The organism is Citrobacter sp. R56 (assembly GCF_016811995.1).
GTDB classification, from domain to species: domain Bacteria; phylum Pseudomonadota; class Gammaproteobacteria; order Enterobacterales; family Enterobacteriaceae; genus Citrobacter_D; species Citrobacter_D enshiensis.
In genome coordinates, this window is sequence record NZ_CP069159.1 from 3,795,759 (window position 1) to 3,853,429 (window position 57,671).

The 57,671-nt window shown below is 53.6% G+C and carries 47 protein-coding genes and 1 riboswitch (2 of these 48 cut by a window edge); of the genes, 27 read left to right on the forward strand and 20 right to left on the reverse strand.

Annotation, left to right across the window (positions count from 1 at the left end; all coding sequences use genetic code 11):
- Together ilvI and leuO are read right to left on the reverse strand one after the other, a co-directional pair.
- Positions 1-1,152: the 5' portion of an acetolactate synthase 3 large subunit gene (gene ilvI / locus JM656_RS17940; RefSeq protein ID WP_203358936.1), read on the reverse strand. The gene continues 573 nt to the left of window position 1, outside the view; the window shows 1,152 of its 1,725 coding nt (coding positions 1-1,152); the start codon lies at positions 1,150-1,152; its stop codon lies beyond the left edge, outside the window.
- Between the two features lie 316 nt (positions 1,153-1,468).
- Positions 1,469-2,410, reverse strand: coding sequence for a transcriptional regulator LeuO (gene leuO / locus JM656_RS17945; RefSeq protein WP_203361320.1), 942 nt, complete (start codon positions 2,408-2,410; stop codon positions 1,469-1,471).
- Between the two features lie 656 nt (positions 2,411-3,066).
- On the opposite strand from leuO, the gene leuL reads away from it, so the two are divergent.
- The 5 genes from leuL to leuD all read left to right on the forward strand — a co-directional run bounded on the left by leuL (position 3,067) and on the right by leuD (position 7,925).
- Positions 3,067-3,153, forward strand: coding sequence for a leu operon leader peptide (gene leuL, locus JM656_RS22530; protein ID WP_192614293.1), 87 nt, complete (start codon positions 3,067-3,069; stop codon positions 3,151-3,153).
- Between the two features lie 90 nt (positions 3,154-3,243).
- A complete protein-coding gene (leuA, locus tag JM656_RS17955; RefSeq protein ID WP_203358937.1) occupies positions 3,244-4,815 on the forward strand; it encodes a 2-isopropylmalate synthase in 1,572 nt (523 codons plus the stop codon).
- On the forward strand, positions 4,815-5,906 hold the full coding sequence (gene leuB, locus JM656_RS17960) for a 3-isopropylmalate dehydrogenase (protein WP_203358938.1): 1,092 nt from the start codon (positions 4,815-4,817) through the stop codon (positions 5,904-5,906). The genes leuA and leuB overlap by 1 nt, the downstream gene beginning before the upstream one ends.
- A 2-nt stretch (positions 5,907-5,908) precedes the next feature.
- Positions 5,909-7,309 carry a 3-isopropylmalate dehydratase large subunit gene (leuC, locus tag JM656_RS17965; protein ID WP_203358939.1) on the forward strand — a complete coding sequence of 467 codons (1,401 nt, stop codon included), beginning with the start codon at positions 5,909-5,911 and terminating at the stop codon, positions 7,307-7,309.
- A 10-nt stretch (positions 7,310-7,319) separates the two neighbouring features.
- Positions 7,320-7,925 carry a 3-isopropylmalate dehydratase small subunit gene (gene leuD, locus JM656_RS17970; protein WP_203358940.1) on the forward strand — a complete coding sequence of 202 codons (606 nt, stop codon included), beginning with the start codon at positions 7,320-7,322 and terminating at the stop codon, positions 7,923-7,925.
- 46 nt (positions 7,926-7,971) lie between these two features.
- Here leuD and JM656_RS17975 read toward each other — a convergent pair whose 3' ends face one another.
- Complete coding sequence (locus JM656_RS17975; protein WP_203358941.1) at positions 7,972-9,150, reverse strand: sugar efflux transporter; 1,179 nt, start codon at positions 9,148-9,150, stop codon at positions 7,972-7,974.
- Positions 9,151-9,277: 127 nt separating this feature from the next.
- The gene (gene sgrT, locus JM656_RS17980) at positions 9,278-9,400 is read right to left on the reverse strand and encodes a glucose uptake inhibitor SgrT (protein WP_203358942.1); all 123 of its coding nucleotides are present in this window, start codon (positions 9,398-9,400) and stop codon (positions 9,278-9,280) included.
- Between the two features lie 93 nt (positions 9,401-9,493).
- Here sgrT and sgrR point away from each other — a divergent pair, with 93 nt between their 5' ends.
- From sgrR to thiQ, 4 genes are all read left to right on the forward strand, one after another.
- Complete coding sequence (gene sgrR / locus JM656_RS17985; protein WP_203358943.1) at positions 9,494-11,149, forward strand: HTH-type transcriptional regulator SgrR; 1,656 nt, start codon at positions 9,494-9,496, stop codon at positions 11,147-11,149.
- Between the two features lie 35 nt (positions 11,150-11,184).
- A riboswitch (TPP riboswitch) is annotated at positions 11,185-11,285 on the forward strand.
- A gap of 31 nt (positions 11,286-11,316) precedes the next feature.
- Positions 11,317-12,300 (forward strand): thiamine ABC transporter substrate binding subunit, encoded by a 984-nt coding sequence (thiB, locus tag JM656_RS17990; RefSeq protein WP_203358944.1) that lies wholly within the window; start codon positions 11,317-11,319, stop codon positions 12,298-12,300.
- Entirely contained in the window at positions 12,276-13,886 is a 1,611-nt protein-coding gene (gene thiP / locus JM656_RS17995; protein WP_203358945.1) for a thiamine/thiamine pyrophosphate ABC transporter permease ThiP, read from the forward strand. The genes thiB and thiP overlap by 25 nt, the downstream gene beginning before the upstream one ends.
- Positions 13,870-14,568: a thiamine ABC transporter ATP-binding protein ThiQ gene (gene thiQ / locus JM656_RS18000; protein ID WP_203358946.1), complete on the forward strand. Its 699-nt coding sequence runs from the start codon at positions 13,870-13,872 to the stop codon at positions 14,566-14,568. Before thiP ends, thiQ begins: the two co-directional genes overlap by 17 nt.
- Before the next feature lie 66 nt (positions 14,569-14,634).
- On the opposite strand, the gene JM656_RS18005 is transcribed toward thiQ, so the two are convergent.
- A complete protein-coding gene (locus tag JM656_RS18005) occupies positions 14,635-15,402 on the reverse strand; it encodes a DedA family protein (RefSeq protein WP_203358947.1) in 768 nt (255 codons plus the stop codon).
- 119 nt (positions 15,403-15,521) lie between these two features.
- Positions 15,522-16,367, reverse strand: a complete 846-nt coding sequence (gene araC, locus JM656_RS18010) for an arabinose operon transcriptional regulator AraC (protein ID WP_203358948.1) — start codon at positions 16,365-16,367, stop codon at positions 15,522-15,524.
- A 338-nt stretch (positions 16,368-16,705) separates the two neighbouring features.
- On the opposite strand from araC, the gene araB reads away from it, so the two are divergent.
- From araB to rluA, 6 genes are all read left to right on the forward strand, one after another.
- The gene (gene araB / locus JM656_RS18015; protein ID WP_203358949.1) at positions 16,706-18,415 is read left to right on the forward strand and encodes a ribulokinase; all 1,710 of its coding nucleotides are present in this window, start codon (positions 16,706-16,708) and stop codon (positions 18,413-18,415) included.
- A gap of 10 nt (positions 18,416-18,425) precedes the next feature.
- On the forward strand, positions 18,426-19,928 hold the full coding sequence (gene araA, locus JM656_RS18020) for an L-arabinose isomerase (protein ID WP_203358950.1): 1,503 nt from the start codon (positions 18,426-18,428) through the stop codon (positions 19,926-19,928).
- A gap of 95 nt (positions 19,929-20,023) precedes the next feature.
- Positions 20,024-20,719: an L-ribulose-5-phosphate 4-epimerase gene (gene araD / locus JM656_RS18025; RefSeq protein WP_192611056.1), complete on the forward strand. Its 696-nt coding sequence runs from the start codon at positions 20,024-20,026 to the stop codon at positions 20,717-20,719.
- 112 nt (positions 20,720-20,831) lie between these two features.
- Complete coding sequence (gene polB, locus JM656_RS18030; protein WP_203358951.1) at positions 20,832-23,183, forward strand: DNA polymerase II; 2,352 nt, start codon at positions 20,832-20,834, stop codon at positions 23,181-23,183.
- Positions 23,184-23,314: 131 nt separating this feature from the next.
- Entirely contained in the window at positions 23,315-26,221 is a 2,907-nt protein-coding gene (rapA, locus tag JM656_RS18035) for an RNA polymerase-associated protein RapA (RefSeq protein WP_203358952.1), read from the forward strand.
- Positions 26,222-26,232: 11 nt separating this feature from the next.
- Positions 26,233-26,892 carry a bifunctional tRNA pseudouridine(32) synthase/23S rRNA pseudouridine(746) synthase RluA gene (rluA, locus tag JM656_RS18040; RefSeq protein ID WP_203358953.1) on the forward strand — a complete coding sequence of 220 codons (660 nt, stop codon included), beginning with the start codon at positions 26,233-26,235 and terminating at the stop codon, positions 26,890-26,892.
- A gap of 53 nt (positions 26,893-26,945) precedes the next feature.
- On the opposite strand, the gene djlA is transcribed toward rluA, so the two are convergent.
- A complete protein-coding gene (gene djlA, locus JM656_RS18045; RefSeq protein WP_162380946.1) occupies positions 26,946-27,758 on the reverse strand; it encodes a co-chaperone DjlA in 813 nt (270 codons plus the stop codon).
- Between the two features lie 332 nt (positions 27,759-28,090).
- Between djlA and lptD the strand changes: the two genes are divergently transcribed.
- From lptD to apaH, 6 genes are read left to right on the forward strand one after another with little or no spacing between them, the layout of a single operon-like run.
- A complete protein-coding gene (gene lptD / locus JM656_RS18050) occupies positions 28,091-30,463 on the forward strand; it encodes an LPS assembly protein LptD (protein WP_203358954.1) in 2,373 nt (790 codons plus the stop codon).
- A gap of 53 nt (positions 30,464-30,516) precedes the next feature.
- Positions 30,517-31,803, forward strand: a complete 1,287-nt coding sequence (gene surA, locus JM656_RS18055) for a peptidylprolyl isomerase SurA (RefSeq protein WP_192611050.1) — start codon at positions 30,517-30,519, stop codon at positions 31,801-31,803.
- A complete protein-coding gene (gene pdxA, locus JM656_RS18060) occupies positions 31,803-32,792 on the forward strand; it encodes a 4-hydroxythreonine-4-phosphate dehydrogenase PdxA (RefSeq protein WP_203358955.1) in 990 nt (329 codons plus the stop codon). The genes surA and pdxA overlap by 1 nt, the downstream gene beginning before the upstream one ends.
- Positions 32,789-33,610 carry a 16S rRNA (adenine(1518)-N(6)/adenine(1519)-N(6))-dimethyltransferase RsmA gene (gene rsmA / locus JM656_RS18065; protein WP_203358956.1) on the forward strand — a complete coding sequence of 274 codons (822 nt, stop codon included), beginning with the start codon at positions 32,789-32,791 and terminating at the stop codon, positions 33,608-33,610. Before pdxA ends, rsmA begins: the two co-directional genes overlap by 4 nt.
- Before the next feature lie 2 nt (positions 33,611-33,612).
- Complete coding sequence (gene apaG / locus JM656_RS18070) at positions 33,613-33,990, forward strand: Co2+/Mg2+ efflux protein ApaG (protein ID WP_192611047.1); 378 nt, start codon at positions 33,613-33,615, stop codon at positions 33,988-33,990.
- 10 nt (positions 33,991-34,000) lie between these two features.
- Entirely contained in the window at positions 34,001-34,849 is an 849-nt protein-coding gene (apaH, locus tag JM656_RS18075) for a bis(5'-nucleosyl)-tetraphosphatase (symmetrical) ApaH (RefSeq protein ID WP_203358957.1), read from the forward strand.
- Between the two features lie 93 nt (positions 34,850-34,942).
- Here apaH and folA read toward each other — a convergent pair whose 3' ends face one another.
- From folA to JM656_RS18115, 8 genes are all read right to left on the reverse strand, one after another.
- The gene (gene folA, locus JM656_RS18080) at positions 34,943-35,422 is read right to left on the reverse strand and encodes a type 3 dihydrofolate reductase (RefSeq protein WP_203358958.1); all 480 of its coding nucleotides are present in this window, start codon (positions 35,420-35,422) and stop codon (positions 34,943-34,945) included.
- A 198-nt stretch (positions 35,423-35,620) separates the two neighbouring features.
- Entirely contained in the window at positions 35,621-37,483 is a 1,863-nt protein-coding gene (gene kefC / locus JM656_RS18085) for a glutathione-regulated potassium-efflux system protein KefC (RefSeq protein ID WP_203358959.1), read from the reverse strand.
- Positions 37,476-38,006: a glutathione-regulated potassium-efflux system oxidoreductase KefF gene (gene kefF / locus JM656_RS18090; RefSeq protein ID WP_203358960.1), complete on the reverse strand. Its 531-nt coding sequence runs from the start codon at positions 38,004-38,006 to the stop codon at positions 37,476-37,478. The genes kefC and kefF overlap by 8 nt, the downstream gene beginning before the upstream one ends.
- Before the next feature lie 120 nt (positions 38,007-38,126).
- A complete protein-coding gene (locus JM656_RS18095) occupies positions 38,127-39,452 on the reverse strand; it encodes an MFS transporter (RefSeq protein ID WP_203358961.1) in 1,326 nt (441 codons plus the stop codon).
- Between the two features lie 117 nt (positions 39,453-39,569).
- Complete coding sequence (gene fixX, locus JM656_RS18100; RefSeq protein WP_162380925.1) at positions 39,570-39,857, reverse strand: ferredoxin-like protein FixX; 288 nt, start codon at positions 39,855-39,857, stop codon at positions 39,570-39,572.
- On the reverse strand, positions 39,854-41,140 hold the full coding sequence (locus JM656_RS18105; protein ID WP_203358962.1) for an FAD-dependent oxidoreductase: 1,287 nt from the start codon (positions 41,138-41,140) through the stop codon (positions 39,854-39,856). The genes fixX and JM656_RS18105 overlap by 4 nt, the downstream gene beginning before the upstream one ends.
- 57 nt (positions 41,141-41,197) lie before the next feature.
- Entirely contained in the window at positions 41,198-42,139 is a 942-nt protein-coding gene (locus JM656_RS18110) for an electron transfer flavoprotein subunit alpha/FixB family protein (RefSeq protein WP_203358963.1), read from the reverse strand.
- Positions 42,140-42,150: 11 nt separating this feature from the next.
- Positions 42,151-42,924 carry an electron transfer flavoprotein FixA gene (locus JM656_RS18115; RefSeq protein WP_203358964.1) on the reverse strand — a complete coding sequence of 258 codons (774 nt, stop codon included), beginning with the start codon at positions 42,922-42,924 and terminating at the stop codon, positions 42,151-42,153.
- Positions 42,925-43,405: 481 nt separating this feature from the next.
- Between JM656_RS18115 and caiT the strand changes: the two genes are divergently transcribed.
- The 6 genes from caiT (at position 43,406) to caiE (ending at position 50,624) form a co-directional block, all read left to right on the forward strand.
- Positions 43,406-44,923 carry an L-carnitine/gamma-butyrobetaine antiporter gene (gene caiT / locus JM656_RS18120; RefSeq protein ID WP_203358965.1) on the forward strand — a complete coding sequence of 506 codons (1,518 nt, stop codon included), beginning with the start codon at positions 43,406-43,408 and terminating at the stop codon, positions 44,921-44,923.
- Positions 44,924-44,954: 31 nt separating this feature from the next.
- The gene (gene caiA, locus JM656_RS18125) at positions 44,955-46,097 is read left to right on the forward strand and encodes a crotonobetainyl-CoA dehydrogenase (protein WP_192611036.1); all 1,143 of its coding nucleotides are present in this window, start codon (positions 44,955-44,957) and stop codon (positions 46,095-46,097) included.
- Positions 46,098-46,197: 100 nt separating this feature from the next.
- Positions 46,198-47,418 (forward strand): L-carnitine CoA-transferase, encoded by a 1,221-nt coding sequence (gene caiB / locus JM656_RS18130; protein ID WP_203358966.1) that lies wholly within the window; start codon positions 46,198-46,200, stop codon positions 47,416-47,418.
- A gap of 64 nt (positions 47,419-47,482) precedes the next feature.
- Positions 47,483-49,036, forward strand: a complete 1,554-nt coding sequence (caiC, locus tag JM656_RS18135; RefSeq protein ID WP_203361321.1) for a crotonobetaine/carnitine-CoA ligase — start codon at positions 47,483-47,485, stop codon at positions 49,034-49,036.
- A 115-nt stretch (positions 49,037-49,151) separates the two neighbouring features.
- Positions 49,152-49,937 (forward strand): crotonobetainyl-CoA hydratase, encoded by a 786-nt coding sequence (gene caiD, locus JM656_RS18140; RefSeq protein ID WP_203358967.1) that lies wholly within the window; start codon positions 49,152-49,154, stop codon positions 49,935-49,937.
- Positions 49,938-50,027: 90 nt separating this feature from the next.
- The gene (caiE, locus tag JM656_RS18145) at positions 50,028-50,624 is read left to right on the forward strand and encodes a carnitine operon protein CaiE (RefSeq protein ID WP_203358968.1); all 597 of its coding nucleotides are present in this window, start codon (positions 50,028-50,030) and stop codon (positions 50,622-50,624) included.
- A gap of 103 nt (positions 50,625-50,727) precedes the next feature.
- On the opposite strand, the gene caiF is transcribed toward caiE, so the two are convergent.
- The 5 genes from caiF to rihC form a co-directional block, all read right to left on the reverse strand.
- Positions 50,728-51,120 carry a carnitine metabolism transcriptional regulator CaiF gene (gene caiF / locus JM656_RS18150; protein ID WP_203358969.1) on the reverse strand — a complete coding sequence of 131 codons (393 nt, stop codon included), beginning with the start codon at positions 51,118-51,120 and terminating at the stop codon, positions 50,728-50,730.
- A gap of 290 nt (positions 51,121-51,410) precedes the next feature.
- Positions 51,411-54,635: a carbamoyl-phosphate synthase large subunit gene (carB, locus tag JM656_RS18155; RefSeq protein ID WP_203358970.1), complete on the reverse strand. Its 3,225-nt coding sequence runs from the start codon at positions 54,633-54,635 to the stop codon at positions 51,411-51,413.
- An 18-nt stretch (positions 54,636-54,653) separates the two neighbouring features.
- Positions 54,654-55,802 carry a glutamine-hydrolyzing carbamoyl-phosphate synthase small subunit gene (carA, locus tag JM656_RS18160; protein WP_203358971.1) on the reverse strand — a complete coding sequence of 383 codons (1,149 nt, stop codon included), beginning with the start codon at positions 55,800-55,802 and terminating at the stop codon, positions 54,654-54,656.
- Positions 55,803-56,258: 456 nt separating this feature from the next.
- A complete protein-coding gene (gene dapB, locus JM656_RS18165; protein ID WP_203358972.1) occupies positions 56,259-57,080 on the reverse strand; it encodes a 4-hydroxy-tetrahydrodipicolinate reductase in 822 nt (273 codons plus the stop codon).
- A gap of 173 nt (positions 57,081-57,253) precedes the next feature.
- A protein-coding gene (rihC, locus tag JM656_RS18170; RefSeq protein ID WP_203358973.1) for a ribonucleoside hydrolase RihC crosses the window boundary here: on the reverse strand, positions 57,254-57,671 show its 3' end. Its footprint extends 497 nt past the window's final position; the window shows 418 of its 915 coding nt (coding positions 498-915); the start codon falls outside the window, past its right edge — the gene reads right to left on this strand; its stop codon occupies positions 57,254-57,256.

Consider the following 57,671-nt stretch of genomic DNA (forward strand, 5'->3'; position numbering starts at 1 on the left):
GAGACGCCAGATAGCCTCGATCACCGCTTGCGGTTTGATGCTCTCACTTTGCGTGTCATATTTCAGACACTGGCGGGCACGCCAGCGCTCAATCTGCTGCCACCAGTCGCGAATATCATCCAACGGTTGCGCGGCGGACTCTTGCGGTAGCAATTCCAGCATCTGCTCCAGCACCAGACGCGCGTCGCCCACAATCGGCACATCTGCCGTCACGGTTTTTGAGATAGACGTAGGATCAATATCAATATGTAAAACGGTCGCATTCGGACAATATTTTGCCAGGTTATTAGTTGTGCGATCGTCGAACCGTACCCCCACCGCAAAAATCACATCCGCGTTATGCATGGTCATATTCGCTTCATACGTGCCATGCATTCCCAACATCCCTAAGGACTGTTGATGCGTTGCCGGGAATGCGCCAAGCCCCATTAATGAAGAGACAACCGGGAGATTGAGCGTCTCAACCGTCTGACGTAGTTCCTCATGGCAGGCTGAATTTATCGCCCCGCCGCCCACGTAGACCACCGGTTTTTTCGCTGCAACCAGGGTTTGCAACGCGCGCTTAATTTGCCCTTTATGCCCTGTCGTTGTCGGATTATACGAACGCATACTGACGGCATCCGGCCAGACATAAGGCAGTTTTTTCGCCGGGCTTAGAATATCTTTGGGTAAATCCACCACGACAGGGCCAGGCCGCCCGCTCGCCGCCAGCCAAAACGCCTTTTTGAGCACCTGAGGGATATCTTCCGTCTGCTTGACCAGGAAACTGTGTTTTACCACCGGGCGGGAGATCCCCACCATGTCACATTCCTGAAACGCATCGTAGCCAATCAACGAGGTCGCCACCTGGCCGGAAAGGATCACCAGCGGAATAGAATCCATGTAGGCCGTAGCGATGCCTGTAATGGCGTTTGTCGCTCCGGGACCTGAAGTCACCAGCACCACGCCTACCTCACCGGTCGCCCGCGCTAACCCATCAGCCATATGCACGGCAGCCTGTTCATGACGTACCAGGACGTGATCGATCCCCCCCACCGTATGCAGTGCATCATAAATATCGAGAACTGCGCCCCCGGGATATCCGAAAACCTGTTTCACGCCCTGATCGATGAGCGATCGCACGACCATCTCGGCTCCAGACAACATCTCCATGGCTTGCCTCACTGTATGATGATTAACATTTGCTAAACACATTAACCGCTCGTCCTGATGCAGGCAATTCGGGTAGACGCCCGTAAACAGAGTGAGATTAGAATAAATGAGAGGAATGAAAGGATTTAATGGCGGATTACACCATGATACGCATTCGTGGTGACAATTAATCGCTTAAAAATGAGGAGTTACAGCAATTCCTCTATTTTTCAGGATGCCCAACATGAAGCTCAACAGTGAATTCAGTATAAAATTTCACACTTATTAAAAAATGCAGAATAAACCAGAAGTCGCCCCCTGATTTATTCTGCCCGTTTTATCGCTTGCAGACAGAAACCAATAACTCTTCCATCCACTGATGTCCTTTATCGCGACCCGCTGCTTCATGCCAGGAGAGATAACACGTCCGGTTATTCAGTTTTAAAGGTAAAGGCAATATTTGTAATTCTAATGAGCCCGCAAATTCTTCTGCCAGCCAACGAGGGGCAATAGAAACCAGGTGCGTTTGCGAAACAACATTAAGCACGCTAATCATCGCCATACCTTGATAGGCGACACAGGCTTGTTTATCCGCTGAGTCATACCAGGGTTGACTAAAAGAAGCAAAACGATCCAGTGAAACAACAGCGTGCTGTTCATTATACACATCGCTTTCCAGCAATGGACCATTGATATGCGGATGTTTTTTACTGGCAACTAATACCATTTCATCATTAAACAGCGGAATGCTGGTGAACTCGGGACGACGAAATTCCTCATAACTAATAACAAATTCCGTTTCCTGATAACGTAATTGATGTTCTGTGTTCTGATTTAATGATGATTTAAAAACAACATGTATATTCGGGGCAATTTGTTCTACACGATTATAAATAAGAGACGTCAGAATATTATCCAACGGACTACAGACACAAAGATTGAACACGCGTTCGCTGCTGGTCGGTTCGAAGCCCGAACCCGGTAACTCATTCTGCACCAGTTGCAGCGCCTGCCGAACGGAACCGAATAGCTGAAATGCACGCGCTGTCGGCTGAATACCACGCCCGTAACGCACAAATAACTCGTCATTAAACATGACTTTCAAACGCGCAACTGCGTTACTTACCGCAGGTTGTGACATCCCCAGAGAATGTGCCGCTCGCGTGATATTCTGTTCCTGCATTACCGCATCAAAAACGGTTAATAAATTGAGATCAACCATTCGAAGTTGCGGTTTCCCCATCTCTAAAAGATGCGGTTTAGTTTTTACCTCTGGCATATTTAACTCCACTGTCACACTACACTTCCTTTTCCTTGGGGGGAATGCAGAAATAAACTCAGAAAATATGATTTACCATGCATATAGAATAAGAAAAAGAAAAATAAAAAAATTAGGAAAACATAAAGGCATCGTTTAGAAAACGGTGAAAGATATGACAAACATAACGTGATAAATGTCACACCCAATAATTCATAATGTTCAAATTACGGAAGTAATATAACCATAAGCGCGACGAATACACAATCATACGTTTAGTGAATGATTATTTAAGTTTTAATTAAATATTTATATTAACAGAACCCTTACTCTTAACATTAATTTATCAATAAGGTGCTGGCGAGGATAAAAACTCATTCACTGAAAATATAAAAACAATGTAAATCATAAAGATAAACAACGCCTTTACAAGACCTTCCAAAGACCTTTCTTCACAGGCAAATGAAAAAAAGTATGCTTAAGTATTTCAAATGATGAAAAGTGTGAACGACAAACCACTAATTTGTCTTTTATTGGACTGATTGCCCAGCACAATTAGCTAAAGTAAAAGACAGATTCCCCTGCGTAACAGCGTTATTTTACAGGAGACAGGGTTGACTTCAGACAACGTATCCAGTACCACTAAAAGCATATCGCTTTCGCCTGGAGTTTGATTAATGATTCGTAACGTTCGCTTCCTCAGCCTACTACTACTAAACGCATCCTCGTTGCGCGGTAGACTGGTGAGCGACATTCAGCATTAAGTCAGCTTCCAGTAAGACAAAAAACCCGCGCCGTTGCGCGGGTTTTTTTATGCCTGATGCAAGGCGCTCTCAGAGACAAGGACCTAAACCATGAGCCAGCAAGTCATTATTTTCGATACGACCTTACGCGACGGTGAACAGGCGTTACAGGCAAGCCTGAGTGTGAAAGAAAAACTGCAGATTGCCCTGGCGCTTGAGCGTATGGGCGTTGACGTAATGGAAGTCGGTTTCCCTGTCTCTTCCCCTGGCGATTTTGAGTCCGTACAGACCATTGCGCGCCAGGTTAAAAATAGCCGTGTGTGTGCTCTGGCCCGCTGTGTAGAAAAAGATATCGATGTGGCGGCTGAGTCGCTGAAAGTCGCTGAGGCATTCCGTATCCATACGTTTATCGCCACCTCGCCGATGCATATCGCCACCAAATTGCGCAGCACGCTGGACGAGGTCATTGAACGCGCGGTTTACATGGTCAAACGTGCGCGCAATTACACGGATGACGTGGAATTCTCATGCGAAGATGCAGGCCGCACCCCGATTGCCGACCTGGCTCGCGTGGTAGAAGCCGCCATCAATGCAGGGGCAAGAACCATCAATATCCCTGATACCGTGGGTTACACCATGCCTTTCGAGTTTGCGGGTATCATTTCCGGGCTGTATGAGCGAGTTCCGAACATCGATAAAGCCATCATCTCTGTTCACACCCACGATGACTTAGGTTTGGGCGTGGGTAACGCACTGGCAGCAGTGCATGCGGGCGCGCGTCAGGTAGAAGGCGCGATGAACGGTATCGGCGAACGTGCCGGTAACTGCTCGCTGGAAGAGGTGATCATGGCGATTAAAGTGCGTAAAGATATCCTGAACGTACAGACCCGCATTCATCACCAGGAAATCTGGCGTACCAGCCAGTTAGTCAGCCAAATCTGTAACATGCCGATTCCGGCGAACAAAGCGATTGTTGGCAGCGGCGCCTTTGCCCACTCTTCCGGCATCCATCAGGATGGCGTGCTGAAAAATCGTGAAAACTACGAAATCATGACACCAGAATCGATCGGCCTGAATCAAGTTCAGTTGAACCTGACGTCACGCTCAGGCCGCGCGGCGGTAAAACACCGTATGGATGAGATGGGTTATAAAGAGGACGAATACAGCCTGGACAATCTGTATGACGCGTTCCTGAAACTGGCGGATAAAAAAGGTCAGGTATTCGACTACGACCTGGAAGCGCTGGCCTTCATTAACAAACAGCAGGAAGAGCCGGAGCATTTCCGTCTGGATTATTTCAACGTGCAGTCCGGTTCGAACGATATCGCCACGGCGTCCGTCAAACTGGCCTGCGGTAACGAAGTGAAGGCTGAGGCGGCCAACGGCAACGGTCCCGTCGATGCGATCTACCAGGCCATCAACCGTATCACTGATTACAACGTCGAACTGGTGAAATACAGCTTAACGGCAAAAGGCCACGGCAAAGATGCGCTGGGCCAGGTGGATATCGTCGCCAACTATAACGGTCGCCGTTTCCACGGTGTCGGCCTGACGACGGATATCGTCGAATCCTCCGCCAAAGCGATGGTGCACGTCCTGAACAACATCTGGCGTGCGGCTGAAGTCGAAAAAGAGTTGCAACGCAAAGCTCAGAACAACGAAAACAACAAGGAAACCGTGTGATGTCGAAGAATTACCATATTGCTGTTTTGCCGGGCGACGGTATTGGCCCAGAAGTGATGGCACAAGCCCTGAAAGTACTGGATGCCGTTCGCAACCGCTTTGCCATGCGTATTACCACCAGCCATTACGACGTAGGCGGCGCCGCCATCGACAATCACGGTCAACCGCTGCCGCCGGCCACGGTTGAAGGGTGTGAGCAAGCGGACGCCATTTTGTTTGGCTCGGTCGGCGGCCCAAAATGGGAAAAACTGCCGCCAGACCAGCAGCCTGAGCGCGGCGCTTTACTGCCGCTGCGTAAGCATTTCAAATTATTCAGCAACCTGCGTCCAGCCAAACTGTATCAGGGGCTGGAGGCATTCTGCCCGTTACGTGCGGATATTGCCGCCAACGGTTTCGATATCCTGTGCGTGCGCGAGTTGACCGGCGGGATCTATTTCGGTCAGCCAAAAGGCCGTGAAGGTCACGGCCAGTATGAAAAAGCCTTTGATACCGAGGTCTATCACCGTTTTGAAATCGAGCGGATTGCACGCATTGCTTTTGAGTCAGCCCGTAAACGCCGTCATAAAGTGACGTCGATTGATAAAGCGAACGTGCTGCAAACCTCCATTCTGTGGCGTGAGATCGTCAATGAAATCGCGAAAGAGTATCCGGACGTTGAACTGGCGCACATGTACATCGACAACGCCACCATGCAGTTGATCAAAGATCCGTCTCAGTTCGACGTGCTGCTGTGCTCCAACCTGTTTGGCGACATCCTGTCTGACGAATGCGCCATGATCACCGGTTCCATGGGCATGCTGCCTTCCGCCAGCCTGAATGAACAAGGTTTCGGCCTGTATGAACCTGCTGGCGGTTCGGCACCAGACATCGCCGGGAAAAACATTGCCAATCCGATTGCGCAAATCCTCTCTCTGGCGCTGCTGTTGCGCTACAGCCTGGAGGCAAACGACGCCGCAACCGCGATAGAAAGCGCCATTAATCGCGCGTTAGAAGAAGGTATCCGCACCGGTGATTTAGCCCGTGGCGCTGCCGCAGTCAGTACCGATGAGATGGGCGATATCATCGCCCGCTACGTCGCAGAAGGGGTGTAATCATGGCTAAAACATTGTATGAAAAATTGTTCGATGCACACGTCGTCTTTGAAGCGCCGAACGAAACCCCGCTGTTATATATCGACCGTCATCTGGTGCATGAAGTGACCTCTCCGCAGGCATTTGATGGTCTGCGCGCGCATGGCCGTCCGGTTCGCCAGCCGGGTAAAACCTTCGCGACGATGGATCATAACGTCTCTACGCAAACCAAAGACATCAACGCGTCCGGCGAGATGGCCCGCATTCAGATGCAGGAATTGATTAAAAACTGCAATGAGTTCGGCGTGGAGTTGTACGATCTGAACCACCCGTATCAGGGCATTGTCCATGTTATGGGGCCAGAGCAAGGCGTCACCTTACCGGGCATGACCATTGTCTGCGGCGACTCCCACACGGCGACCCACGGCGCATTTGGCGCGCTGGCGTTCGGTATCGGCACCTCTGAAGTTGAGCACGTCCTGGCGACGCAGACCCTGAAACAGGGCCGTGCCAAAACCATGAAAATAGAAGTTAATGGCACTGCGGCACCGGGGATTACGGCAAAAGATATCGTGCTGGCGATCATTGGGAAAACCGGCAGCGCCGGCGGTACCGGGCATGTGGTTGAGTTTTGCGGTGACGCGATCCAGGCCCTGAGCATGGAAGGTCGTATGACGCTGTGCAACATGGCCATCGAAATGGGCGCGAAAGCCGGTCTGGTCGCGCCAGATGACACCACGTTCAACTATGTACAGGGTCGTCTGCACGCGCCGAAGGGGAAAGATTTTACCGACGCCGTAGCATACTGGAAAACCCTGAAGACCGACGATGGCGCCAAATTTGATACCGTCGTTACCCTGCAGGCGGAAGAGATAGCACCACAGGTCACCTGGGGCACCAACCCAGGCCAGGTCATCTCCGTGACGGAGAATATTCCCGATCCCGCATCATTTGCCGACCCCGTCGAACGCGCCTCCGCCGAAAAAGCGCTGGCCTATATGGGGCTGAAACCCGGTATTCCGTTAACGGAAGTGGCTATTGATAAAGTGTTTATCGGCTCCTGTACCAACTCGCGTATTGAAGATTTACGTGCGGCGGCAGAAATTGCCAAAGGACGCAAAGTGGCTCCGGGCGTACAGGCGCTGGTCGTGCCTGGCTCTGGTCCAGTGAAAGCCCAAGCGGAAGCGGAAGGTCTGGACAAGATCTTCATTGAAGCCGGTTTTGAGTGGCGTTTACCCGGTTGCTCCATGTGTCTGGCAATGAACAACGATCGCCTGAATCCGGGTGAACGTTGCGCTTCCACCAGCAACCGTAACTTTGAAGGTCGTCAGGGCCGCGGTGGACGTACACACTTAGTCAGCCCGGCCATGGCCGCCGCCGCCGCCGTTACCGGTCATTTTGCCGACATTCGCAGCATCAAATAAGGAAACCACCATGGCAGAGAAATTTATCCAACATACCGGCCTGGTTGTCCCGCTGGATGCCGCCAACGTCGACACCGACGCCATTATTCCTAAACAGTTTTTGCAGAAAGTCACCCGTACCGGCTTTGGCGCACACCTGTTTAACGACTGGCGATTCCTGGATGAACAGGGCCAGCAACCCAATCCAGAGTTCGTGCTGAACTTCCCGCAATATAAAGGGGCCTCCATTCTTCTGGCGCGGGAAAACTTTGGCTGCGGCTCTTCGCGCGAGCACGCGCCATGGGCGCTGACGGATTACGGGTTCAAAGTGGTCATCGCCCCCAGCTTCGCGGATATTTTCTACGGCAACAGCTTCAACAACCAGTTGCTGCCAGTGAAGTTAAGCGATGCAGAAGTGGATGAACTGTTTACCCTGGTGCAGGCGAATCCGGGCATCACATTCGACGTGGACCTGGAGGCTCAGGTGGTTAAAGCGGGGGATAAATCCTACCCCTTCGCGCTCGACGCGTTTCGCCGCCACTGCATGATGAACGGTCTGGACAGCATCGGGCTGACACTGCAACACGAAGATGCCATTACGGCATATGAAGAGAAGCAACCGGCGTTTATGCGCTGATACTGATGATGCCGGATGACGACGCAACGCGTCTCATCCGGCATTTTTATACATCTTTTACCCGTCCGGTCATCACCAGCGTCACCACAGAAATCGCCGCAATCACCCAATAGACGGCAAAATGCCCGTAACTTTGCGCTACCGCGCCCTGGATAACGCCCGCCAGGATCACTCCCGTCGAAATACTGTTGGTGAACAGCGTTGTTGCCGACCCCGCTCGCCCCGGCATCAGATCCTGAAACCACAGCATCCCGATGCCCGCGATAATGCCAATAAACACCGCATTAAACAGTTGCAGCACCAGCAACGCCGCATGGCTGTGAAAAAAGATAAGTCCGAGATAAAACAGGACGCCTGCCGCGACCGCCGTGATCATCATGCGCCGCTTTCCGAAGCGCTTTACATAATAGCCCGCGAGGATCATCGCCGGGATTTCCAGCCCTGCCGCCGTCCCCATCAGGATCCCCGCCAGTTTATCCGGCAGCCCAAGATCGCTGCTAATCCAGAGCGGCATATCAATGATGTACATGGTGTTGCAGGTCCACATTAAGGTGGACGCAATAAACAGCATGCGCACATTTTTATCCTGCCAGCCGCCGGTCGGCGTTTCGGGCGCATCAACGGGTTGTTCAACACGCGCCACTGAAGGCAGTATCAACGCTATCAGCACCAGGCTGATGGCAAAGATCCCGGCCGCGATAGCAAACATCGTGGTGAAGCCATAATTCAGCGCCAGCATAAACGCCAGCGGCGGGCCAATCACCCACGCCAGCGAGAGCTGGGCACGCATCACCGAGCTGAACATCACCACTTCCCGCGCCGAACTGTCTGCATACTCCCGTGCCAGCGCAAACAGCTGCGGCATGGCGCTATTCGCCAGCGATGCCAGCAGTACGCCGCAGGTAATCAACGTGAGGTAATGGCGATTAAAGGCAAACAACAGCGCATTACCGATAGCCATCAGACAGCAAAACATGATCAGTCGACGACGGTCGCCCCGGTTATCCGAACGTTTTGCCAGCCCCAGACTCACCGCGATCCCGGCAATGGCGTTTACCGTATAAAACAAACCGACCCAAAACGGTTGCGCGCCCACTTCGCGGCTCAAAAACAGGCTCAACGTCGGTGCCTGAAGCGCACCTGCCACGCCCATCATAAAAGCCACCAGCATGAACGCCGCGTAAACGCCGTTAAGACGCCGCCCCATCGTCATAATCCAGAGCATACAGTTCCTTAATTGCGCTGCTGAAACGAAAAAAGCCAGCAGGTATTATCTGCTGGCGGGTGATTTTAGGCCAGAGCCTACACCAATACTCAGTCACACATGATGTCTGCAATTTGGACCTCAGAGGTCAGGCTGTCACCTCCCATTGCATCAGTTCTTCGAGCACCTTTAAGCGCTGCGGCGCGCTCAGGCAAGCCAACCAGGACAACCCTTCTGTCGCGGTAAAGTAGTGCAGAAAAAACGGACGCATAGTCGACCTCTCCATATTGCTTCATCGGAATCCATTATTGGCCTAATATGGGGATTATAAAATTGCTGAGTTTTTCGCAGGAGTTCCTCTTTTATGTCTTCAGGTCGTCTGCAACAACAGTTCATCCGTCTGTGGCAATGCTGTGACGGAAAAACGCAAGACACCACGCTGAATGAGCTGGCGGAACTGTTAAGTTGCTCCCGCCGCCATATGCGTACGCTGCTGAACACCATGCAGGATCGCGGCTGGCTGACCTGGGAAGCCGAAGTCGGTCGCGGTAAACGCTCACGCCTGACCTTCCTCTACACCGGACTTGCGCTACAGCAACAGCGGGCGGAGGACCTGCTGGAGCAGGACCGCATAGACCAGTTGGTGCAATTAGTCGGTGACAAAACGGCCGTACGGCAAATGCTGGTTTCACATCTGGGGCGCAGCTTCCGTCAGGGCCGACATATCCTGCGTGTGCTTTACTATCGACCGATGCACAACCTGCTGCCGGGCAGCGCATTACGCCGTTCTGAAACCCACATCGCCCGGCAAATCTTCAGCGCACTAACCCGCGTAAATGAGGAAAATGGGGAACTGGAAGCTGATATTGCCCATCACTGGCAGCAAATTTCCCCTTTGCAATGGCGATTCTTTCTGCGACCGGGGATTCATTTTCACCACGGGCGAGAGCTGGAAATGGAAGATGTGGTGGCGTCTCTCACGCGCGTCAACGCCCTGCCGCTCTACTCGCACATTACGCAGATTGTCTCTCCGACAACCTGGACGCTGGATATCCATCTCTCGCAACCCGATCGCTGGCTTCCGTGGTTGTTAGGCCAGGTTCCGGCGATGATCCTGCCGCGAGAATGGGAAACCCTGAACAATTTCTCCAGCCATCCAATAGGTACTGGCCCTTATGCCGTGATGCGCAATACGCGTAATCAGCTGAAGATCCACGCCTTTGACGATTACTTTGGCTATCGGGCACTCATTGATGAAGTGAATGTTTGGGTATTACCGGACATTAGCGAAGAACCGGCGTGCGGCCTGATGCTCGAAGGCACTGTAGAAAGTGAAAAGGCCATTGAGAGTCGTCTTGAGGAAGGCTGTTACTATTTACTCTTTGATGCGCGAACCCATCGCGGTGCCAATCAGCACGTCAGAGAGTGGGTAAGCCACGTGCTTTCTCCCACCCATTTGCTTTACCACGCCGATGAGCAGTACCAGCGCCTGTGGTTCCCCGCCTATGGATTACTGCCCCGCTGGCACCATGCCCGGCCGGGACGCGGTGAAAAACCTGCAGGGCTGGAAACCCTGACGCTGACGTACTATCGCGAACACATTGAACATCGGGTTATCGCCCAGATCATGAGCGCCCTGCTGGCAGAACACCAGGTTCACCTGAATATTCAGGAGATCGACTACGATCAGTGGCACGCAGGCGAGATCGAGAGCGACATCTGGCTCAACAGCGCCAACTTTACGTTGCCGCTCGATTTCTCACTGTTCGCTCACTTATGCGAAGTGCCTCTGCTACAAAACTGTATCCCACGAGACTGGAAAGAAGATGCCGCGCAGTGGCACGCAGGCGAGATGAATCTGGCCGCGTGGTGCCAACAGTTGCTCGCCAGCAAAGCGATTGTGCCGCTTATTCACCACTGGCTGATCATTCAGGGACAACGCAGTATGCGCGGCTTGCGGATGAATACGCTCGGCTGGTTCGACTTTAAATCGGCGTGGTTTGCCCCACCGGATCCTTAACCCTTTTGATCTCTTCACGTAATCATTACAATGTGCCGTTCTCAACGGGGTGCTGCGCCATGTGCGCGGGCTGAGAAAATACCCGTCGAACCTGATCCGGATAACGCCGGCGAAGGGATTTGAGGCTAATGCTCAAGTCCTTTGCCACTCTTTTACTGAGGTGCAAAGTGTTAAAAAAATGTCTTCCCTTACTGGTGCTGTGTGCTGCACCGGTCTTCGCTAAACCGATCCTGACCGTGTACACCTACGACTCTTTCGCTGCCGACTGGGGACCCGGTCCCACCATCAAGAAAGCTTTCGAAGCCGACTGCCAGTGCGAACTGAAAATGGTGGCGCTGGAAGATGGCGTCTCGTTGCTTAATCGCCTGCGTATGGAAGGGAAGAACAGCAAAGCGGATGTGGTGCTTGGGCTGGACAACAACCTGCTCGAGGCAGCCACGCGAACCAAACTGTTTGCGAAAAGCGGCATTGCGCCTGATGCCGTCAACGTACCTGGCGGTTGGCAGAACGAGACCTTTGTCCCCTTCGACTACGGTTACTTCGCGTTTGTTTATGACAAAAACAAGCTGAAAAACCCGCCCAAAAGCCTGAAGGAGCTCGTCGAAAGCGACCAGAAATGGCGCGTGATTTATCAGGATCCGCGTACCAGCACGCCGGGTCTTGGACTGATGTTGTGGATGCAGAAAGTCTATGGCGATAAGGCCCCCGAAGCCTGGCAGAAACTGGCGGCCAAAACGGTCACCGTCACCAAAGGCTGGAGCGAAGCCTATGGCCTGTTCCTGAAAGGGGAAAGCGATCTGGTGCTGAGCTACACCACCTCTCCGGCGTATCACATTATCGAAGAGAAAAAAGACCATTACGCTGCGGCAAACTTCAGCGAAGGCCACTATTTGCAGGTAGAAGTCGCCGCGCGTACCGCCGCCAGCAAGCAGCCGGAACTGGCAGAGAAATTCCTCAAATTTATGGTTTCTCCGGCATTCCAGAACGCCATCCCCACCGGCAACTGGATGTACCCTGTCACCCACGTCACGCTGCCCGCCGGGTTTGATCAGTTGACCAAACCGGCCACTACGCTGGAGTTCACTCCTGCTGAAGTGGCCTCTCAACGTCAGGCATGGATCAGCGAATGGCAACGCGCCGTCAGCCGTTAATTCCCGGCTGGCTGATACCCGGACTTTCCGCCGCCACGCTGATAGTGGCGGTTGCTCTGGCCGCATTTCTGGCGCTCTGGCTTAACGCGCCGCAGGGAGAATGGCTCTCGCTTTGGCAGGACTGCTACCTGTGGCACGTGGTGCGTTTTTCGTTCTGGCAGGCGTTTCTCTCGGCTCTGCTGTCGGTGGTCCCGGCGATTTTCCTTGCCAGGGCGCTTTACCGACGCCGCTTCCCCGGTCGTCTGGCGTTATTACGCTTGTGCGCCATGACCCTGATTCTGCCGGTGCTGGTCGCCGTTTTCGGTATTCTCAGCGTCTACGGTCGCCAGGGCTGGCTCGCCACACTCTGGCAAGCGCTGGGGCTGGAGTGGCATTTCTCGCCTTACGGGTTGCAGGGCATTTTGCTGGCGCACGTCTTTTTTAATCTGCCGATGGCCAGCCGCTTGCTGCTACAGGCGCTGGAAAACATCCCCGGCGAACAGCGACAGCTCGCGGCGCAGTTAGGCATGCGCGGCTGGAATTTCTTCCGCTTTGTGGAGTGGCCGTGGTTACGTCGGCAAATCCCTCCGGTGGCGGCGCTCATTTTTATGCTCTGCTTCGCCAGTTTTGCGACCGTGCTTTCACTCGGCGGCGGCCCCCAGGCCACCACCATCGAGCTGGCGATTTACCAGGCTCTCAGTTACGACTTCGATCCTGCGCGGGCGGCCATACTGGCGTTGATCCAGATGACATGCTGCCTGGCGCTGGTGCTGCTTAGCCAGCGTTTAAGCAAGACCATTGCGCCGGGGACGACGCTGGTGCAAGGCTGGCGCGATCCGGACGATCGCCTGCATAGCCGCCTGACCGACGCAGCGCTGATTATTCTGGCGCTGTTGCTGCTACTGCCTCCGCTATTGGCGGTCATTGTTGACGGTTTTAACCGCCATTTGCTGGATGTCCTCGCACAACCTGTGCTCTGGCAGGCTCTTTGGACCTCGCTGCGGATCGCACTGGCCGCCGGTTTGCTGTGTGTGGTTCTGACCATGATGCTGTTGTGGAGTAGCCGAGAACTGCGGGCACGGCAACAAGTGCTGGCAGGTCAAACGCTGGAATTGAGCGGCATGTTGATTCTTGCCATGCCCGGCATCGTCCTGGCGACAGGCTTTTTTCTGCTGTTGAACAACAGCATCGGTTTGCCGGAATCCGCAGACGGGATTGTGATTTTCACCAATGCGTTAATGGCGATACCTTACGCACTGAAAGTGCTGGAGAACCCAATGCGAGACGTGACGGCACGTTACAGTATGCTGTGTCAGTCGCTGGGTATCGAGGGATGGTCACGCCTGAACGTGGTGGAACTGCGCGCGCTGAAACGACCGCTGGCGCAGGCACTGGCGTTTGCCTGCGTACTTTCGATTGGCGATTTTGGCGTCGTCGCCCTGTTCGGCAACGATGATTTCCGCACGCTGCCATTTTATCTGTACCAGCAGATTGGCTCTTACCGCAGTCAGGACGGGGCGGTAACGGCATTATTGCTGCTGATACTCTGCTTTATGCTCTTTACCGTGATTGAAAAACTACCGGGGCGACATGCTAACTCTGACTGATATCACCTGGCTTTATCACCATTTGCCGATGCGTTTTACGCTTTCTGTGGAACGCGGCGAACAGGTGGCGGTGCTGGGGCCAAGCGGCGCCGGGAAAAGCACCTTGCTGAACCTCGTTGCCGGATTCCTCGCGCCCGCCAGCGGTACTCTGCTGATTGAAGGCGAGGATCACACCACCACGCCCCCGGCCCGTCGCCCGGTCTCGATGCTGTTTCAGGAAAATAACCTGTTCAGCCATCTGACGGTGCAACAAAACATCGGTCTTGGGCTTGATCCGGGACTGAAGCTCAATGCGCTCCAGCGGGAGAAAATTCAGCATATTGCCCGCCAGATGGGCATCGATAACCTGATGGCGCGTTTACCGGGCGAGCTTTCCGGCGGTCAGCGCCAACGTGCGGCGCTGGCGCGCTGCCTGGTCCGCGAACAGCCGGTGCTGCTGCTCGACGAACCGTTTTCCGCACTCGACCCCGCCCTGCGCCAGGAGATGCTGACGTTGGTCAGCGACGTGTGCCGCGAACGGCAATTGACCTTGCTGATGGTGTCTCACAGCATAGAGGACGCGGCGCGTATTGCGACACGTTCCGTCGTGGTGGCCGACGGGCGCATCGCGTGGCAGGGTAATACCGATGAATTACTGAGCGGCAAGGCCAGCGCGTCGGCGCTGTTGGGAATTAAAGCATAAATAGCATTGCCGGATGGCGGCGTGTAGGCCGGATAAGGTGAAACCGCCATCCGGCATAAACCGACCTCAGTAGCCCACGACTTTTCGCAGAATATCAAGATAGACCGGCATTAGTGGGTGACGTAGCAACGCCACCAGCGCCATCACACCGATAGCGAGGAGCGCCGGGGTCAGCCACAACAAGCGGCCACGCGGCAAAAAGGAGGTCAGACGATCGGGGGCAGCCTTACCAAAACGCCATAACCGCCAGCACAGCCAGCCTGCGACCCACAGCAGCAGCGCCGTGGCCAGTAACAGCCATTTAAAACCGCCACTCTGCATGCCCTCGGGAATGTCGATCGCCGCACCGGCCAGGATCCCCGGCAAAAAATAGAAAGGCGGCCACAGTACGCAGCCAATGATATTGGGTATGACGAACTTCGCGATCGGCAGATCCAGCATTCCCGCTACCATCGGCACCAGCGGGCGGGTGGGTCCCACAAAACGCCCCACCAGAATGGTGAACATGCTGTGCTGATGCAGCGCATGCTCGGTTTTATCCAGCAGCGCTTTGTTCTTTTTCATGAATGACCAGCGGTGCAACGGTTTTTTAAAGCGCCACCCCAGCCAGAAAGAGATCCAGTCGCCCAGTAAACATCCCACAATGCCCGCCAGCCAGGCATGCCAGAAATTCACTTCTCCGCTGCCAATGAGCGCCCCCAGCCCTGCCATCAGTACTGTGCCAGGTAAGAGCAGGCCGACCAACGCCAGCGACTCCAGAAAGGCCACCAGCATGACCGCAATTAACGAATAGAGGGTGGATTGGAGAATAAAGTGTTCCAGCAATGCTTGCATAGTATGCCCGTCAGTTTTACGAAGCTGGGATTCTGCAAACCCTATCACACTTCGTCAAGCCATCATTTATCTGAATAGTTTACGGGTTATGACACTTTTGCAGACACATCATTCACTTTTTATTCACATCCGGCACGGAATTCGCTTGGGCTGGCCCCGGTACATTTCTTGAAGACGCGGGAGAAATAGAGCTGATCGTCAAACCCCACATTACGCCCAACGGTGGCAATCGGCATTCGTGTTGTACTGAGCAACAGTTTCGCCTGACTGATACGCTGATCTTCACGCCAGCTCAGCACACTGATGCCAAGTTGCTGACGGAACAGGTGCGACAAACGGGAAGGCGACAGGCAAACATGCTGCGCCACGCTGGCAATATCGAAATGGCTGTCCGCCAGGTGATCGCTGATGTACTGGCAGGCGTCACGCACACGGTTATCCATCGGCGGGTGTAGCGATTCGTTGATCGCTTCCATGCGGCGCAACAGCAGTTGCTCCAGCAGGTTTATCGCCAGGAGTTCAGAGTAACGCCCTTCCCCCTGTCCGGCGTTAATAATCTGACCGAACATGTCATTGAAATGGGGCTGATGGGCCTCATCCGGGCGATAAAATCCCGTCTGAGCAAAAATTGTCGGCCAGGCCAGCCATTCTTGCCAGTAGGCTCGCGGGCGAAAGTAGACCCACTGGTGATACCACTCGCTGGCGTCGGGGTGGCGTCCATAATGGTGAACTTCGCCTGGCGGAAACAGTAAAATATCCCCCGGGCGGCAGATAAACTGTTTCCCGTGGTTATTGATAACCCCTTCGCCGCGAACGGTCAGATTAAGAATGTAACCCTTCATCCCCAACGGCCTGTCGATAAAAAAATCCAGGTATCCGTTGGCTTCAATAGGGGTTAACCCCGCCACCAGATGTGCGTTAAACGAGTACCCCGGCAGCAGAGGATCATTTTGTATTTCAGCCATAAATTCATTACTCCGGGCGTTCTGTGAAGAAACAAATTGTCCATATTGTGTGTGGCACCCTCAATTTCACCGCTTCCGGCCGCCACGATTTCAGTGGTGGAGCACCAACCCGCATGTGAAAAGCATCCTGTAACAAATCCACACAACAGAGGTGACGAAAACGGGTAACAAAAGTGTCTATAACTACGGCAGAAATGTCCACATTGATTATTTGCACAGCGTCACACTTTGCGATGGCACAGCATTTTAATCCATAAGATTAGCGGATCCTGCCTGACGGTTTTTATCCCCACTATCTACTGTTTCTCCATACCTGTTTTTTTGGATGGAGTAAGACGATGGCGATTGCAATTGGCCTCGATTTTGGCAGTGATTCTGTACGAGCTTTGGCGGTGGAATGCGCCACCGGCGAAGAGATCGCCACCAGCGTAGAATGGTATCCACGCTGGCAGGAAGGGCGTTATTGCGACGGTCCGAATAACCAGTTCCGCCATCATCCGCGCGACTATATTGAGTCGATGGAATCCGCACTGAAAACCGTCCTGGCTGAACTCAGCGCATCACAGCGCGCAGAGGTGGTCGGGATTGGCGTTGACAGCACCGGCTCCACACCGGCCCCCATTGATGCCGACGGCCATGTTCTCGCCCTGCGCCCGGAGTTCGCCGACAACCCAAACGCGATGTTTGTCCTGTGGAAAGACCACACCTCGGTAGAAGAAGCGGAAGAGATTACCCGTCTGTGTCATACGCCGGGCAAGGTTGATTACTCCCGTTACATTGGCGGCATTTACTCCAGCGAATGGTTCTGGGCCAAAATTCTGCATGTTACCCGCGAGGATAGTGCCGTCGCGCAAGCCGCCGTTTCATGGATTGAGCTGTGCGACTGGGTGCCCGCCCTGCTCTCCGGCACCACCCGCCCGCAGGATATTCGCCGTGGTCGCTGCAGCGCCGGACACAAATCACTGTGGCATGAAAGCTGGGGAGGACTCCCCCCCGCCAGTTTCTTCGACGAACTTGATCCGCTGCTTAACCGCCACTTGTCTTACCCGATGTTTACCGAAACGTTTACTGCCGACATTCCCGTCGGAACGCTTTGTGCAGAGTGGGCGCAGCGCCTCGGTTTGCCGGAAGGCGTGGTGATTTCCGGCGGCGCGTTTGACTGCCATATGGGCGCCGTCGGCGCTGGCGCGCAGCCAAATGCGCTGGTGAAAGTGATCGGGACGTCCACCTGCGACATCCTGATTGCCGACAAAGACAGCGTCGGCGAGCGTGCGGTGAAAGGGATTTGTGGGCAGGTCGACGGCAGCGTGGTGCCCGGTTTTATCGGCCTGGAAGCCGGTCAATCCGCCTTTGGCGATATCTACGCCTGGTTTGGTCGCATTCTCAGTTGGCCGCTGGAACAGTTTGCCGCCCAGCATCCTGAACTGAAAGATCAGATCAATGCCAGCCAGAAGCAGCTCTTACCCGCACTGACCGAAGCGTGGGCAAAAAATCCGTCGCTGGATCACCTGCCTGTGGTGCTCGACTGGTTTAACGGTCGTCGCACGCCAAACGCTAACCAGCGCCTGAAAGGGGTGATCACCGATCTCAACCTCGCTACCGATGCGCCAGCGCTGTTTGGCGGCCTGATCGCCTCCACGGCCTTTGGCGCACGCGCCATCATGGAATGCTTTACCGAACAAGGCATTGCGGTCAATAACGTGATGGCGCTCGGCGGTATCGCCCGTAAAAACGTCAGCGTTATGCAGGCGTGCTGCGACGTGCTCAATCGCCCACTACAAATTGTTGCCTCCGATCAATGTTGCGCGCTCGGCGCAGCGATTTTTGCCGCCGTCGCCGCAAAGGTACACGCCGACATTCCTGCCGCGCAGGACAAAATGGCGAGCGCAGTCGAGCACACGCTGCAACCTCGCCCGCAACAGGCCCAACGTTTTGAACAGCTTTATCGTCGCTACCAACAGTGGGCGATAAGCGCTGAACAACACTATCTCCCGACTGCCGCCCCGGCGCCAAAAGCCCCGGAAGCCCAGGCAACCCTGACTCATTAAGGACACGACAATGACGATTTTTGATAATTACGAAGTGTGGTTTGTGATTGGTAGCCAGCATCTGTATGGTCCTGAAACCCTGCGTCAGGTGACTCAGCATGCCGAGCACGTCGTAAAAGCACTGAATACCGAAGCCAAACTGCCGTGCAAACTGGTCCTCAAACCGCTGGGCACGCGCCCGGATGAGATCACCGCTATCTGCCGCGACGCCAATTATGACGAAAAATGTGCCGGTATGGTGGTGTGGTTGCATACCTTCTCTCCGGCCAAAATGTGGATCAACGGTCTGACGATCCTCAACAAACCGCTGCTGCAATTCCACACCCAGTTCAATGCCGCTCTGCCGTGGGACAGCATCGATATGGACTTTATGAACCTGAACCAGACCGCACACGGCGGCCGCGAGTTCGGTTTTATCGGCGCACGTATGCGTCAGCAGCACGCGGTTGTCACCGGTCACTGGCAGGACAAACAGGCACACGAGCGTATTGGTTCGTGGATGCGCCATGCCGTCTCCAAACAGGACACCCGTCATCTGAAAGTGTGCCGTTTTGGCGATAACATGCGTGAAGTGGCGGTGACGGACGGCGATAAAGTGGCCGCGCAGATCAAGTTTGGCTTCTCCGTTAATACTTGGGCGGTGGGCGATCTGGTGCAGGTGGTGAACGCCATCAGCGACGGCGACATTAACGCGCTCATCGACGAGTACGAAAGCAGCTACAGCCTGACCCCGGCCACGCAGATCCACGGTGATAAACGTCAGAATGTGCGTGAAGCGGCGCGCATTGAGCTGGGTATGAAGCGCTTCCTCGAGCAAGGCGGATTCCATGCCTTCACCACTACGTTTGAAGATTTACACGGCCTGAAACAGCTTCCTGGCCTCGCCGTACAACGCCTGATGCAGCAAGGCTACGGCTTTGCCGGTGAAGGCGACTGGAAAACCGCCGCCCTGCTTCGCATCATGAAGGTGATGTCAACCGGTCTGCAGGGCGGCACCTCCTTTATGGAGGATTACACTTACCACTTCGAGAAAGGCAACGATCTGGTGCTCGGCTCGCATATGCTGGAAGTGTGCCCTTCGATTGCCGTGGAGGAAAAACCGATCCTCGATGTGCAGCACCTCGGCATTGGCGGTAAAGATGACCCTGCCCGTCTGATCTTCAATACCCAAACGGGTCCGGCAGTCGTCGCCAGCCTGATTGATCTGGGTGATCGCTACCGTCTGTTGGTCAACTGCATCGACACGGTAAAAACGCCGCACGACCTCCCGAAACTGCCGGTGGCCAACGCCCTGTGGAAAGCGCAACCCGACCTGCCAACCGCGTCCGAGGCCTGGATCCTCGCCGGTGGCGCGCACCATACCGTCTTCAGTCATGCGCTGGATCTGAACGACATGCGCCAGTTCGCTGAAATGCACGACATCGAAATCAGCGTCATCGATAACGACACCCGCTTGCCTGCCTTTAAGGATGCGCTGCGCTGGAACGAGGTCTATTACGGCTTTAAACGCTAAGCGTCGTATCGGAATGCCCGGTGGCGCTGCGTTTACCGGGCCTACGCTCTTGTAGGCCGGATAAGCGCAGCGCCATCCAGCACACAGGAGCCAACATGTTAGAAGATCTCAAACGCCAGGTGTTAGAAGCCAATCTGGCGTTACCAAAACACAATCTGGTGACCCTCACCTGGGGGAACGTCAGCGCGGTCGACCGGGAACACGGCGTATTCGTGATTAAACCCTCTGGCGTCGATTACAGTGTGATGACTGCTGATGATATGGTGGTCGTGAGCATCGCCACCGGAGACGTCGTTGAAGGTACGAAGAAACCCTCTTCCGATACGCCGACCCACCGACTGCTGTATCAGGCGTTTCCGACAATCGGCGGAATCGTTCACACCCACTCACGCCACGCCACCATCTGGGCGCAGGCGGGTCAATCGATCCCGGCCACAGGAACGACCCACGCCGATTATTTCTATGGCGCCATTCCCTGCACCCGTAAAATGACCGATGCGGAAATCAACGGCGAATACGAATGGGAAACCGGCAATGTGATCGTCGAAACCTTTGAAAAACAGGGGATTGATGCAGCACAAATGCCCGGCGTGCTGGTGCACTCCCACGGCCCGTTTGCGTGGGGAAAAACGGCAGAAGACGCCGTTCATAACGCCATTGTGCTGGAAGAAGTGGCCTATATGGGCATTTTCTGTCGTCAGCTCGCACCGCAATTGCCGGATATGCAACAGACGCTGCTGGATAAGCATTACCTGCGCAAGCATGGCGCAAAAGCCTACTACGGGCAATAAACGTGTAGCCAGGGGTCGCCACGTTTCACTGGAATGACACCTGTATAAAACCACAGCAAAATCACCTAAACCAGGCTATAATAACGCCTGGTTTTTTTGATGGGTACACAGCGTGGCGCAGGCAGGTTTTATTTTAACCCGGCACTGGCGGGATACCCCGCAGGGAACGGAAGTCTCATTCTGGCTGGCGACGGACAATGGTCCATTGCAGGTCACGCTCGCGCCGCAGGAGTCCGTGGCTTTTATCCCCGTCGATCACATTCCCCGCGCCACTTCACTGTTAAGCACTGAAAATGGCTATCGTATCGCGCCGCTCAATTTGCGTGATTTTCACCGCCAGCCAGTTTCCGGTTTGTATTGCCGCTCCCATCGACAGCTTATGCGTCTGGAAAAACGGCTGAAAGAAAACGGCATTACGGTCTATGAAGCCGATGTACGCCCGCCGGAACGCTATCTGATGGAGCGGTTTATCACCTCTCCGGTGTGGGTCGATGGCGACCACCATCATGGCGCCATCGTAAATGCGCGCCTGAAACCCAATCCGCACTATCGACCACCGCTGAAGTGGGTATCGCTGGATATCGAAACCAATCGCCACGGCGAGCTTTACTGCATTGGTCTGGAAGGCTGCGGCCAACGTACTGTTTATATGATCGGCCCGGAGAATGGTGATGCCCGGGCGCTGGATTTTGAGCTCGAATATGTGGCGAGCCGCCCTCTGTTGCTGGAGAAACTCAACACCTGGTTTGCCCAACACGATCCTGACGTGCTCATTGGCTGGAATGTGGTGCAGTTCGATTTACGCGTCCTGCAAAAACATGCTGAACGCTATCGCATTCCTCTGTGTCTGGGGCGCGAGAGGACAGCGCTGGAATGGCGCGAGCACGGCTTTAAAAACGGGGTGTTCTTCGCTCAGGCAAAGGGACGGCTCATTATCGACGGCATTGAAGCGCTGAAATCCGCGTTCTGGAATTTCTCCTCATTTTCTCTGGAGACCGTTTCGCAGGAGCTGCTCGGTGAAGGGAAATCCATCGATAATCCCTGGGATCGCATGGACGAAATTGACCGCCGTTTCGCCGAAGATAAACCCGCACTGGCCACCTATAACCTGAAAGATTGCGAGCTGGTCACGCAGATTTTTCACAAAACGGACATCATGCCGTTTTTACTGGAACGCGCAACGGTCAACGGTCTGCCCGCCGATCGTCACGGTGGCTCGGTCGCCGCCTTCGGGCACCTCTATTTTCCGCGTATGCACCGCGCCGGTTATGTGGCGCCAAATCTGGGGGAAGTGCCGCCCTTAGCCAGCCCCGGCGGTTATGTGATGGACTCTCGCCCCGGCCTGTATGACTCGGTGCTGGTACTGGATTACAAAAGCCTGTACCCCTCAATCATCCGCACTTTTCTTATTGATCCGGTTGGTCTGGTGGAAGGCATGGCGCAGCCCGATCCCACACACAGTACCGAAGGATTCCTCGACGCCTGGTTCTCGCGGGAAAAACACTGTCTGCCGGAGATCGTTACCCAGATTTGGCTCGGGCGCGACGAGGCAAAGCGTCACGGCAATAAACCACTTTCGCAGGCGCTGAAGATCATCATGAATGCGTTTTACGGCGTGCTCGGCACCACCGCCTGCCGCTTTTTCGATCCCCGGCTCGCTTCCTCGATCACCATGCGCGGCCACGCGATCATGCGCCAGACCAAAGCGCTCATTGAAGAACAAGGCTATGACGTGATCTATGGCGATACCGACTCCACATTCGTCTGGCTAAAGGGCGCGCACTCGGAAGAGGAGGCGGCGAAAATAGGCCGTTCGCTGGTACAGCATGTCAATGCGTGGTGGGCGCAGTCGTTACAACAACAGCAGTTAACCAGCGCGCTGGAACTGGAGTTTGAAACCCACTTCTGCCGCTTTCTGATGCCCACTATTCGCGGGGCGGATACCGGCAGCAAAAAGCGTTATGCCGGGATGATTCAGGAAGGCGACGCGCAGCGGATGGTGTTCAAAGGTCTGGAAACGGTACGCACCGACTGGACGCCGCTGGCGCAGCAGTTCCAGCAGGAGCTGTATCTGCGTATTTTTCGTAACGAGCCGTATCAGGATTATGTGCGGGAAACCATAGATAAACTGATGGCGGGAGAGCTGGACGAAAGGTTGGTCTATCGTAAACGTCTGCGTCGTCCATTAAGTGAATATCAACGAAATGTCCCTCCACACGTTCGCGCAGCCCGGCTCGCCGATGAGCAGAACCTGGCGCGCGGGCGACCTGCGCAGTATCAGAATCGCGGTACCATAAAATATGTGTGGACCACAAACGGCCCCGAACCTGTGGATTATCAACACTCGCCGCTGGATTACGAGCACTACCTGACGCGCCAGCTACAGCCCGTGGCAGAAGGAATTCTTCCCTTTATTGATGATAATTTTGCTACACTACTGACTGGGCAACTGGGGTTATTTTGACGCGTGACGAATGCGCCGCCATCCAGTACCATAGCGCCCTTTCCACTCCTGGACCCATATAACACTGCTGCCACTTTAGCCTGGCAGTGGGTGATTATTGCCTGCAATTAAAGATATAGAGCCAAACACATATGCCTTTTACACTTGGTCAACGCTGGATCAGCGATACAGAAAGCGAACTGGGACTTGGAACTGTTGTTGCGATGGATGCGCGAACCGTCACCTTACTTTTCCCGGCTACAGGTGAAAACCGTCTGTATGCGCGTAGTGACTCCCCCGTGACCCGCGTGATGTTTAATCCCGGTGATACGATTACGAGCCATGAAGGCTGGCAGTTGCAAATCGATGAAGTAAAAGAAGAAAACGGTCTGCTTGCCTACGTGGGTACTCGTCTTGATAGCGAAGAAGCGGGCGTCATGCTACGTGAAGTGCTGCTCGACAGTAAACTGGTCTTCAGTAAACCGCAGGATCGTCTGTTTGCCGGTCAAATCGACCGTATGGACCGATTTGCGCTGCGCTATCGCGCACGTAAATTTCAGAGCGAACAGTATCGCATGCCGTGGAGCGGTCTGCGCGGTCAGCGTACCAGCCTGATCCCGCATCAGCTCAATATCGCTCATGACGTTGGCCGTCGCCACGCCCCGCGCGTGTTGTTAGCGGACGAAGTCGGTCTGGGAAAAACCATTGAAGCGGGAATGATCCTGCATCAGCAATTGTTGGCCGGTGCGGCAGAGCGCGTATTGATTATCGTGCCTGAAACATTACAGCATCAGTGGCTGGTTGAAATGCTGCGTCGTTTTAATCTGCGTTTCGCGCTGTTTGATGATGAACGTTACGCAGAAGCCCAGCATGACGCCTATAACCCGTTTGAAACCGAACAACTGGTTATCTGCTCGCTGGACTTCGCCCGTCGCAGTAAGCAACGCCTGGAACACCTGTGCGATGCCGAATGGGATCTGATGGTTGTCGATGAAGCGCACCACCTGGTGTGGAGCGAAGATGCACCAAGCCGTGAATATGCCGCGATCGAACAGCTGGCGGAACGCGTTCCGGGGATCCTGCTGCTTACCGCAACGCCGGAACAACTGGGGATGGAAAGCCACTTCGCGCGTCTGCGTCTGCTGGACCCAAGCCGTTTCCACGACTTCGGGCAATTTGTCGAAGAGCAGAAAAATTACCGTCCGGTTGCGGATGCCGTTGCGATGCTGCTGGCAGGCAATAAGCTGAGCAATGACGAACTCAATATGCTCGGCGACCTGATTGGCGAGCAGGATATCGAACCGCTGCTGCAAGCCGCCAACAGCGATCGTGAAGACGCACAGAGTGCCCGTCAGGAACTGGTCTCCATGCTGATGGACCGCCACGGCACCAGCCGCGTGCTGTTCCGTAACACCCGTAATGGTGTTAAAGGCTTCCCGAAACGCGAACTGCACACCATTAAACTCCCGCTGCCAACGCAGTATCAAACGGCGATTAAAGTCTCCGGGATTATGGGCGCACGTAAAAGCGCGGAAGACAGGGCTCGCGACATGCTCTACCCGGAGCAGATTTATCAGGAATTCGAAGGTGATACAGGAACCTGGTGGAACTTCGATCCCCGCGTTGAATGGCTGATGGGCTACCTGACCAGTCACCGTTCGCAGAAAGTGCTGGTGATTTGTGCGAAAGCCACCACCGCATTACAGCTGGAGCAGGTTCTGCGCGAACGCGAAGGTATTCGCGCCGCCGTATTCCACGAAGGCATGTCGATTATTGAGCGCGACCGCGCTGCCGCCTGGTTTGGGGAAGAAGACAGCGGCGCTCAGGTTCTGCTCTGTTCTGAAATCGGTTCCGAAGGCCGTAACTTCCAGTTCGCCAGCAACCTGGTAATGTTTGACCTGCCATTCAACCCGGACCTGCTGGAACAGCGTATTGGTCGTCTGGATCGTATTGGTCAGGCGCATGATATTCAGATCCACATTCCTTTCTTAGAAAAAACCGCGCAGTCGGTACTGGTTCGCTGGTATCACGAAGGCCTGGATGCGTTTGAGCACACCTGCCCGACCGGGCGCACCATCTATGACACGGTGTATAACGATCTGATCACCTTCCTGGCCGCGCCTGAAAACAGCGATGGCTTCGACGAGCTGATTAAATCCTGCCGCGAACAGCATGAAGCACTGAAAGCACAACTGGAGCAGGGTCGTGACCGCCTGCTCGAAATTCACTCGAATGGCGGTGAAAAAGCGCAACAGTTGGCCGAAAGTATTGAAGAGCAGGATGACGATACCAACCTGATTGCGTTTGCCATGAACCTGTTTGATATCGTGGGTATTAATCAGGACGATCGCGGTGAGAATCTGATTGTACTGACCCCTTCCGATCACATGCTGGTGCCGGACTTCCCGGGTTTACCTGAAGATGGCTGCACCATTACCTTCGAGCGCGATGTGGCACTGTCGCGCGAAGATGCGCAGTTTGTGACCTGGGAACACCCGCTGATCCGTAACGGTCTGGATCTGATTTTGTCGGGCGATACCGGCAGTAGTACGATTTCTCTGTTGAAAAACAAAGCATTGCCGGTCGGTACCTTGCTGGTAGAACTGGTGTATGTAGTGGAAGCCCAGGCACCGAAACAGCTGCAACTTAACCGCTTCCTGCCAGCAACGCCGGTCCGTATGCTGCTGGACAAAAACGGCAACAATCTGGCGGCACAGGTTGAGTTCGAGACCTTTAACCGCCAGTTAAGCGCCGTGAACCGTCACACCGGCAGTAAGCTGGTCAATGCGGTTCAGCAGGATGTCCACGCGATTTTACAACTGGGTGAAGCGCAGGTAGAAAAATCCGCCCGTGCGTTGATCGACGCCGCACGCAGCGAAGCCGATGAGAAACTCTCCGCAGAGTTGTCGCGTCTGGAAGCGCTGCGCGCAGTCAACCCTAACATCCGTGATGACGAACTGACGGCTATCGAGACAAATCGTCAGCAGATTCTGGAAAGCCTCGATCAGGCGAACTGGCGTCTGGATGCGTTGCGCCTTATTGTCGTCACGCATCAATAACGGAGCTGAAAATGGGAATGGAAAACTACAATCCGCCGACGGATCCCTGGCTGGTTATCCTGTATCAGGATGAGCACATTATGGTGGTCAACAAGCCGAGCGGCTTGTTGTCTGTACCGGGTCGTCAGGAAGAGCACAAAGACAGCGTGATGACGCGTATTCAACGCGACTACCCGCAGGCAGAGTCGGTGCATCGTCTTGATATGGCGACCAGCGGCGTGATTGTAGTGGCGCTCGCAAAAGCGGCTGAGCGTGAACTCAAACGCCAGTTTCGCGAGCGCGAACCGAAAAAGCAGTATGTTGCGCGTGTGTGGGGACATCCCGCACCCAGTGAGGGGGTGGTCGATTTACCCCTGATTTGTGACTGGCCGAACCGGCCAAAGCAAAAAGTGTGTTATGAGACGGGAAAAGCGGCACAAACCGGGTATGAGGTAGTGGATTACGCGGCGGATAATACCGCCAGGGTCGTCCTCAAACCGATTACCGGGCGTTCTCATCAACTACGCGTACACATGCTGGCACTCGGGCATCCTATTTTAGGCGACCGGTTTTATGCGCCCCCGGAAGCGCTGGCGATGGCGCCACGCTTGTTACTGCATGCCGAAATGCTGACCATTACGCATCCCGCTTACGGTAACAGCATGACCTTCAAAGCCCCGGCAGATTTTTAATGTCGGCCTGACTGCCGGATAGCGTGCAATGCATTGCTATCCGGCATCACGGATTACTTGAACCCTTTTTGTTCCTTAATCAGTTCATACGCCTTTTGAATTTCCTGCGCTTTTTGCTTCGCCATCTCCATCATCTCCGGCGGTAAACCTTTCGCCACCAGTTTGTCAGGATGATGCTCACTCATCAGCTTACGATAGGCGCGTTTGATCGTTGTCGCATCGTCGCCAGGTTTCACGCCGAGTACGTTGCAGGCATCTTCCAGCGTCGGTCCTCGTTGCGCCTGTTGCCAACCGCCGCCAGATTGTTGCTGATATCCGCCGCCAAACTGTGCCCCGCCCTGCATCATGCGCAGAAACTGGTCAAACTGCGTGCGGGAAATCCCTAACTCTTCGGCGATGACATACAGCACTTCCCGCTCGTTCGGATGCAAAGTGCCATCGGCAAACGCCGCCTGAATCTGAATCTCCAGAAACATGCGGATTAGATCGAATCGCCCAAAACAGACGCTACGAAACTGGCGCATTTTTTCACGTAATGGGTAATTGTCTGATTTTCCGACGCGGAAGGCATGTTGCGCCGCTGTACGCGATTCACCGTGCAAATTCATCCGATCCATCAACTGACTGGCGATATGAATATCGGCTTCGGTGACGCGCCCTTTCGATTTGGTTAAGTGTCCCATGACTTCAAAAGTCGTGGCAAAAAACAGCGCCTGACGCTCACGTTGGTTCGCAAACCACGCCATTTTGCGACTGCGGGCTTTGTCGAACATGTGCCCGACCAGCAGGCCTAAAACCACGCCCCAGAAGCCTCCGCCCATCATTAGAGCCACGGCGACACCAATTATTTTTCCCCAGTACTGCATAGACTCCCCAAATCTTTACGCGGTCAGTGAGGCTATGTCCCACAATATAAGGTGCTTTTACGGTAATCAACGCTACGGTCAATTGTGGGACATAGCCTATAATTTGCATTATCATACCTGTCATTCAATGCCGTGCCTAACACCACAGACGCTATATCCATTGGATTTCGAGTTGCAACAAGGCGATAACGTACCGCCAAAAACGATGCAGCCAGGAAGATGGCGGGTATAAAACGGACAGGATTAACACTAGCGCAGTGAAGATGAGTACGTTAGTCTCTGACCGTTTGTCACGCGCAACGCTACCGATGATGGAACAATAAATACAACGTATGAAAAAACGTATTCCCACTCTTCTGGCCACCATGATTGCCAGCGCCCTTTATAGCCAGCAGGGCGCCGCAGCCGATCTCGCCTCACAGTGTTTGCTGGGCGTGCCGAGCTATAACCGTCCACTGGTGCAGGGCGAGACGAACGAGCTACCCGTTACCATTACGGCCGATCACGCCAAAGGGAACTACCCTGATGACGCGGTGTTTACCGGTAATGTGGATATCGCCCAGGGCAATAGTCGCCTTCTGGCTGATGAGGTACAACTCCATCAGAAAGAAGCGCAAGGCCTCCCTGAGCCCGTTCGTACTGTCGATGCGCTGGGTAACGTCCATTATGATGACAACCAGGTCATCCTGAAGGGACCAAAAGGTTGGTCGAACCTGAATACCAAAGACACTAACGTGTGGGAAGGCGACTATCAGATGGTCGGTCGTCAGGGGCGTGGTAAAGCGGACCTGATGAAACAGCGTGGCGAAAACCGTTATACCATCCTTGAAAACGGTAGCTTCACCTCCTGTTTACCCGGCGCTGACACCTGGAGCGTGGTGGGCAGTGAAGTTATCCACGACCGCGAAGAGCAGGTGGCGGAAATCTGGAACGCCCGTTTTAAAGTCGGCCCTGTTCCGGTCTTCTATAGCCCGTATTTGCAGTTACCGGTTGGCGATAAACGCCGCTCAGGCTTCCTGATCCCGAATGCGCAGTACAGCAGTAATAACTATTTTGAGTTCTATCTGCCGTATTACTGGAACATCGCGCCCAATATGGACGCCACGATCACGCCACACTATATGCACCGCCGTGGCGGCATTATGTGGGAGAACGAATTCCGCTACCTCACCCATGCGGGCGCCGGTTTGATGGAGTTTGACTACCTGAACTCCGATGATGTCTATAGTGACGAAAATCCTAACGATGACAACTCGCGCCGCTGGTTGTTCTACTGGCAACACTCAGGTGTCATGGACCAGGTGTGGCGTTTCAACGTCAACTATACCAAGGTCAGTGACTCCAAATACTTCAATGACTTTGATAACAAGTACGGTTCCAGTACTGACGGCTATGCGACGCAGAAATTTAGCGTCGGCTATGCGGTGGAAAACTTTGACGCCACCGTGTCGACCAAACAATTCCAGGTCTTTAGCGATCAGAGCACCAGCAGTTACTCGGCGGAACCACAGTTAGACGTTAACCTCTATCAGAATGACGTCGGTCCTTTTGATATGCGTATCTACGGTCAGGCTGTTCATTTTGTGAACACCAAAGACGATATGCCGGAAGCGACCCGTCTGCATCTGGAACCGACCATCAATTTGCCGTTGTCGAATCAGTGGGGCAGTATCAATACGGAAGCGAAGCTGCTGGCGACCCACTACCAACAGACCAATCTGGATTCGTACAATAACAATCCCAAGAATTTGAATAAGCTGGATGAGTCCGCAGACCGCGTGATGCCGCAGTTCAAAGTCGACGGAAAGATGATATTTGAACGCGACATGGCCACCTTCGCCCCTGGCTACACCCAGACGCTGGAGCCGCGCGCGCAGTATCTGTATGTCCCGTTCCGTGACCAGAGCGGTATCTACAACTACGATTCGTCTTTGCTGCAGTCTGACTATTCTGGCCTGTTCCGCGACCGTACTTATGGCGGTCTGGACCGTATCTCTTCCGCCAACCAGGTCACGACCGGCGTCACATCTCGTGTATATGATGACGCTGCCGTTGAACGTTTTAACGTTTCTCTGGGTCAAATCTACTATTTCACGGAGTCTCGCACTGGCGATGACAACATAAAATGGGAGAATGATGACAAAACGGGTTCACTGGTCTGGGCGGGTGACACCTACTGGCGCATTTCCGATCGTTGGGGTTTACGTAGCGGCCTGCAATATGACACGCGTCTGGACAGCGTGGCGACCAGCAGCAGCAGCATTGAATACCGTCGGGATGAAAATCGCCTGGTGCAACTGAACTATCGGTATGCCAGTCCGGAATATATTCAGGCAACATTGCCCAGAAATAGTAGCGACACGCGCTGGAATGCCCCGCAGTATAAAGACGGGATTAATCAGGTCGGTATGGTGGCAAGCTGGCCGATTGCTGACCGGTGGTCCATTGTTGGCGCCTACTACTATGACACCAATGTGAATAAAGCTGCCGACCAGATGCTCGGTCTACAGTATAACTCCTGCTGCTATGCGCTGCGCTTCGGGTACGAACGTAAGCTGAACGGTTGGGATAGTGACAAACAAGAGTCTGTCTATGACAACGTGATCGGCTTTAACATCGAGCTGCGTGGCCTGAGCTCCAACTATGGCCTCGGCACGCAAGAGATGCTGCGCTCGAACATTCTGCCGTACCAGAACTCTTTGTGATCTGATTGATTTACCACGTAATCCGCATTGCGGTTAATTGAAATGGAAAAAGTATGAAGAACTGGAAAACGCTGCTTCTCGGTATCGCCATGATCGCGAATACCAGTTTCGCTGCCCCGCAGGTAGTCGATAAAGTCGCAGCCGTCGTCAATAACGGCGTCGTACTCGAAAGTGACGTCGATGGGTTAATGCAGTCAGTAAAACTCAACGCAGGTCAGGCGGGTCAACAGCTTCCGGATGACGCTACGCTGCGCCATCAGATCCTTGAACGTTTGATCATGGATCAGATTATGCTGCAGATGGGCCAGAAAATGGGCATCAAAATCTCTGACGAGCAGTTGGATCAAGCCATCGCCAACATTGCCAAGCAGAACAACATGACGCTGGATCAGATGCGTAGCCGTCTGGCTTACGACGGTCTGAACTACTCGACCTACCGTAGCCAGATCCGTAAAGAGATGATCATCACTGAAGTGCGTAACAACGAAGTACGCCGTCGTGTAACGATTCTACCTCAGGAAGTTGATGCGCTGGCCCAGCAGGTGGGTAAACAAAACGATGCCAGCACCGAGCTGAACCTGAGCCATATTCTGATTCCGCTGCCGGAAAACCCAACCTCCGACCAGGTGAACGAAGCCGAAAGTCAGGCGCGTTCTGTCGTTGAGCAAGCGCAAAGCGGCGCTGATTTCGGCAAACTGGCCATCGCCCATTCTGCTGACCAACAGGCGCTGAATGGCGGCCAGATGGGCTGGGGTCGAATTCAGGAACTGCCGGGTATCTTCGCTCAGGCACTGAGCACAGCGAAGAAAGGCGATATCGTCGGTCCGATTCGTTCAGGTGTCGGCTTCCATATTCTGAAAGTGAACGATATGCGTGGCCAGAGCCAGAGCATTTCGGTGACTGAAGTTCACGCCCGTCATATTCTTCTGAAACCGTCGCCGATCATGACCGATCAGCAGGCGCGCCTGAAACTGGAAGAGATCGCTGCGAACATCAAGAGTGGTAAAACCACGTTTGCCGCCGCAGCGAAAGAGTTCTCTCAGGATCCGGGTTCTGCCAACCAGGGCGGCGATTTGGGCTGGGCTGCGGCTGACATTTTCGACCCAGCCTTCCGCGATGCGCTGACCCGACTGAACAAAGGCCAGATGAGCACCCCTGTGCACTCTTCCTTTGGCTGGCATCTGATCGAACTGTTGGATACGCGTAACGTTGATAAAACTGACGCCGCCCAGAAAGACAGAGCCTATCGCATGCTGATGAACCGTAAATTCTCGGAAGAAGCAGCGACCTGGATGCAGGAACAGCGCGCCAGCGCCTACGTTAAAATTCTGAGCAATTAATGAGCAGAACACAACGTGTTGTCATCACTCCCGGCGAACCCGCCGGGATTGGTCCGGACCTGGTTGTCCAGCTTGCACAGCGTGAGTGGCCGGTAGAACTCGTCGTCTGTGCCGATGCCACGCTACTAAAAGACCGGGCAGCCATGCTCGGTTTACCGCTCACACTACTCCCTTATTCGCCCCACTCTCCAGCCAGGCCCCAACCCGCTGGCACGCTGACCCTCTTGCCTGTCGCGCTGCGCGCATCGGTCTCTGCAGGTCAGTTGGCCGTCGAAAATGGGCAGTATGTGGTGGATACGCTGGCTCGCGCCTGTGATGGTTGTCTGCAGGGCGAATTTGCGGCGCTGGTGACCGGCCCGGTTCACAAAGGCATCATTAATGATGCTGGCGTGCCATTTACCGGACACACGGAGTTTTTAGAAGAACGCTCACAGGCGAAGAAAGTGGTCATGATGCTGGCAACCGAAGAACTTCGCGTTGCGTTGGTCACCACGCATCTGCCGCTCAGAGCCGTTGCCGATGCCATTACACCGGCCCTGCTGCAAGAGGTGATCGGCATTTTGCATCACGACCTGCGCCTGAAATTTGGCGTGGCCGATCCGCATATTCTGGTGTGTGGTTTGAATCCGCATGCCGGAGAAGGCGGTCATATGGGAACGGAAGAGATCGATACGATCATTCCGGTGCTGGATGCGCTACGTGCGCAGGGTATGCATTTAAGCGGCCCACTGCCCGCCGATACGCTATTTCAGCCTAAATACCTCGATAGTGCCGATGCTGTTCTGGCAATGTACCACGATCAGGGTCTTCCCGTGCTAAAATACCAGGGCTTTGGGCGCGGCGTGAATATCACGTTGGGCCTACCCTTTATTCGCACATCTGTTGATCACGGCACCGCGCTTGAACTCGCGGGTCGTGGAGAAGCCGATGTCGGCAGTTTTATTACGGCGCTTAATCTCGCCATCAAAATGATTGTTAATACTCAATGAATAATAGAGTCCATCAGGGCCACTTAGCCCGTAAACGCTTCGGGCAAAACTTTCTCAACGATCAGTTTGTGATCGACAGTATCGTTTCTGCTATCAACCCGCAGAAGGGTCAGGCCATGGTCGAAATCGGTCCTGGACTGGCAGCACTGACGGAGCCGGTAGGCGAACGCCTGGATAAGCTCACGGTCATCGAACTCGACCGCGATCTGGCTGCACGTCTGCAAACACACCCGTTCCTGGGGCCGAAGCTGACAATTTATCAGCAAGATGCCATGACCATGAATTTTGGCGAGCTTTCCGAAAAAATGGGACAGCCGCTGCGTGTGTTTGGCAACCTGCCCTACAACATCTCCACGCCGTTGATGTTCCATCTCTTTAGCTATACTGATGCCATTGCTGACATGCACTTTATGCTGCAAAAAGAGGTTGTGAACCGTCTGGTTGCAGGACCAAACAGTAAAGCGTATGGTCGATTAACCGTCATGGCGCAGTATTACTGTCAGGTGATCCCGGTTCTTGAAGTGCCGCCATCGGCCTTCACGCCGCCGCCTAAAGTGGATTCTGCCGTCGTACGTCTGGTGCCGCATACAACGATGCCGCATCCGGTCAAAGATGTTCGCGTACTGAGCCGTATTACTACCGAAGCCTTTAACCAGCGTCGCAAAACGATTCGCAACAGCCTCGGTAATTTGTTTAGCGTTGAGCTGCTGATCGAACTGGGCGTTGACCCGGCAATGCGGGCAGAGAATATTTCTGTCGCGCAATACTGCAAGATGGCGAACTATCTGTCAGAGAACCCGCCGTCGAAGGAGAGTTAAGCATGATCAATTCGCCCCGAGTGTGTATTCAGGTACAAAGCGTCTATATTGAGGCGCAGTCCGCACCTGATGATGAACGTTACGTCTTTGCATATACCGTGACCATCCGCAATTTGGGGCGAGCGCCAGTACAGCTGTTAGGTCGCTACTGGCTGATTACCAATGGTCATGGCCGTGAAACTGAAGTACAGGGTGAGGGTGTGGTTGGCGTACAGCCACACATCGCGCCTGGTGAAGAATATCAGTATACCAGCGGTGCCGTCATTGAAACGCCGCTGGGCACCATGCAGGGTCATTACGAAATGATCGACGAAAATGGCGTCGCCTTTACGATCGATATCCCCGTATTTCGACTCGCTGTTCCTACACTCATTCATTAAAACTAGAGCGATGGCAACATACCTCATTGGCGACGTTCACGGTTGCTACGACGAACTGATCGCATTGTTAGAACAAGTAGAATTTACCCCAGGGAATGACACCTTATGGTTGACGGGCGATCTGGTCGCCCGTGGTCCCGGTTCTCTGGATGTGCTGCGCTACGTTAAATCACTGGGTGACAGCGTTCGCTTAGTGCTGGGCAATCACGACCTTCATTTGCTGGCTGTATTTGCTGGCATCAGCCGCAATAAACCCAAAGACAGGCTTACTCCGCTTCTGGAAGCGCCAGATGCAGACGAACTGCTCAATTGGTTGCGTCGTCAGCCGCTATTACAGGTTGATGAAGAGAAGAAACTGGTCATGGCCCACGCGGGCATCACGCCACAGTGGGATCTACACACCGCCAAAGAGTGCGCACGCGATGTCGAAGCGGTCTTATCCAGCGACTCTTACCCTTTCTTTCTGGACTCGATGTACGGTGATATGCCAAACAACTGGACACCAGAGTTAACGGGGCTGGCGCGCCTGCGTTTTATCACCAACGCGTTTACCCGCATGCGCTACTGTTTTCCGAACGGTCAACTGGATATGTACAGCAAAGAGTCACCGGAAAACGCACCGGCGCCGCTGAAGCCCTGGTTTGCCATTCCGGGACCGGTTAGCGAAGCGTATAGCATTGCTTTCGGACACTGGGCCTCACTGGAAGGAAGAGGCACGCCAGAGGGTATTTACGGGCTGGATACGGGATGCTGCTGGGGCGGTGACTTAACCTGCCTGCGTTGGGAAGATAAAAAATATTTTGTGCAGCCATCAAACCGCCACCGAAATCCTGGCGGACATGAAGCGGTGGCGTCGTAATCGCGCAACAGGAATACAGGCCGGATAAGACGCGTCAGCGTCGTCATCCGGCACTCTGCGCCTGATTCTCTGATAAAGCGTCGCTTATCAGTCTTACCGGCGTTCCAGAACTTCGAAGCAGTAACTGTGAGAGTTCTGCTCGTCGGCGTCATGAAATTCACTGAATACCGATTCCCAGTCATCGGGCTCGTAGTCCGGGAAATGCGTATCCCCTTCAACTTCGGCATCAATGTGCGTCAGATACAGCTTCTGCGCTTTCGGCAGGAACTGCTCGTAAACGCGGCCACCGCCAATCACCATAATCTCTGGCGCATCACCACAGGCTGCCACCGCGTCGTCAATAGAGGTCACCCACTGCACACGATCGTCGGTACCTGGCTGGCTGCTGATAACGATATTCTTACGCCCTGGCAGCGGTCGACCGATGGATTCCCAGGTGTGACGTCCCATAATGACAGGCTTGTTTAACGTGTTACGTTTAAACCAGGCGAGATCGGCAGGCAAGTTCCACGGCATGGCGTTTTCCATGCCAATAACGCGATCTACCGCTAACGCCGCAATCAGACTGATCATTGAATAATTCCCGGATGCAAAAAAATTGTCGCCACTATACGGAAAGCGCAATCTTTCGTCGACTGGCGGAAAGAAGATGAGCACGAAAATTTTCCGTTCTGCTGGCGACCCCACTCATTTAAAGTGGAGTGCCAGCCTTACAGTAGTTCAAAAACAGTCAATTAGCAGTAAAGTTTGCAGAACATCACATTTTTTACCCTATGCTGACGGTTTTACTTCCGGCTCATCGGCAACGTCGCCCGTATGTTTACCTTCATCCGTGCCTTGCCAGCCATGGCGTTGAATTAAAGACAAATGTTCGCGATCTTCGGTGATGATTTCACTCAGCATTGCACTGGTGCGTTTGTAGACGGCCGCGCGGGCATTTGCGTCATTTTCCCCCATCGCCATCTCTTCGACCATTTGCGTATTGAAACGGCGGAACAAGTCCGCGCGCTCACGCGCTTCATAACGGCCTAACCCTAAACTTTCGAGCGCCAGACGCCCGGTCTTTAACGCGCCTTCAAAGGTTTCACGTTCCGGCATCTCCACCCCGGCCTGTCGCAAACGAATGTAGTGATCGACATCGCGGGCGCGGGCAAGAATTTGCAGATCGGGGAAATGGGTCTTCACCATTTCAGTCAGCTCAAGACTGGTTTGCGGATCGTCAATGGCGTTAATTAACACCTCTGCTTTTGCAGCCCCCGCAGATTCCAGCAAATCCATGCGCGTCGCATCGCCGTAAAACACCTTCATACCAAATTTACGCAGCGTCTCAATATGGTCAGGGTCGTGATCGAGGACGACCATTTTCACCCCGCTCGACAACAGCAAACGGCCGGTTATCTGACCATAGCGCCCGAACCCGGCGATGATCACCCGCGGTTGTTCTTCATCAATTTCATCGGCTTCACGTTCTTCATCAGCCGCAGATTTCTCCATCCGGGTCAGCAGCACCAGCAAAATCGGCGTCGCCGCCATAGAGAGAGCCACCGCCAGCGTCAGCGCTTTGGCCCATTCAGGATCCAGCACATTCGCCATTTGCGCCGCACCAAACACCACAAACGCAAATTCACTCCCCTGCCCTAATAATACGGCAAACCAGCGACGTTGTTTGTTCGGTACCTGCAACGGTCTGGCGATTAGCCACAGCATGCCCATTTTAATGACCAGGAAGCCCACCAGCAGAATGACGATACGCAGCGGGTTATCAATCAGCGTGCCAAAATCAATCGACATGCCGACGCCAATGAAAAACAGCCCCAGCAATAACCCTTTAAACGGCTCAATATCACTTTCCAGCGCATGTCGGTATTCTGAACTCGCCAGCAACACGCCAGCCAGAAACGCGCCCATCGCCATTGAGAGCCCCACCTCTTCCAGCAGCAAACCGAAGCCGAATACAAGGAACAGCGCCACGGCGCTGAAGACTTCCCGCAGGCCTGAACGAGCCACAAAGCGCAGCGCCGGACGCGTAACATAGCGCCCCAGCAACACCACCAACACCAGAGCACCTGCGACTTTTAATGCAGAAAGCGCAAACGCCCCCAGGGTCGTGGCTGCACCGCTAGCCGCCAGCAAGGGAATCATCGCCACCAGCGGAATCGCTGCGATATCCTGGAACAGCAGCACCGCAAAGGCGCTACGCCCCATTTGGGAAACCGTCAGATTACGTTCGTTCATCGCCTGCATGGCGATGGCCGTCGAGGAGAGCGCCAGCGTCATACCAATCAGTTCCGCAACCTGCCAGCGCAGACCGAGGAACATACAGAACAGCCCAATCAGGCCGCCACAGACCACCATCTGCAACGCGCCGCCGCCAAACACCGAGGCCCGCAGTTTCCACAAACGCTGCGGATCCAGTTCAAGGCCGATAACAAACAGCATCAGCACCACGCCAATCTCAGCAAAATGCAGGATAGATTCGGCGTCTGTCACCAGGCGTAATCCCCAGGGGCCGATAATGCATCCGGCGATGAGATACCCCAGTACCGACCCTAAACCAAGTCGCACGGCAATCGGCACGATCAGCGCCGCAGAACCCAGATAAATTAACGCCTGTATTAGCGTGTGGCTATCCATTGTGCGCCTCCTGCCATTCCATCAACCGCTGCTTGTAGTGACGCGCCTGCGCCTGCAACGTTTCATCATCGCAAATAAAGGTGCAATGCACAGCAAACGGCGGCTGCCAGGTCAATCCGCAGTAAATTGCAGTGGCCTGCAGAGGTTGAGAAAGCACGTCAAACCCCGGGTGTGAGCCAATATCAAAATGGCTTTCGCCGCCGCCCGTGGTGACGGCCCACATCAGGTGTTTATCGCGAAGCGCGGATCCGCCGTGCCCATAGGCCCAGCCGTGAGAAAGAACTTTATCCATCCAGAGTTTAAGCAAGGGGGGAACGCCGTACCACTGCATCGGGTGTTGCCAGATGACCAGGTCAGCACGGGATAGCGCTTCCTGTTCTGCGGCGATATCAATATTGAAGTCGGGATAGAGCTGGTAAAGAGAGCGAATTTCTACACCGTCCAGCGTCCTTGCCTGTTCGAGCATCCGCTTATTCGCATGCGAATGGTGCGGATAGGGATGCGCGTAAATGATAAGAATCATGATTAGCCTGTTATTTTGCGACACTCTTTTACCACAGAGTGTAGTCAGTTATTCACCAGGCTTATAGTCAATATTCTTGAGCGGTCAGGATGAGAATTCTGAACAAGGGAGTCCGGCCGCTTATGGCTTACCACGAATTTTCATATTTCCTGCCTGCAACAGCGTCAGGCCACGCGTTTCCGGAGCAAACATGACGGAGACAACCAGACCTATCAGCGAAATCAGTGCCCCAATCAGCATCACGTTATTAATTCCGTAGCGGGTGATGAAAATCGGTAACGCCCAGGTGGAGACCACCGTCCCAATACGGCTGAGCGACATGATGACACCGACCGCAGAAGCGCGAATGTCAGTGGGAAACAGTTCGTTGGGGTAAAGCCATTGCAAAATACCCGGCCCACCGGAGAAAAACGCATAGACCGCAAATGCCACCACCACCAGACCGATGCCTAAATGGGGGATAAACCCAAGCAGCGCCAGGGCAAACGTCATCATCGCAAAGCTGCCGATAAGCAACGGGCGGCGACCGATGCTGTTCAGCCAGAACATGGCCGGAACACAACCCAGCATAAAGAAGAGGCTGATCACCACGTTTCCTAATGCCGCACTCCGCCCCTGCTCCCAGCCGAGCAACCCGACTATCTGCGGACCAAAGGTGTAGATGGCAAACATCGGGATCACCTGGCAGGTCCAGATAACCGCCACGAAAAGCACAAACGGAAAATGGCGGCGGTTGAACAACTGCAGGAAGCGGGTTTCCTTAGGCGGTTCATCATCAAAAACGACGGGTTCGCCAAACAGTTTGATCATCATCTTCTGGCACTCTTCCACCCGCCCTTTGCGTAGCAGCCAACGCGGGGATTCCGGGAGGTCAAAACGGCCAATCAGGATGATAAGGCACGGAATGGCGGCGCTGCCAAGCATCCAGCGCCAGCCGCCTTCAACGTCATATAAGCAATAGCCGACCAGGTTGGCGCAGGTCGCGCCCACATACCACATGGCAGCAATAAAACCGATGGAGAACGCCCGCTGGCGGGTGTTGGAAAACTCGGTGATCATCGAGGTGGCGATGGGATAATCTGCGCCTATCACAATCCCAATCAGCACGCGCATGATGAGCAGTTCAAACGGTGTAGAGACAAACATGGTCGCCACCGATATCACCCCAATGGCGACGATATCGATAAGGAACATTTTGCGACGTCCGACCTTGTCGCAAATATAGCCAAACAGCGAAGTACCGACAAACAGCCCAGCCAGCGTCGCGGCGCCGAGCATACCGATCCACTCGGCATCCAGGCCCAATGTCGGGGTCAATTGCTCCAGCGCAACGCCGATGATGACGAGTACATATCCATCCAGAAAGGGCCCACCGCTTCCCCACAGCATGATACGGCGGTGAATAGATGAGAATTTGAGGTCATCAAAATTCCTGGGCTGCTGCATGGCTATTTCCTGTTTCATCGGCAATATTGCCGGATGGCGACGAGAAACGTCTTATCCGGCCAAAAAACTGCATATTTTAGTTGGCCGGATGCGCGTAAGCGCTACCCGGCATCGGGCTCAGCCGTAACGAAACTCCACGCCAAAGGTGCCACGCGGGTATTCCCACTTTTCCAGCGCCGTCCCCAAACCGAGGATCCGGCAGGTGCCGCATTCAAGACACCCTGCATAATCAAAACGTACGCTACCGTCATCCTGTTTTTTATACAATCCCGCAGGGCAGGCCTTGATCAGAACTTCCAGCGCCTGTTTATCGGGGTCAGTTTTCAGAATGATGTGTGGGTTTTCTTCATCCACATTGAATTTATTAACGCCCAGTTTGACGTCTACATTGACGGAAGAAGTCATAATGCGGTTACTCCTTTAATGCCGTCCTTCATCAGATTGATAAAGCCGACTTTCTTGGCATGGCGCAGGATTTTTTTACGCATCGGCACTGGCGCGCTGCCATCAATGGTGAAGAGATCGCGCGCAATGCCGACCACCATTTCAGGGTATTGCGTAAACATGCGCGGGTTGTCGAGGAATGCAGGTAAACGCTGGTACATGCGCATATCACGCATCGGGCCGTTGTCCAGATGCTGATGATATTCCGCCAGTCCTTGCTTGCTGAAATCGTTGCTACGCATGGCAGAGAGCACTGTTTTCGCGGCGGCTTCACCGGCTGATACCGCCAGATCCATACCGCGAATAGTAAAGCCCAGGTTCATACACATTCCGGCGGCATCACCGGCAATCAACACGCCGTCACCTACCAGCTCAGGCTGCATGTTCATTCCGGCCTCAGGAACGACGTGCGCAGCGTATTCGACCATCTTGCCGCCAGCAATGAGCGGCGCGACTGCTGGGTGTTGTTTAAAGTCTTCCAGCATTTGTGGAACCGATTTTTTGGCGTCTTTCAGATGATGAAGGCCGCACACCAGTCCCAGAGAAATGGTTGTTTCATTGGTATAGAGGAAACCGCCGCCCATCAGGCCATCGGTTGGCGATCCTGCAAACAGACAGGCAGCCCCTTCGTTGCCCTGCAGCTGGAAGCGATCTTCAATCACCGATTTAGGTAATTCGATAAGCTCTTTTACCCCGACCGCAACGTGTTCTGCTTCAACGCGTTTTGCCATGCCCAGCTGTTCCGCCAACAGAGAATTCACCCCGTCGGCAAGGATAACGACCTTCGCTTCGAGAATATCGCCATCGGCTTCTACACCCACCACTTTCCCGTCGCGCTTAACGACGTTATCGACGCGGATGCCGGTGATCAGCTGCGCACCCGCTTCTTCCGCCTGTTCCATGAGCCAGGCGTCAAATTTACTGCGCAGTACGGAATAAGAAACTTGTGAAGGCGCGGCGTCTTCACCGTTGAAATAATCCACCGTCATCGCCCCTTTATCCGTCATAAAGGCGAGTTTTTCGTGGGTAATTACACGTTCGACGGGGGCCTGTTCAGCAAACCCAGGGAGAATGCGTTCAAGACTATGGGCATAAATACGCCCACCGGTGACATTCTTCGCACCTGCAGAATTGCCGCGCTCGATAACTAACACCTGTGCCCCTTCACGGGCGAGCACCAGCGCCGCAACCGAACCGGCCAGCCCTGCTCCCACAATGATGGCATCAAAGATATCTTCGGACATAAGAACTCCAGATTAACCTGTCGATGGCAGGGCCGGGATCCGGCCCTGCCTGGTGGATCAGCGTGCTAACGCGCTCGTGAGCGCTGGCAGGATCTTCATGACATCGCCGACAATGCCGTAATCAGCGTATTGGAATATCGGGGCATTTTTATCTTTGTTAATGGCGCAAATGGTTTGTGAGCCGTTCGCCCCCACCATGTGCTGAATTTGCCCAGAAATCCCGACCGCCAGATACAGGTCTGGCTTAAGCATCAGGTTGGAGATCCCGACATAACGCTCGTGCTCCATCCATTTTTCGTTTTCCGCTACCGGGCGAGAGCAAGCCAGCTCCGCGCCAATGGCTTCGCACAGCGCGACCGCCAGAGAAATATTCTCTTTGCTGCCGATACCTCGTCCAACGCTGACCACCAGGCGCGCTTTGTCGAGATCAACGCTGTTGCTTTGACGCGCCAGTGTTGCCGTGCGGGTCACCGCAATCTCAGGTGACTGCCACTGTACAACCTGTGCAGTCCCACTCAGAGAGGCATCCTGAGCCGCGGCCTCAAACGTGCCGCTGCTGAGCGTGATAACAGCAAATGGCGACGCGATCGTCTCTTCACCAATGGCCAGACCGCCGTAGACCATATGCTTAACGGCCGCACGCCCCTCTTTTTGCTCTACCGCGCTCGCGTCGTTGGAGACGGCGGCTGACAAACGAAACGCCAGCTTTGCCGCCAGCAGTTTGCCGCGACGGGTATTAGGCAGCAGCACCACTCCCGCCTCGCTTTGCTGACGAATGGTTTGCACCATCACGTCGGCATAATCTTCCATCATGCGGTCATCGGGCTTACCGCTCAGTTGCCAGACGTGATTTGCGCCGGACTGAAACGCCGTCACACCGTCAGTATCGTGAAGCACAAACGCATTAATCTGTTCACCTAAAGCCTGTGCGCCACCCATCAGTTCCGGCAGGCGAGAAGGGGTATCGCTGAATACCCAGACACTGGAAAACTTGCTCATAACATCCCCTTTTAACGAATAATTTTGCGCAGATGATCGGCAAACGCGGCGATCTGTTCTTCACCATCGCCTTCAATGACGATGCGCTGACGTTCGCGCTGTTTCGGCGCAGCAACCTGTTGAGCGGAATACGCGTCAACCGCACTGAATCCGATATCCGCAGATGACCAGACCTGAACCGGTTTTTTGGCCGCGCCAAGAATGGCTTTCATGGACGGAATCTGCGGAGTGTTAATGTCGGTAGAAACGGCCACCACCGCAGGAAGGGGAATGCTCAGAGTTTCGATTTCATCTTCCAGCTCACGTTCCACCGTGAGGGTGTTATCCGCCAGCGAGAGGATCTTGCTGACGCCATTAATGGCGGGGATCTGCAGCGTTTCGCCTACCAGCAGGCTCACCTGCTGTGCATAAAGGTCAGAAGAACCATCGCCACAGACAATCAGATCAAAGCCGGATTTTTGCGCGGCGGCAGCCAGCGCGGCAGCCGTATGCTGCGGTAACGCCTGTTCAAACTGGTCGTCAATCACCACGATCAGTTCATCAGGACCACGGGAAAGCACATCTTTACGCCCTTTGGCGTTAGTCAGCGCTTTGCCACCCACGCTCAGCGCAATCACTTGAGCCTCGCCAACCTGCTGTTTTAACTGGCAAGCAGCTTCGATCGCATTCAGATCATATTGGCTGATTTTGCCATCCGCTTTGCTGAGATCTAATGATCCATCAGCATTATTAATTACAATATCCTGTTCATCAGGTACGCACTTGTAGCAAGTAATTATCTTCATTGCATCTCCAGAAATCATGAAGGAAACGTCGTTCATATCGGCAGTGTTAAATATACAGATACCACGCTCTTTAATTCGGAAATAAAACATTAATCACCAATATTGAAAATGTCACACACTGATATTTTCAACTTTCAATAATGTTAAGCCCCTCACCAATATTGAAAACAGACATCAAAACCCAAAACGTTCAATATTGTTTTGTTGATCACCAATATTGAATGCCAGAGAGTTAAAAAAGTAAAAAAATCACACTCAAATGTTTGATTTTAAAACAAAAACAAACAAATAATCGTCAAAAATCACCCGACATAAAAGTGTGACACAGGTAACAGTACACAGGGGGCTGAATACCCATTATGAAGTACTTTCCAACGCGTCCCCGAGGTTAATAAATCATTAAATTATTATTACAAAAAACAAACAATAAATAACATCCGGGAACACAAAATAAATTTTGTTTTGACACTGGAATTAACTCATGAAAAATGAAAAGAAAAAGTCTGGAATTGAACCAAAGGTTTTTTTTCCGCCCTTAATAATTGTTGGAATACTATGTTGGCTAACCGTTCGCGATCTTGATGCGGCAAATGTCGTTATTAACGCCGTATTTAGTTACGTCACGAATGTCTGGGGTTGGGCATTCGAATGGTACATGATCGTTATGCTTTTTGGTTGGTTCTGGCTGGTTTTTGGCCCCTATGCCAAAAAGAAATTAGGCGATGAAGCACCGGAATTCAGCACCACCAGCTGGATTTTTATGATGTTCGCCTCCTGTACCTCAGCTGCCGTCTTATTCTGGGGTTCGATTGAGATTTACTACTACATCTCAACACCACCGTTTGCCCTTGCGGCGAATTCCGTGGGCGCGAAAGAACTCGGACTGGCCTACAGCTTGTTCCACTGGGGACCGTTACCGTGGGCAACATACAGCTTCCTCTCCGTCGCGTTCGCTTACTTCTTCTTTGTTCGCAAAATGGACGTTATTCGCCCCAGCTCAACGCTGGTGCCGCTGGTCGGAGAGAAACACGCAAAAGGCTTATTCGGGACCATCGTTGATAACTTCTATCTGGTGGCGCTGATCTTTGCGATGGGTACCAGTCTGGGTCTGGCGACACCGCTGGTCACAGAGTGTATGCAGTGGTTGTTTGGCATTCCGCACACCCTGCAACTGGACGCCATCATCATCACCTGCTGGATCATCCTGAACGCGATTTGCGTCGCCTGTGGTCTGCAAAAAGGGGTGAAAATCGCCAGTGACGTACGTAGTTATTTGAGTTTCCTGATGTTGGGCTGGGTGTTTATTGTCAGCGGTGCCAGCTTCATCATGAACTACTTCACTGATTCCGTCGGCATGCTGCTGATGTATCTCCCACGCATGCTGTTTTATACCGACGCCATCGGCAAAGGCGGCTTCCCGCAAGGCTGGACGGTCTTCTACTGGGCCTGGTGGGTTATCTACGCCATCCAGATGAGTATCTTCCTCGCCCGTATTTCCCGTGGACGTACCGTTCGTGAATTGTGCTTCGGGATGGTGCTGGGTCTGACCGCATCTACCTGGATCCTGTGGACCGTTCTCGGCAGTAACACCCTGCTGCTGATGGACAAAAACATTCTCAACATTCCGCAGTTGATCGAACAACACGGTGTGGCGCGCGCCATCATCGAAACCTGGGCCGCACTGCCGTTCAGTACCGCCACGATGTGGGGATTCTTCATCCTCTGCTTTATTGCCACGGTAACACTGATTAACGCCTGTTCTTACACCCTGGCAATGTCGACCTGCCGCGAAGTACGCGACGGCGAAGAACCGCCTCTGCTGATTCGCATCGGTTGGTCAGTGCTGGTTGGCATCATCGGTATCGTACTGCTGGCGCTTGGTGGGCTGAAACCGATTCAAACCGCCATTATCGCCGGCGGCTGTCCGTTGTTCTTCGTCAATATCATGGTGACGCTGTCCTTTATTAAAGACGCCAAAGTGCACTGGAAAGACAAGTAACTTTAACCCCAATATATCAAGAGGTTGGAAGATGGATTTTAATTTAAATGACGAGCAGGAACTGTTTGTCGCCGGTATTCGTGAACTGATGGCCAGTGAAAACTGGGAAGCGTATTTTGCCGAGTGCGATCGCGACAGCGTCTATCCAGAACGTTTTGTAAAAGCACTGGCGGATATGGGCATTGATAGCCTGCTGATCCCGGAAGAACACGGCGGACTGGAAGCCGGTTTTGTCACCGTCGCAGCGGTCTGGATGGAACTGGGACGCCTGGGTGCGCCAACGTATGTTCTGTACCAGCTTCCGGGCGGTTTTAACACCTTCCTGCGCGAAGGAACCCAGGAGCAGATCGATAAGATCATGGCTTTCCAGGGGACCGGGAAGCAAATGTGGAACTCCGCCATCACAGAACCGGGAGCGGGATCAGATGTTGGCAGTTTAAAAACTACTTATACACGCAAAAATGGTAAGGTTTATCTTAACGGCAGTAAGTGCTTTATCACCAGTAGCGCCTATACCCCTTACGTTGTGGTAATGGCACGAGACGCCGCCTCTCCGGACAAACCAGTTTATACCGAATGGTGTGTCGATATGAGTAAAGCGGGCATCAAAGTTAACAAACTTGAGAAGCTCGGTCTGCGCATGGACAGCTGCTGTGAAATCAACTTTGACGACGTCGAACTGGAAGAGAAAGACATGTTCGGTCGTGAAGGTAATGGCTTTAACCGCGTAAAAGAAGAGTTCGATCACGAACGTTTCCTGGTGGCCTTAACCAACTACGGTACCGCGATGTGCGCCTTTGAAGATGCCGCGCGCTATGCGAATCAGCGCGTGCAGTTTGGCGAAACTATCGGTCGCTTCCAGCTGATTCAGGAAAAATTCGCTCACATGGCGATTAAATTAAACTCCATGAAAAACATGCTGTTCGAAGCAGCATGGAAGAGCGATAACGGCACCATCACCTCCGGTGATGCCGCGATGTGTAAGTACTTCTGCGCCAATGCTGCGTTTGAAGTTGTGGACAGTGCTATGCAGGTGTTGGGCGGCGTGGGGATTGCGGGCAACCACCGTATCACGCGTTTCTGGCGTGACCTGCGCGTTGACCGTGTATCCGGCGGTTCTGACGAAATGCAGATCCTGACGCTGGGTCGTGCAGTACTGAAACAATATCGCTAAATGGAATGCCCGGTAGCGCTTCGCTTACCGGGCCTACGTTTTTGTTGCCCGGATAAGGCGTTTACGTCGCTATCCGGCAACATGCAGCAGGAGCCATATCATGACCGAGCATTTACCGATGCCCACCTTTGGGCCACTTACCGGGTTGAGGGTTGTCTTCTCCGGGATTGAAATCGCTGGACCGTTCGCCGGGCAAATGTTTGCCGAGTGGGGCGCGGAAGTCATCTGGATTGAAAACGTTGCCTGGGCCGATACGATCCGCGTCCAGCCCAACTATCCACAACTTTCACGTCGTAATCTGCACGCTCTTTCCCTGAACATTTTCAAAGATGAAGGCCGGGAAGCGTTTCTTAAACTCATGGAAACTACCGATATTTTCATTGAAGCCAGTAAAGGTCCGGCATTTGCCCGTCGGGGGATCACCGATGAAGTGCTCTGGGAGCATAACCCGAAGCTGGTTATCGCCCATCTTTCCGGTTTTGGCCAGTACGGTACCGAGGAGTACACCAACCTTCCGGCGTACAACACCATCGCCCAGGCCTTCAGCGGCTACCTGATTCAAAACGGCGACGTCGATCAGCCGATGCCTGCCTTCCCTTACACGGCGGACTATTTTTCCGGCATGACCGCGACCACCGCAGCGCTGGCGGCACTGCACAAAGTGCGTGAAACCGGTAAAGGCGAAAGTATTGATATCGCCATGTACGAAGTCATGTTGCGCATGGGGCAGTACTTCATGATGGATCACTTCAACGGCGGTGAAGTTTGCCCGCGAATGACCAAAGGCAAAGACCCCTATTACGCCGGGTGCGGACTCTATAAATGCGCGGACGGCTATATCGTCATGGAGCTGGTCGGCATTACCCAAATTAACGAATGCTTTAAAGATATTGGCCTCGCGCACATCCTGGGGACGCCAGAAGTCCCGGAAGGCACGCAGCTGATTCACCGCGTCGAATGTCCGTATGGACCCTTAGTGGAAGAAAAACTGGATGCCTGGCTGGCAACGCACACCATCGCCGAGGTGCAGGAACGTTTTGCCGAGTTGAATATCGCTTGTGCAAAAGTACTGACTATCCCGGAACTGGAAGGCAACCCGCAATACGTTGCCCGTGAATCCATCACCCAGTGGCAAACGATAGACGGTCGCACCTGTAAAGGACCGAACGTGATGCCGAAATTCAAAAACAACCCTGGGAAAATCTGGCGAGGCATGCCTTCACACGGCATGGATACCGCCGCCATTCTTAAAAATATCGGTTATAGCGAAGCAGACATTAAAGAGCTGGTCGGCAAAGGTCTGGCCAAAGTTGAGAACTAAACGCGGTCGCGCTGGCTGGCTTTGCCAGTTAGCGCCATCACGGTGAAAAATGGATAGAGGTGCAATGGATATCGTTGGCGGACAAAACTTACGTCAGATGTGGGACGACCTTGCGGACGTCTATGATGATAAAATGGCGCTCATTTTCGAGTCCAGCGAGGGCATCGTACAGCAATTCAGTTATGCCTCGCTGAATGAGGAAATCAACCGTACAGCAAACCTGTTCCATTCGTTAGGTATTCGAAAGGGCGATAAGGTTGCACTGCATCTGGATAACTGTCCGGAATTTATCTTCTGCTGGTTCGGGCTGGCAAAAATTGGGGCTGTCATGGTGCCCATTAATGCCCGACTACTGCGGGAAGAAAGCACCTGGATTTTGCAAAGCAGCCAGGCTCATCTGTTAGTCACCAGCAGTCAGTTCTATCCGATGTACCAACAAATTCAGCAGGATGACGACAATCCGCTTACGCACATTTGTCTTATCGGGCAGGACATTCCACAGGTAGATGGCGTTATCAACTTTACGCAGTTGAGAGAGCAGCAATCCACCACGCTTCGTTATGCCCCGCCGCTCAGTACAGACGATACCGCCGAAATCCTGTTCACCTCTGGCACCACGTCACGCCCTAAAGGGGTGGTCATCACCCACTATAATTTACGTTTCGCAGGCTACTACTCCTCCTGGCAATGCGCCTTGCGCGAGGATGATATCTACCTGACGGTGATGCCTGCTTTTCATATCGACTGTCAGTGCACGGCGGCAATGGCCGCGTTCTCGGTGGGCAGCACCTTTGTATTGCTCGAGAAATACAGCGCCCGCGCGTTTTGGGAACAGGTACGAAAATACCGCGCCACCGTCACCGAATGCATCCCAATGATGATCCGTACGCTGATGGTGCAACCCGAATCGCCGCAAGACCGGCAGCATCACCTGCGCGAAGTGATGTTCTACCTCAACCTGTCGGTACAGGAAAAAGATGACTTTATTACACGCTTCGGCGTCAGATTACTGACCTCCTACGGAATGACGGAGACCATTGTCGGGATCATTGGCGACAGACCGGGAGACAAGCGACGCTGGCCCTCTATCGGGCGAGTCGGTTTTTGCTATGAAGCCGAAATTCGTGATGAGAACAACCGCCCTCTTCCCCCGGGGGAGACCGGTGAAATCTGTATCAAAGGCATCCCAGGGAAAACCATTTTCAAAGAATATTACGACCGCCCGGATGCGACCGCAAAAGCGCTGGAGCCAGAAGGCTGGGTGCATACAGGTGACTCCGGCTACCGGGACGAAGAAGGCTTTTTCTATTTTGTCGACCGGCGCTGCAACATGATCAAGCGCGGAGGGGAAAACGTCTCCTGCGTTGAACTGGAAAATATTATATCCGCACACCCGAAGATTCAGGACATCGTTGTTGTCGGGATTAAAGATTCTATTCGCGATGAAGCCATTAAAGCTTTTGTAGTGCTCAACGAAGGAGAGACGTTAAGCGAAGATGAGTTTTTCGGTTTTTGTGAAATGAATATGGCGAAATTTAAAGTTCCCTCTTTTATGGAGATACGAACCGATTTGCCACGCAATTGTTCAGGAAAAATAATCAAAAAAAATCTGAAATAACGCACACGGTGGGGAAATAGCCCACGCAGAAAAATATCACGACGAAATGGATGCAGCGCTTTGCAGGATCCGTGCTGCCTCTGTAACGGAATAAAAATAATTAAGGAGTGAAAAAATGAGTGAATCATTACATCTGACCCGCAACGGCCACATTCTGGAAATTACCCTGGACAGGCCAAAAGCGAATGCCATCGATGCCAAAACCAGTTTCGAAATGGGCGAGGTTTTTCTCCAGTTCCGTGACGATCCAGAGCTGCGCGTGGCCATTATTACCGGCGGCGGAGAAAAATTCTTTTCTGCCGGCTGGGACCTGAAAGCCGCCGCTGAAGGTGAAGCGCCAGATGCCGATTTTGGTCCTGGCGGATTTGCTGGCTTGACCGAAATCTTTGACCTCGACAAACCGGTCATTGCTGCCGTTAACGGCTATGCGTTTGGCGGCGGCTTTGAGCTGGCGCTGGCGGCTGACTTTATTGTCTGCGCAGAAAACGCCAGCTTCGCGTTGCCGGAAGCCAAACTGGGGATCGTGCCAGACAGCGGCGGCGTACTGCGCCTGCCGAAACTGCTGCCACCTGCCATCGTCAATGAAATGGTGATGACCGGCAGACGCATGGATGCTGAAGAAGCACTGCGCTGGGGGATCGTGAACCGCGTCGTGAGCCAGTCTGAACTCATGGATAGCGCTCGCGAACTGGCGCAACAACTGGTAGACAGCGCACCGCTGGCCATCGCCGCGCTCAAAGAGATTTACCGCGCCACCAGCGAAATGCCGGTTGAAGAAGGCTATCGCCACATCCGCAGCGGCGCGCTAAAACATTACCCTGCCGTACTGCATTCCGAAGATGCCGTCGAAGGGCCGCTGGCATTTGCAGAAAAACGCGATCCGGTCTGGAAAGGACGTTAATACCTGATTCAGGCCTACAAAGAATAACTGTTTCGTAGGCCTGATAAGGCATTTATGCCGCCATCCGGCAAAAAACATAAAGGAAAATTTATGAGCTATTACGCCTTTGAAGGCCTGATTCCGGTGGTACACCCAGAGGCGTATGTCCATCCCAGCGCCGTACTTATTGGCGATGTGATTGTTGGGGCTGGCGTTTATATCGGCCCACACGCTTCGCTGCGCGGCGACTATGGCCGCCTGATCCTTGAAGCGGGCGCCAATCTCCAGGATGGCTGCATTATGCATGGCTATTGCGACACCGACACCATCGTGCATGAGAATGGGCACATTGGACACGGCGCGATTCTGCACGGCTGCATTGTAGGGCAGGACGCGCTGGTCGGCATGAACAGCGTCATCATGGACGGCGCAGTGATTGGCGAAGAGAGCATCGTCGCTGCAATGAGTTTTGTGAAAGCAGGATTTGCCGGTGCTCCCCGCCAGCTACTGGTGGGCACACCCGCACGTTTTCTGCGTCCAGTGACGGACGAGGAGTTACGCTGGAAGCGGCTCAATACGAAGGAATATCAGGATCTTGCTGTCCGCTGTCGGGCCGCGCTACATGAAACACAACCGTTAACACAGGTAGAAGAAAACCGGCCGAGGCTGAAAGGCACCACGGAAGTAAAACCAAAATCGGAAATGTAAATCATGCTGGATGGCGCCAGCGCCTGTCTGGCCGTTCAGAAAGGTGAAAGTGTTTGCCGGATAAGGCGTTTCACGACGCCCTCCGACAAACAGGCCATTACGATTAACGACGCATGCTTTTAGAAAGCATCATCTGCCATTTTTGTTCGCGATTGAGCTCCCTCGGCGGTACAGACATACAGGTTCGGCTCACCGGGCTGACCACTTTTGTCTGCGCACTGATACCCAGGCGGGTATACAGTGAAGCATCAATATTATTGATACGCACCAGTCGCTGACATTGACATCCCCGCCCCTCAAGTTGGTTTGGAATTGTCTTGGTTTCGCAGGCTATTTCCCCAACCTCAGAGAGAATATAAGAAACCGTATTAATCGCTTTGCAATGGTCCATATCAAAATGCTTAGCGATCTCTTTGGCGGTAACCCAACGATTTTGCGCCATCACCCAATCAGCAATTAACAAATAAAGTGGTTTTTCAACATATTCTTCACACATAGGCACACCATTTTCACTAATTAAAATTCTTGCTCAGGCTCTGTCGGCGCAAATTAACGCAATGCCATTAGCCATATTAAAGTCGTGGATATCAGCGATAATATGCAAGTTAAAGATTAATTAGTGTGAGCTAAATCTTGCTTGTCACATTGTAAATATGATTAAAGAAATATAAATATCCTGGATTTACCTTATCGGCTCAAAAAAAAAGGTTCCTGAAAAGGAACCGTTAAGATTAATGGCAAATATTCCGTTTTGCCGGAAGGCGGGTAAGCCCCCGCCAGCCGAGATTATTTTTGAATCTGCGCGTGCATTTCCTGCACCGATGTCACCTTCTCGGTAGCATCCGCATTTAACGCCATCGCCGTGGCGAAACCGCCGTTCAGCGTGGTGTCATAATGCACTTTATACTGCAGCGCGCTGCGGCGAATCAGTTTGGAGTCTTCAATCGCCTGGCGACCTGCGGTGGTGTTGATGATGTAGGTGTATTCGCCATTCTTGATACGGTCCTGAATGTGCGGACGACCTTCATGCACCTTGTTCACCAGACGCGGGTTAATACCGGCTTCTCCCAGCACAATCGCCGTGCCGTGGGTGGCATCCAGTTCAAAGCCCTGCTTCAGCAGTTTTGCGGCCAGGTCTACCACGCGCTCTTTGTCGCCTTCGCGAACAGAGAGCAATGCACGACCGGATTTCTTCATGGTAGAGCTACTGCCCAACTGTGCCTTAGCGAACGCTTCTGCGAAGGTGCGGCCTACGCCCATCACTTCCCCGGTAGAGCGCATTTCTGGCCCTAACAGCGGGTCAACGCCCGGGAATTTATTGAACGGCAGCACCACTTCTTTCACCGAGTAGTACGGCGGGATGATTTCTTTGGTGACGCCCTGCTGTGCCAGCGTCTGGCCTGCCATCACGCGCGCCGCCACCTTCGCCAGCGGTACACCGGTCGCTTTAGAGACGAACGGTACGGTACGTGCCGCACGTGGGTTGACTTCAATCAGGTAGACTTCGTTGTCTTTCACCGCAAACTGCACGTTCATCAGACCACGCACCTGCAGTTCGAAGGCCAGTTTCTGCACCTGCTGGCGCATTACGTCCTGGATTTCCTGGCTCAGCGTGTAGGCTGGCAGAGAACACGCGGAGTCACCGGAGTGAACGCCTGCCTGCTCGATGTGCTCCATGATGCCGCCAATCAGCACCATTTCGCCGTCGCAGATAGCGTCGACATCGACTTCAATGGCGTCGTCAAGGAAGCGGTCCAGCAGTACCGGTGCATCGTTGGAGACGCTGACGGCGGTCTGGAAGTAGCGACGCAGGTCGATTTCGTCGTAGACGATTTCCATCGCGCGGCCGCCGAGTACGTAGGACGGGCGAACCACCAGCGGGTAGCCAATCTCTTTCGCCTTCTCAACCGCCATCTCAATCGCGGTGACGGTGGCGTTGGCCGGCTGTTTCAGCTTCAGACGGTCAACCGCATGCTGGAAGCGCTCGCGGTCTTCTGCACGGTCGATAGCATCCGGGCTGGTACCGATAACCGGTACACCAGCGGCTTCCAGCGCACGCGCCAGCTTCAGCGGGGTCTGGCCGCCGTACTGCACGATAACGCCCTTCGGCTTCTCGATGCGCACGATTTCCAGCACGTCTTCCAGCGTCACCGGCTCAAAGTACAGACGGTCAGAAGTGTCGTAGTCGGTAGAAACTGTTTCCGGGTTACAGTTGACCATGATGGTCTCGTAACCGTCTTCGCGCAGCGCCAGTGAGGCGTGTACGCAGCAGTAGTCGAACTCGATGCCCTGACCGATACGGTTCGGGCCGCCGCCGAGGACCATGATTTTATCGCGGTCGGTGGACGGGTTGGCTTCGCACTCGTCTTCGTACGTGGAGTACATGTAGGCGGTGTCGGTGGCGAACTCTGCGGCGCAGGTGTCCACACGTTTGTAGACCGGGTGCAGGTTGTACTGGTCACGCAGTTTGCGAACTTCCGCTTCGCGTACGCCGGCCAGTTTAGCCAGACGCGCATCGGCAAAGCCTTTACGTTTCAGGTGGCGCAGGAAGTCAGCGTTGAGGCCGGTGATACCGACTTCAGCCACTTTCTCTTCCAGACGTACCAGCTCTTCAATCTGCACCAGGAACCAGCGGTCGATGTTGGTCAGGTTAAACACGCCGTCGACAGACAGGCCAGCGCGGAAGGCATCGGCGATGTACCAGATACGCTCGGCACCGGCGTCTTTCAGTTCGCGGCGAATTTTGGTCAGGGCTTCCGGGTCGTCGAGGCTGACTTTCGGGTCAAAGCCGGTTGCACCGACTTCCAGACCGCGCAGCGCTTTCTGCAGGGATTCCTGCTGCGTGCGGCCAATCGCCATCACTTCACCGACAGATTTCATCTGGGTGGTCAGACGGTCGTTCGCACCGGCGAATTTTTCGAAGTTAAAGCGTGGAATCTTGGTAACGACGTAGTCGATGGACGGTTCGAAGGAAGCCGGAGTACGGCCGCCGGTGATGTCGTTCATCAGCTCATCGAGGGTGTAGCCCACCGCCAGTTTCGCTGCCACTTTGGCAATCGGGAAGCCGGTTGCTTTAGACGCCAGCGCCGAGGAGCGGGAGACACGTGGGTTCATTTCGATAACGATCAGACGACCGTCTTTCGGGTTAACCGAGAACTGGACGTTAGAACCGCCGGTCTCAACGCCGATTTCACGCAGTACCGCCATCGAGGCGTTACGCATGATTTGGTATTCTTTGTCGGTCAGAGTCTGAGCAGGCGCTACGGTGATGGAGTCACCGGTGTGGATGCCCATGGCGTCGAAGTTTTCGATAGAGCAGACGATGATGCAGTTGTCGTTTTTATCACGCACCACTTCCATCTCGTACTCTTTCCAGCCAATCAGCGACTCGTCAATCAGCAGCTCTTTGGTTGGGGAAAGATCCAGGCCGCGCTCGCAAATCTCTTCGAACTCTTCGCGGTTGTAAGCGATACCGCCGCCGGTGCCGCCCATGGTGAAGCTTGGACGGATGATGCACGGATAGCCAACGTCAGCGGCAACCGCCAGCGCTTCTTCCATGGTGTGTGCAATACCGGAACGTGCGGTGTCGAGGCCGATTTTCTTCATCGCCACGTCGAAACGGCGGCGGTCTTCGGCTTTATCAATTGCATCAGCGGTAGCACCAATCATGGTGACGCCGAACTCTTCCAGCACGCCCTGACGTTCCAGCTCCAGCGCGCAGTTCAGCGCCGTCTGACCGCCCATGGTTGGCAGTACGGCGTCCGGACGCTCTTTTTCAATGATTTTGCGTACGACTTCCCAGTGAATCGGCTCGATGTAGGTGGCATCGGCCATTTCCGGGTCGGTCATGATGGTCGCCGGGTTAGAGTTCACCAGAATAACGCGGTAACCCTCTTCACGCAGGGCTTTACAGGCCTGTGCGCCGGAGTAGTCAAATTCGCAGGCCTGGCCGATTACAATCGGACCAGCGCCAAGGATCAGGATGCTTTTTATATCTGTACGTTTTGGCATTGTCTTCTCGGCTCCTGATTATTTAGCGGTCTTACGGTATTGCTCGATAAGTTCGATAAAGTGATCGAACAGTGGCGCGGCATCGTGCGGGCCTGGGCTGGCTTCCGGGTGTCCCTGGAAACTAAACGCCGGTTTATCGGTGCGGTGAATTCCCTGCAGGGTGCCATCGAACAGCGATTTGTGGGTCACACGCAGGTTAGCAGGCAGCGTCGCTTCATCTACCGCAAAACCGTGGTTCTGCGCGGTAATCATCACCACGTTGTTATCAATATCTTTCACCGGGTGGTTACCACCGTGGTGACCGAATTTCATCTTGATGGTTTTCGCACCGCTGGCCAGCGCTAACAGCTGATGGCCCAGGCAGATACCGAATACCGGAATCTCGGTCTGGAGGAATTTTTCAATCGCGTCGATAGCGTAATCACACGGAGCCGGGTCGCCAGGGCCGTTAGAGAGGAAAATACCGTCCGGATTCATCTTCAGTACGTCTTCAGCAGAGGTTTTCGCTGGGACAACCGTCAGGCGGCAGCCGCGGTCTACCAGCATGCGCAGAATGTTGCGTTTGGCGCCAAAATCGTAGGCAACGACGTGGAACGGCAGCTCTTCTTCTTTTTTGGCTTCTGGCAGTTCGCCTGCCAGCGTCCAGCTACCCTGAGTCCAGCCGTAGGTTTCAGCCGTGGTCACTTCTTTCGCCAGGTCCATACCATTCAGCCCCGGGAACGCTTTGGCCTTTTCCAGCGCCAGCTGCGCATCCAGATTATCACCGGCGATGATGCAGCCGTTCTGAGCGCCTTTCTCACGCAGCAGGCGCGTCAGCTTACGGGTATCGATATCGGCAATCGCCACGATGTTATGGCGTTTCAGGTAAGAAGAGAGGTCTTCAGTATTGCGGTAGTTGCTGGCAATCAGCGGCAGGTCGCGAATGACCAGACCTTGCGCATGTACCTGAGAGGATTCTGCATCGGCTTCATTGGTGCCGACATTACCGATATGGGGATAAGTAAGAGTGACGATTTGGCGGGAATAGGAAGGATCAGTGAGGATTTCTTGATAACCGGTCATTGAAGTATTGAAAACGACTTCCCCAACCGCCGAACCCGTTGCCCCTATGGCCCGACCGTGAAACTGGGTTCCGTCTTCCAGAACCAATAGCGCTGACTTAATCAAAACACCCTCCAGAGAATATTCACTCACTTTATTTGCATATTAATTCATTTTGATTGCATGAATCAATGCAAATTTGCTTACCCATGTATTTCTGGCAAACGGCGGCATTCTAGAGACAGACCAGACAAAAGTCTACCTGAAAGGGGAATTTTTATTATTATTTTACGTCACTGAGATAAATCGCGCGATTTAACAGGCAAAAAGATCAGCTAAGTCGTTTCGGAAAACGCTTGCGCGACGAAAAGAGTATGGGAATACGCTACCAAGATGGAAAAAGTAGACCATCTGGTCAAAATTTACATAAAACCAACATAAACAAAGACAAAAACATGAAATTTCTAGCCACTCATGAAAAACAGATAACTAAACCAATAAAATAAAAGGGCAATAAAATATTGCCCTATGTAATCAATAAATTATGACTACAATGACCACATCACTAAGGGTAACTCATGCTTATAAATCATTTAAATTAAGCACATCTCGCATATCAAAAAGACCATTTGATTTGCATTTTAACCAAATTGCCGATTTTACGGCTCCGTTAGCAAATGTCATGCGGCTGGATGCCTTATGCGTGATCTCAACGCGCTCACCAATATCGGCAAACATCGCAGTATGTTCACCCACAATGTCACCCGCACGTACGGTAGCAAAACCAATCGTGCCGGGTACTCGCTCACCGGTATAGCCTTCCCGGCTGTAGACGGCGCAGTCTTTAAGATCTTTGTCCAGCGCATGGGCAATCGCTTCCCCCATCGCCAGTGCCGTACCTGACGGCGCATCCACTTTATGACGATGGTGCGCTTCAATAATTTCAATGTCGGCGTAGTCGCCCATCACTTTTGCCGCTTTTTCGAGAAGCTTCAGCATGACGTTGACGCCCACACTAAAGTTCGCCGCAAAAACAATCCCGACCTCCTGAGCGGCGTCGCGAATAGCCTGCTTACCAGCCTCGTCGAATCCAGTCGTACCTATCACCATGCTTTTGCCGTGCTGGCGGCAAAAGGCCAGATGCATCAGCGTCCCTTCCGGGCGGGTAAAATCAATGAACACATCAAAATCGTCTTTGATGGCATCAAGGCTGCTTTGTATGGTAACACCGCACTTTCCGGCACCCGCCAGTTCACCCGCATCGCTGCCCAGCAATGAGGAACCTTCCCGCTCCAACGCCGCGCCCAATTGGACGCCTTCCATGCTCAGTGTCGCCTGAATCAACTGACGTCCCATGCGTCCACCGGCTCCCGCGATGGCAACGCGGATATGTGCATCATGCATAGCTATTCTCTTTTGTTAATTTTACGTAAATCGTTTTCAGATTAACCAGCGCGCTGCCGCACCGCTAGCCAAAAACGTCGATAATTAGAATTTAATGATAAACAGGGTGAGATATCAGTAAAAGGCATGATGCATCGGAATAAGTCGCACCATACCGTTTGATACACCTGGATTTACGGAGCCAATGCCAGCACGTCTGCAACCCATTGCTGAAAACCAGCGACATCGATATCGAGGGCGACCTGTGCGTTTGCCGGTCTGTTCATTCGTCCCTCAATATCCACAACGGTTGTTCCGGCGGTATATTCCCCCTGCGTTTCTACCGCGACGAAGCACGGCTTGACGGTAAACAGATCCGGGCGAACCAGCCAGGCGATAGCGCAGAGGTCGTGCATCCGCACGCCAGTGCTCATTGTTCCGCTGCGATAGTGACTGAACAGGGCATGCAGCATCTTTCCGGTACGATTCAGGGTGGGTAACGCGGCCAGATACTCCGGCGTCAGCATGGCCTGATTCGTGACATCCAGCCCGCACATCACAATTTCAATTCCACTCTGGAATACACAGGCGGCCGCTTCCGGATCGACCGCG

What these genes read in the sequence shown, in the direction of transcription:
- leuO (WP_203361320.1), bottom strand. Translation starts at nt 2,410, where the DNA reads ATGCCAGAGGTAAAAACTAAACCGCATCTTTTAGAGATGGGGAAACCG.
- leuL (WP_192614293.1), top strand. Translation starts at nt 3,067, where the DNA reads ATGATTCGTAACGTTCGCTTCCTCAGCCTACTACTACTAAACGCATCC.
- leuA (WP_203358937.1), top strand. Translation starts at nt 3,244, where the DNA reads ATGAGCCAGCAAGTCATTATTTTCGATACGACCTTACGCGACGGTGAA.
- leuB (WP_203358938.1), top strand. Translation starts at nt 4,815, where the DNA reads ATGTCGAAGAATTACCATATTGCTGTTTTGCCGGGCGACGGTATTGGC.
- leuC (WP_203358939.1), top strand. Translation starts at nt 5,909, where the DNA reads ATGGCTAAAACATTGTATGAAAAATTGTTCGATGCACACGTCGTCTTT.
- leuD (WP_203358940.1), top strand. Translation starts at nt 7,320, where the DNA reads ATGGCAGAGAAATTTATCCAACATACCGGCCTGGTTGTCCCGCTGGAT.
- JM656_RS17975 (WP_203358941.1), bottom strand. Translation starts at nt 9,150, where the DNA reads ATGCTCTGGATTATGACGATGGGGCGGCGTCTTAACGGCGTTTACGCG.
- sgrT (WP_203358942.1), bottom strand. Translation starts at nt 9,400, where the DNA reads ATGCGTCCGTTTTTTCTGCACTACTTTACCGCGACAGAAGGGTTGTCC.
- sgrR (WP_203358943.1), top strand. Translation starts at nt 9,494, where the DNA reads ATGTCTTCAGGTCGTCTGCAACAACAGTTCATCCGTCTGTGGCAATGC.
- thiP (WP_203358945.1), top strand. Translation starts at nt 12,276, where the DNA reads ATGGCAACGCGCCGTCAGCCGTTAATTCCCGGCTGGCTGATACCCGGA.
- thiQ (WP_203358946.1), top strand. Translation starts at nt 13,870, where the DNA reads ATGCTAACTCTGACTGATATCACCTGGCTTTATCACCATTTGCCGATG.
- JM656_RS18005 (WP_203358947.1), bottom strand. Translation starts at nt 15,402, where the DNA reads ATGCAAGCATTGCTGGAACACTTTATTCTCCAATCCACCCTCTATTCG.
- araC (WP_203358948.1), bottom strand. Translation starts at nt 16,367, where the DNA reads ATGGCTGAAATACAAAATGATCCTCTGCTGCCGGGGTACTCGTTTAAC.
- araB (WP_203358949.1), top strand. Translation starts at nt 16,706, where the DNA reads ATGGCGATTGCAATTGGCCTCGATTTTGGCAGTGATTCTGTACGAGCT.
- araA (WP_203358950.1), top strand. Translation starts at nt 18,426, where the DNA reads ATGACGATTTTTGATAATTACGAAGTGTGGTTTGTGATTGGTAGCCAG.
- araD (WP_192611056.1), top strand. Translation starts at nt 20,024, where the DNA reads ATGTTAGAAGATCTCAAACGCCAGGTGTTAGAAGCCAATCTGGCGTTA.
- rapA (WP_203358952.1), top strand. Translation starts at nt 23,315, where the DNA reads ATGCCTTTTACACTTGGTCAACGCTGGATCAGCGATACAGAAAGCGAA.
- rluA (WP_203358953.1), top strand. Translation starts at nt 26,233, where the DNA reads ATGGGAATGGAAAACTACAATCCGCCGACGGATCCCTGGCTGGTTATC.
- djlA (WP_162380946.1), bottom strand. Translation starts at nt 27,758, where the DNA reads ATGCAGTACTGGGGAAAAATAATTGGTGTCGCCGTGGCTCTAATGATG.
- lptD (WP_203358954.1), top strand. Translation starts at nt 28,091, where the DNA reads ATGAAAAAACGTATTCCCACTCTTCTGGCCACCATGATTGCCAGCGCC.
- surA (WP_192611050.1), top strand. Translation starts at nt 30,517, where the DNA reads ATGAAGAACTGGAAAACGCTGCTTCTCGGTATCGCCATGATCGCGAAT.
- pdxA (WP_203358955.1), top strand. Translation starts at nt 31,803, where the DNA reads ATGAGCAGAACACAACGTGTTGTCATCACTCCCGGCGAACCCGCCGGG.
- rsmA (WP_203358956.1), top strand. Translation starts at nt 32,789, where the DNA reads ATGAATAATAGAGTCCATCAGGGCCACTTAGCCCGTAAACGCTTCGGG.
- apaG (WP_192611047.1), top strand. Translation starts at nt 33,613, where the DNA reads ATGATCAATTCGCCCCGAGTGTGTATTCAGGTACAAAGCGTCTATATT.
- apaH (WP_203358957.1), top strand. Translation starts at nt 34,001, where the DNA reads ATGGCAACATACCTCATTGGCGACGTTCACGGTTGCTACGACGAACTG.
- folA (WP_203358958.1), bottom strand. Translation starts at nt 35,422, where the DNA reads ATGATCAGTCTGATTGCGGCGTTAGCGGTAGATCGCGTTATTGGCATG.
- kefC (WP_203358959.1), bottom strand. Translation starts at nt 37,483, where the DNA reads ATGGATAGCCACACGCTAATACAGGCGTTAATTTATCTGGGTTCTGCG.
- kefF (WP_203358960.1), bottom strand. Translation starts at nt 38,006, where the DNA reads ATGATTCTTATCATTTACGCGCATCCCTATCCGCACCATTCGCATGCG.
- JM656_RS18095 (WP_203358961.1), bottom strand. Translation starts at nt 39,452, where the DNA reads ATGCAGCAGCCCAGGAATTTTGATGACCTCAAATTCTCATCTATTCAC.
- fixX (WP_162380925.1), bottom strand. Translation starts at nt 39,857, where the DNA reads ATGACTTCTTCCGTCAATGTAGACGTCAAACTGGGCGTTAATAAATTC.
- JM656_RS18105 (WP_203358962.1), bottom strand. Translation starts at nt 41,140, where the DNA reads ATGTCCGAAGATATCTTTGATGCCATCATTGTGGGAGCAGGGCTGGCC.
- JM656_RS18110 (WP_203358963.1), bottom strand. Translation starts at nt 42,139, where the DNA reads ATGAGCAAGTTTTCCAGTGTCTGGGTATTCAGCGATACCCCTTCTCGC.
- JM656_RS18115 (WP_203358964.1), bottom strand. Translation starts at nt 42,924, where the DNA reads ATGAAGATAATTACTTGCTACAAGTGCGTACCTGATGAACAGGATATT.
- caiT (WP_203358965.1), top strand. Translation starts at nt 43,406, where the DNA reads ATGAAAAATGAAAAGAAAAAGTCTGGAATTGAACCAAAGGTTTTTTTT.
- caiA (WP_192611036.1), top strand. Translation starts at nt 44,955, where the DNA reads ATGGATTTTAATTTAAATGACGAGCAGGAACTGTTTGTCGCCGGTATT.
- caiB (WP_203358966.1), top strand. Translation starts at nt 46,198, where the DNA reads ATGACCGAGCATTTACCGATGCCCACCTTTGGGCCACTTACCGGGTTG.
- caiC (WP_203361321.1), top strand. Translation starts at nt 47,483, where the DNA reads ATGGATATCGTTGGCGGACAAAACTTACGTCAGATGTGGGACGACCTT.
- caiD (WP_203358967.1), top strand. Translation starts at nt 49,152, where the DNA reads ATGAGTGAATCATTACATCTGACCCGCAACGGCCACATTCTGGAAATT.
- caiE (WP_203358968.1), top strand. Translation starts at nt 50,028, where the DNA reads ATGAGCTATTACGCCTTTGAAGGCCTGATTCCGGTGGTACACCCAGAG.
- caiF (WP_203358969.1), bottom strand. Translation starts at nt 51,120, where the DNA reads ATGTGTGAAGAATATGTTGAAAAACCACTTTATTTGTTAATTGCTGAT.
- carB (WP_203358970.1), bottom strand. Translation starts at nt 54,635, where the DNA reads ATGCCAAAACGTACAGATATAAAAAGCATCCTGATCCTTGGCGCTGGT.
- dapB (WP_203358972.1), bottom strand. Translation starts at nt 57,080, where the DNA reads ATGCATGATGCACATATCCGCGTTGCCATCGCGGGAGCCGGTGGACGC.